This is a genomic window from Streptomyces flavofungini, assembly GCF_014650815.1.
GTDB classification, from domain to species: Bacteria; Actinomycetota; Actinomycetes; order Streptomycetales; family Streptomycetaceae; genus Streptomyces; species Streptomyces flavofungini.
On the sequence record NZ_BMVR01000025.1, the window covers coordinates 1 to 57,671 of the forward strand.

Below are 57,671 nucleotides of genomic sequence, written 5' to 3' on the forward strand. Positions count from 1 at the left end.
CCCGCAGTTCCCTGGCCGGGGCAGTCGTGGGGCTTCGTTGGGTTCCCGGCCCCGCAGCTCTCAGGCCGTAGGCTGCACTGGTTTCTCTGAGGTTCCCCGGGTCCCGCAGTTCCCTGGCCGGGGCAGCCGTGGGGCTTCGTTGGGTTCCCGGCCCCGCAGCTCTCAGGCCGTAGGCTGCACTGGTTTCCCTGAGGTCCCTGGGCCCCGCAGCCTTCTGGCCGGAGGCAGCCGCAGGTTTCCAAGGGATCGCCCGGGTCCAACCTTCACGGGTGGGCGGGTGGGAGGAAGTCGCCGCGCAGCGGCGGCAGGGTTGCCGCACGGTGCCCGAGTAAGCACGCGCCCGCGGGGAAGGACTCCCCGGGCCGGGGAAGCGGTTCCCCGGTGGGGGCGTGCGGGGAGGCGGGCGATGGCGAAGGGGCGGGGGAAGCGCGTCACGATCGGGGACGTGGCCCGGGAGGCGGACGCGTCCGTGACGACCGTGTCGCGGGTGCTCAACGACGTGAGCACGGTGGACGAGACCCTCGCCGACCGCGTCCGCCAGGCCATCGCCGACCTCGGCTACCGCCCGAGCGCCACCGCCCAGGGCCTGGCCCGCGGCCGCTCGGGCACCCTCGGCGTACTCGTGCCGGACCTGGCGAACCCGCACTTCAGCGACCTGGTGAAGGCGTTCTCCGCGACGGTGCGCGACAGTGGCGCCCGGGTCCTGGTGATGGACTCGGACGAGGACCCGACCGTCGAGCGGGAGCTCGCGGAGGACCTGCTCCGGTACGCCGACGGCCTCCTCCTGTGCGCACCCCGCATGCCCCGCGCGGACCTCGCCGCCCTGGCGGCCCGCGGCGCCCCGCTCCTCGTCGCCAACCGCAGGGCCCCCGGCCTGGCCCTGCACACCGTCGGCGTCGACTTCCACCAGGGCGTCCTCGCCGTCTGCGGACACCTCGCCCAGCTCGGCCACCGCCGCGTCGTCTACCTCGCCGGACCCGAGGGCTCCTGGGCGAACCGGGAGCGGCTGCGCGCCCTGGCGGGCGCCGAGGCGTTCGGCCTGCACGTCACCGTGCTGCCCTGCGGCTCCACCACGGACGAGGGCCACGCCGTCGCCGAGACGGCCCTCGCGGCCGGCGGCACCGCCCTGGTCGCGTACAACGACTTCGTCGCGCTCGGCCTGCTGTCCCGCTTCGCCGAACTGGGCGTACGCGTCCCCGACGACATCTCGCTGACCGGCTTCGACGAGATCGACCTGGCCCGGTTCTCCTCGCCACCGCTCACGACGGTAGCGGTACCCCGCAGTGGCCTCGGGCGGGCGGCCGCCACCGCGCTCATCCGGCTGCTGCGCGGCGGGACGGGCGGCGCGCCGGACGGCGGGACGGACGCCGACGACCCGGAGAACGCCGAGGCCGAAGCCCTCCCCGTTGAGCTGCACGTTCGCGGTTCCACCAGCGCACCGTCTTGACAGCTCCGATGTATGGCAGGACCTTGTTCGGGCACCTGGACCGAGGAAGCGCTACCTGACGGCGGCCTCGTCCGCGCCGATGCCCGAGGGAGCCGCCGTGTTCCGTACGACGTGCAGGGCTCATGTGCCCAGAAGCCGCAGCCTGCGGCCGACCGGCGCCGTCTGCGGCAGTGGCGCCCCCGAGGATGATTCATCGGATGACCAGGGCGCTGCCTGGCGTACCGCGTGAAGGAGCAGCATCCCCCGACTCAGGAGCGTGATGTCCCGTGCGTGCCCACCCCACCCGCCGTGCGGCGCTGACGGCGGCCGCCCTCGCGGCGGCGTCCCCGCTGTTGCCCGCGCACACCGCCGAAGCGAGACCGAGCGCCCCGGCCGACGCCCCGGCCCTCAGCCCGGCCCCCACCGACCCCTGGTCCCGAGTCCCCGCCATCCTCGCCCGCATCAGACCACCCCGCTTCCCCCGACGCCGCTTCGACGTACGGGACTTCGGCGCCGTGGGGGACGGGGTCACCAAGAACACGGGAGCCTTCCGCCGCGCCATCGCCGCCTGCCACCGCGCAGGCGGCGGCCACGTCCACGTACCCGCCGGAGGCCGTTTCCTGACCGGCGCCATCCGCCTCCGCAGCCGGGTGAACCTGCGTGTCGACGGCACCGTCCTGTTCTCCACCGACCCGGCCGACTACCTCCCCATGGTGCTGACCCGCTGGGAGGGCACCGAGTGCTGGAACTACTCGCCGTTCGTGTACGCCCACGGCGAGCGCGACATCGCCGTCACCGGCCACGGCACCCTCGACGGCCAGGGCATGGACGGACCCTGGAAGAGCTGGCGCGACCCCGGCGGTGGTCAGCCCGCCGATCAGGCGGAGCTGCGGCGGATGGGGGAGCAGGGCGTCCCCGTCGAGGAGCGGCTCTTCGGGGCGGGGCACTACCTCCGCCCGAACATGGTCCAGTTCTACCGCTGCCGGAACATCCTCATCCAGGACGTCACCGTCCTTGAGCCCGCCATGTGGACCCTGCACCCCGTCCTGTGCGCCAACGTCCTCATCAAGGACGTCGACGTCATCGGCCGCATCAACAACAGCGACGGCGTGGATCCCGAGTGCTGCGCCGACGTCCTCATCACCGGCTGCCGGTTTCACACCGAGGACGACTCCATCGCCGTCAAGTCCGGGCGGGACGAGGACGGCCACCGCGTCGGCGTGCCCAGCCGCAACATCGTCGTACGCGACTGTGTGTTCTCCGGACGCTGGGGCGGCATCGCCGTCGGCAGCGAGATGTCCGGCGGCGCGTACGACATCTTCGCCGAGAACTGCCGCGTCAACCCCCTGGACTTCCCCGGCCGGTTCAACCCCCGCCACCCCGTCTTCCTGAAGACCAACACCAAGCGGGGCGGGGCCATCGACGGCGTTCACATCCGCGACTTCACCGGCCGCGGCATCGACCGCGACTGCGTCCACCTCACCACCCGCTACTCCGGGCAGACCGGCCCGTACCCCGCCGTCATCCGCAACGTCAGCGTCGAGCGCATGGTCCACGACGGCGCCCGCCGCGCCCTGCACCTCGAAGGCCTCGCCGCCGACCCCTTCGGCCCCGTCCGCATCGCCCACTGCGACTTCACCGGCATCGCCGAGCCGAACCTCATCGAGGCCGCCCCGCACCTCACGCTCCACCAGGTCTACGTCAACGGAAGCGAGGCCCACGCATGACCCCCGTACGCCGCCGCGGACCCTGGCCCCTGTGGGTCGCGGTCCTGTCCCTGCTCGGCGGGCTGCTCCTGGCGGGCACCGGCAGCGGAGCCGCCTCGACGCGCCCGCAGCCGCCCCCGCCCGCCGACCCGCCCCGCCAGTCCGCGCTCCGCGACGCCACCGCCGGGCTCTTCCTGCACTGGGGCATGTTCACCAACCCCCGGCACTACGAGTGCGATGCCTGGGAGAAGGCCGTCACCGACGGTGGGTGGACGCCCGACTACTGGGTCGACGAGGCCAAGAAGCTGGACGCCGGCTACATCGTCCTCGCCACCTTCCACTCCCGGCTCGGCTACGCCCGCCCCTGGCCCTCGAAGATCCCCGGCTCCTGCGCCACCCGAAGGGACTTCCTCGGCGAGCTGATCAAGGCGGGCGAGGCCAAGGGCGTCAAGACGATCCTCTACATGACCGACGACCCCAAGTGGCACGACGAACAGGGGCGGGAGACCCTCGACTCGGCCGCGTACTCCGCCCACAAGGGCCGCGACATCGACCTCACCACCCGGCCCGGCTTCGGCGAGTTCTCGTACGACAACTTCTTCGAAGTCATGGACGCCTACCCGAAGTTGTCGGGCTTCTGGATCGACAACGACAACGAGTACTGGGAGCAGCACCAGCTCTACGAGCAGATCCGCGAGCGGCGCCCCGACATGACGCTGAGCAACAACAACGAGGACACCGCGGCCATGGACATGGTGTCCCACGAGCAGAAGACCGGCATGACCCCGCCCTACGACCAGCCCTCGGCGATCTGGACGCCGATGCCGCGCCTGACCGAGTCCTGCTACAAGGTGCCGAGCACCGGCGCCTGGTGGTACGACGGCCAGGACCGTCCGGTCGATACCGGCCTCAACGTCCGCCGCTACGTGGCCAATTCGGGCACGTCCATCAAGTCCCTCATGGACCTCCAGGCCATGGTCGACGGGCGGTTCCCGCCCCAGCAGCAGAAGTTCACGAACTTCATGAAGGACTACCTGCCGCCCATCAGGGAGTCCCTGCACGGCGTCGACGGCGGCGGCTACATGTACGGCGGCATGCAGCCGGGCGCGTGGAACGACGGCGCGTACGGCTACCTCACCATCAGCCGCGCCAAGCCCACCACGCAGTACGTCCACGTCACCACCCGCCCCACCACCGGCGACCGGATCCGCCTGCGCGACAACGGCTACCGGATCAAGCGCGTCACCGATCTGCGCACCGGCACGCGCCTGCCGTTCTCCCAGGGCGACGGCCGTCTCACCATCCGGTCGATCGAGGACTGGGACGCGTACGACACCGTCTTCAAGGTCGAGACCGAGCGCGAGCGCGAGGGCGTCTACCCGAAGGGCTCCGTCAAGGCCGGCGACCCCGCCCTCACCGACGGCGACTTCACCACGTACACGGACAACAAGGGCACGCTCCCCGTCTCCGTCACCCTCGACCTCGGGACACGGAAGAAGGCCGCCTTCCTCGGCATCAACCAGCGCGAGTGGTCACCCACCCACAACCGCTCCACCTTCGGCAGGCCCGAGGACTCCGCCCGCATCAAGGACTACACCGTGTCCGTCAGCGACGACGGAAAGCGCTGGCGGCAGATCAAGGCGGGCGTCCTGGAGAGCGCCCGCGGCATCCGCTTCATCGACCTCGGCGACGGCGTCCGCACCCGGCACCTCAAGCTCGACGTGACCACCACCTGGGCCGCGGCCACCGCCCCCACCTTCCACCGGCAGCTCAAGATCGACGAGATCCAGGTCGGCCACGGCCACGTACAGCGCCGCTGATCACGCCGGTCGCCCGCCCGGCCGCCGCACGGCGACCGGGCGGCGTCGCGGAACCTCGCCAGGTACAGTGCGGAGATCAGCAGACCGTATGGTGAGGCCCCCGCACGTGTTGACCCAGACCACCACCAGGGTCCTCGATCCGAGTGACCTGGACGCCGCGCTCGCCGTGCTCGACCGCGAGCCGGTCGCGAACGCCTTCGTCACGGCCAGGGTGCGCGTCGCGGGCCTCGACCCCTGGCGGCTCGGCGGCGAGATGTGGGGCTGGTACGAGGACGGCATGCTGGAGTCCCTGTGCTACGCGGGCGCCAACCTCGTCCCGATCTGCGCCACCCCGCGCGCCGTCCGCGGCTTCGCCGACCGCGCCCGCAGGGCCGGCCGCCGCTGCTCCTCCATCGTCGGCCCCGCCGAGCCCACCGCCCTGCTGTGGCGGCTGCTCGAACCGTCCTGGGGCCCCGCGCGCGAGGTCCGCTCCCAGCAGCCCCTGATGGTCACCGACCGGCTGCCCGACGACATCACGCCCGATCCGTACGTCCGCCGCGTCCGCAAGGACGAAATGGAGACGATCATGCCGGCCTGCGTGGCGATGTTCACCGAGGAGGTCGGCATCTCCCCGATGGCCGGCGACGGCGGGCTCCTCTACCAGGCCCGGGTCGCCGAACTCGTCGGTTCCGGGCGCTCCTTCGCCCGCATCGACGCCGACGGCCGCGTCGTCTTCAAGGCCGAGATCGGCGCGGCGACGGACCGCGCCTGTCAGGTCCAGGGCGTCTGGGTGGCGCCCGAGTACCGGGGGCAGGGGCTTGCCGCGCCCGGCATGGCGGCCGTCCTGAAGTACGCCCTCGCGGACGTCTCCCCGGTCGTCAGCCTGTACGTCAACGACTTCAACACGGCCGCACGGGCGACGTACCAGCGGGTGGGGTTCAAGGAAGTCGGGGCGTTCATGAGCGTGCTGTTCTGACCGCCCCGTCGGGGGCGCGCACACCCCTGTGCCCCTGACGGGGCCGTTTCCGGCCGCGGCCGGTCCTCGCCGCCGCCCGTCGGCGACGTGCCGCGAAGTAGGGTTCGCGCATGACTGACGACGTCGTGATCGGGCCGGTCGACCTGGCCGCGCGGGTGGACGACGCGCTGCGCGTACAGGCCCTCGCCTTCGGGCTCAGCGACGACGAGATCGCGGTACGCCGCCAGATCGTCCTGCGGCACCTCACCCACCCCGGCGCCCGGGCGCTCGGCGCGACCACCCGCGACGGACGGCTCGTCGGCTTCGTCTACGGCATGCCCAACGACCGCGCGCACTGGTGGTCCACGGTCGTCGAGCCGTATCTGCGCGGCTGGGGCCTGGAGGGCTGGCTGGAGGACTCCTTCGTGATCACCGAGCTGCACGTCCGGCCCGGCTACCAGAACCGCGGCCTCGGCCGCGCCCTCATCACCACCATCACGGACGCCGCCGCCGAGCCCCGCTCGATCCTCTCCGCCATCGACACCGAGAGCCCCGCCCGCGCCCTGTACCGCTCCCTCGGCTACACCGACCTGGCCCGCAACGTGCTCTTCCCGAGCGCCCCCAAGCCGTACGCCGTGATGGGCGCGCCACTGCCGCTGCGGCGCCCCGGCGGCTGAATCGATTTCCACGTGCGCGCGTGCCCCGGCTAACCTGCGGCCATCACCCTTACGCAGCAGGAGATCACCATGGCCCAGGTCCAGCGCATGTCCCGTTTGATGGTCAAGACACTGCGCGACGACCCGGCGGACGCGGAGACGCTCAACCACAAGCTGCTCGTCCGCGCCGGATACGTCCGCCGGACCGCCGCGGGCATCTGGACCTGGCTGCCCCTCGGCAAGAAGGTCTACGAGAACGTCGCCCGCGTCGTCCGCGAGGAGATGGACGCCATCGGCGGCCAGGAGGTCCTGCTCCCGGCCCTGCTGCCCAAGGAGCCCTACGAGGCCAGCGGGCGCTACGAGGAGTACGGCGACCTGCTGTTCCGCCTCAAGGACCGCAAGGGCTCCGAGTACCTCCTCGGCCCCACCCACGAGGAGATCTTCACCCAGGTCGTCAAGGACCAGTGCTCGTCCTACAAGGACCTGCCGGTGATCCTCTACCAGATCCAGACGAAGTACCGCGACGAGGCCCGCCCCCGCGCGGGCGTCCTGCGGGGCCGCGAGTTCCAGATGAAGGACTCGTACTCCTTCGACACCACCGACGAGGGCCTCGCCGAGGCGTACGCCCTGCACCGCGCCGCCTACCAGCGCATCTTCGAGCGCCTCGGCCTGGACTACCGCATCGTCTCCGCCGTGTCCGGCGCGATGGGCGGCTCCGCCTCCGAGGAGTTCCTGGCCCCGGCCCCCGCCGGTGAGGACACCTTCGTCGACTGCCCCGAGTGCGACTACGCGGCCAACACCGAGGCCGTCACCTTCGCCCTCAAGCCGGTGTCCACCGACGGCCACCCGGCCGTCGAGGAGCTCGACACCCCCGACACCCCGACCATCGAGACCCTTGCCGAGCACCTGGGCGTCCCGGCCTCCGCCACCCTCAAGAACCTCCTCGTCAAGGTCGACGGCGAGATCGTCGCCGTCGGAGTGCCCGGCGACCGCGAGGTCGACCTCGGCAAGCTCGGCGAGCACCTCGCGCCCGCCACGGTCGAGCTCGTCACCGCCGAGGACTTCGAGGGCCGCGACGACCTCGTCCGCGGCTACGTCGGCCCCCAGGGCCTGGAGAAGGTCCGCTACCTCGCCGACCCGCGCGTCGCCCCCGGCACCTCCTGGATCACCGGCGCCAACAAGGCCGACACCCACGCCCGCAACGTCGTCTGCGGCCGCGACTTCGAGGTCGACGACTACCTCGACGTCGTCGTCGTCGAGGCCGGGGACCCTTGCCCCGCCTGCGGCGCCGGTCTGAAGCTGGACCGGGCCATCGAGATCGGCCACATCTTCCAGCTCGGCCGCAAGTACGCCGACACCTTCCAGCTCGACGTCCTCGGCCAGCAGGGCAAGCCCGTCCGCGTCACCATGGGCTCCTACGGCATCGGCGTCTCCCGCGCCGTCGCCGCCCTCGTCGAGCAGACCGCCGACGAGCAGGGCCTGTGCTGGTCCAAGGAGATCGCCCCCGCCGACGTCCACATCGTCGCCGCCGGCAAGGCCGTCCAGACCGAGCTGGCCCTCTCCGTCGCCGAGCAGCTCAACGCCGCGGGCGTACGCGTCCTCGTCGACGACCGCGCCGGCGTCTCCCCCGGCGTGAAGTTCACCGACGCCGAGCTCATCGGCGTCCCCACGATCCTCGTCGCGGGCCGCCGGTCCGCCGACGGCGTCGTGGAAGTGAAGGACCGGCGCACGGGGGAGCGGGAGGAACTCACGGTCTCCGAAGCGGTGGCTCGCCTCACGGCGTAAACGGGACGGGCCGGGGGCAGAGCACCCCCCGGCCTGCCCCGTGCGGCTGGCCCGGGACAGACGCCGGTCGCGCTCCGCGCTCGTCCTCAGACTCCCCCGAGCTCTTGAGGAGCAGGGGGGACCTCCACGACGGGCTGGAAACCCCGCCCATCCGCCCCTTCCCGCTCTTGCCGCACCGGCAACCACTCAGCCCGTCCGGCGTGTGAGGACGAGGCCGCAGGCCGCTTCGGCGGGGGCCTGTCCCGCCCGCCCGGGGCCCCACGCGCACCCCTTCAGCCCCTCCGGCGATTGAGGACGAGGCGCGGAGCGCCGATAGCGGGGGTCCGGGGGCGCAGCCCCCGGTTTCGGAGAAGGGGCGGGACTGGGGAAAGCCCCGCCAGGGCTACACCCAGCCCGCGAACTCCAACAGCAGCTCCGCGTCCTGCTCCCGCCCCACGCGCAGTGCCCGCACACCGGACTCCACAGCCCGGAACAACGCCCACCCCCGCAGCCGCTCAGGATCAACGTCCAACGACTCGGCAAGCCGCTTGACGCGCCGCCGCGCAATCGCTGCCCCCGACGGCGAAGCAATCAGATCCTCCACCCGGTCCCGCACCAGCCGCGCCAGATCGAACGCAGCCTCCCCGACCACCGGATCGGGCCCCACGGCCAGCCACGGCACCCGCTCGCCGGCGAGCACCTTGCTCTGCCGGAAGGTCCCGTGCAGCAGCAGCGCACCCCCCTCGGAGGGCACGGAGCCGAGCAGTTCGTCGCGCGCGGCGAGCGCGGCAGCGACGAGCGGCCGTGCGTCCGCGTCACCGCACGAGGCCATCGCCTCGGCCTGCCGCCCCGTCCGCTCGGCGACGGTCTCGAACCGGTGCCCGGCGGGCGGCGCCACCCACAGCCGCCGCAACGTCCCGGCCGCCTCCAGCATCGACTTGGCCTCGGGCAACGACCGCACGGACACATCCCGCTGCAGCCGCTCGATGAGCAACGCCCCGTCCCCGGCGTCCAGGAGCTTCGCGGCCCCCATCCCGCCCCAGTGGGCGAGCGCGGCCCGCTCGCTGTCGGGCCGCGACCGGGGCGGCACCAGCTTGAGCACGGCGGGCGTACCCTCGCGCGTCCGGACGAGTACGACGAGGCTGCTGCGCCCACCGGGCACCTGCACCCGCTCCACGGTCAGCTCGTGCCGCGCGACGGCCTCCTCGGCCAGTTCGGGCAGGCGGTGCAGCCAGTCGTCGGTGGCGGCGTCGCGCGTCGCCTCGCCGAGCGCACGGACGAGGCGCTGCGGCGGTTCGAAAGCCATGCGCGAGGTGTTCCCTTCCCATTCGCCCGAAGGCGCTCACATTCCGACTGCCGTGCGCGGTGCCCCGCTCACGCCAACAACACTCACAGCCCCGAGCCGCACCCATCGCCCAGAGCAGCTCGCACAGCTCGCACCCAAGGCGTACTCATGCCCGAACCGGCTCACGCCCGAGACGCGCCCAGGCCCCGAACCCGCTCACCCCAACGGCGCTCACAGCCCCAAGGCGCGCTCACGCCGAAGAGCCAGCTCAGGCCCGAGGCGCATGCACGCCCAAGCCCCGCTCACCCCGACAGCGCACCCACGCCCCGGACCCGCGCGTGCCCGAAGCGCCCTCACGCGCCCGGTGAAGTGGCCCCGGCCTCGTCTCCCGACGTCCGGGACCGCTCGGTGAGCCCTGGGAAGGCTACGCTCCCGCCGCGCCACCGCGCCGCCCGCACCGCCGCCTCCCGCAGGGACTCGGCCGCGGTGCCGCGGCGCGCACCCTCGGTCGCGCGGACGAGATCCGAGTACACCCCGGCGACCCGGTCCTCCAGTTCGGCCGCGAGCCGTACGGCCGCCGCCGAGTCCGGCACCGGGAACGGCAGGGCGTACGCGGCCGCCGACGGCTCCGGCTCGGCGCCGAGGGTGCGTACCGTCCGCCGAAGCGCGTCCCGGCGTGCGCGATGGGCGTCGTACGCCGTGCGCGCCTCCGCCCGCCGCTCGTCGCCGATCCGGCCGCCGACGACGCCGTAGCCGTACACGGCCGCGTGCTCGGCCCGCAGGGCCGCCTGCAGGGCCTTCAGCTCGGTCTTTCGGTCCATGCCCGCAAGGCCCTCGCGGCTCATCTCTCGTCCTCCGTCAGCAGGTACGCGTGCGCGGCGCCCGCCGCCGCGACCGACGCGAGCAGCCGGGCCAGTTCGGCGGGCGCGTCGAGGAGTTGCTTGTCGCGCCGGTCGGCCAGTTCCCGCTCCGCCGCGGCCAGGAACCGCAGGGCGTCCTTCTCGCCGTCCGGGACGGACACCGGGGCGGGGGAGGGCGAGCGCGACGCGGAGGGCTCGGGGGCGGGGGCGAACGCCTTCTCGTGGCGTACCACCTCCGCCCGCAGCGGCCGCAGCCGCGCGGCCAGGGGCGCGTGCGCCGCGAGGACGGCGTCGTACTGCCGCAGCAGCCCTGCGCTGTCCCGGGCGGCACGCGTGCGCAGCCGGTCGTCGGCGGACGGGCGGCCGTCGCCGTCGGAGCCGCCGGCGCCGGAGCATCCGGCGAGCAGCGTGGTGCCGGCCGCGGCGGCGGCCCCGGTCAGCAGGCTCCTTCGGCGCGGGCCCGGGCGGGTCCACGAAGGGGTGAGATACGACGGCACGGCAGGCGTCCTCGGGGAGGTGGGCCGCTAGGGCACGGAGGGCGGGGGCGAGGGTGGCGCAGGGTGGTGAAGGAGAGGCGTGTGTGGTGAGTGGGAGGGCTGAGCCCTCGGGTTGCGGGAGGGGCGGGTGTTGGCCCGGTGATCACCGTACCTGCGCCCTGTCCTCGTACGCGCGATCGGCTCGTCCCGGGGGGTGCGGAGCCCCGGCGGTGGACGGCAACACCCTCCGCGACCGGATACCCTTTGACCTGACACGCGACGATCCCACAACAGCACACGCGGCCGAGGAGTCACCCGGATGAGCACCACCCAGAGCGAGAGGCTGCGAGAACTGCTGGAACCGCTCGTCAGCTCGAAGGACCTGGATCTCGAAGAGATCGAAGTGGCCTCGGTCGGACGCAAGCGGGTGCTGCGTGTCGTCGTCGATTCCGACGACGGCGTGGATCTGGACCGCATCGCCGAGCTGAGCCGCGAGTTCTCCGCGAAGCTCGACGAGTCCGACGCGATGGGCGACGGCGAGTACACGCTCGAGGTGGGCTCCCCGGGTGCCGAACGCCCGCTGAACGAACAGCGCCACTACGTACGCGCCATCGGACGCCTCGCGAAGTTCCAGCTCGCCGAGGGCGGCGAGCTGACCGCGCGGATCCTGAAGGTCGACGACGAGGGCGTGGACCTCGAAGTGCCCGGGGTCAAGGGCCGCAAGCCCACCGCCCGCAGGCTCGCCTTCGCGGAGATCGCCAAGGCGCGCGTCGAGGTGGAGTTCAACCGCAAGTCCGCAGACGGTGCCGACAGTGCCGACGGCGGTAGCGACAACGACGACGAGAAGAACGTGAAGGAAGAGGAGGAGGCGTAGCCGTGGACATCGACATGAGTGCCCTGCGAGGTCTGGTGCGGGAGAAGGAGATCTCCTTCGACCTGCTGGTCGAGGCGATCGAGTCGGCCCTCCTCATCGCCTACCACCGCACCGAGGGAAGCCGCCGCCACGCGCGCGTGCGGCTCGACCGCGAGAGCGGTCACGTGACGGTCTGGGCGAAGGAGGACCCCGAAGACCTCGAGGAGGGCCAGGAGCCCCGCGAGTTCGACGACACCCCGTCCGACTTCGGCCGGATCGCCGCGACCACCGCCAAGCAGGTCATCCTGCAGCGCCTGCGGGACGCCGAGGACGACGCGACCCTCGGCGAGTACGCGGGCCGCGAGGGCGACATCGTCACCGGTGTCGTCCAGCAGGGCCGCGACCCGAAGAACGTGCTGGTCGACATCGGCAAGCTGGAGGCCATCCTGCCGGTGCAGGAGCAGGTGCCGGGCGAGGAGTACCCGCACGGCATGCGCCTGCGCAGCTACGTGGTGCGGGTCGCCAAGGGCGTGCGCGGCCCGTCCGTGACGCTCTCGCGCACCCACCCGAACCTGGTCAAGAAGCTGTTCGCGCTGGAGGTCCCGGAGATCGCCGACGGGTCCGTGGAGATCGCCGCCATCGCGCGCGAGGCCGGGCACCGCACCAAGATCGCGGTCCGCTCGACCCGCTCGGGCCTGAACGCCAAGGGCGCCTGCATCGGCCCCATGGGCAGCCGGGTGCGCAATGTCATGGGCGAGCTCAACGGCGAAAAGATCGACATCGTGGACTGGTCGGACGACCCGGGCGACATGGTGGCGCACGCGCTGTCCCCGGCGCGCGTCAGCAAGGTCGAGATCGTCGACCTGGCCGCCCGCTCCGCCCGCGTGACCGTGCCGGACTACCAGCTCTCGCTGGCGATCGGCAAGGAGGGCCAGAACGCCCGCCTCGCCGCCCGCCTCACCGGCTGGCGCATCGACATCCGGCCGGACACCGAACTGCCCGAGAACGCGGCGCGGGACTCCGAGGGCTGATCGGACCGATCGCTCCGGGTTCCCGGGTCTCCCTGGGGCCCCGGGGCTCCCGGGTTGCTGAACTGATCAAGACAACATCCGTTCGATTCTTGCCCCAAAGGGGTGAGGTCGGTGCGGGGAGGTAGACTTAAGCGTGTCTGGCCGGACGCATGCCCGAGCATGCCCTGAGCGCACCTGTGTGGGGTGCCGGGAGCGAGCGGCCAAGAGTGAGCTGCTGCGCATCGTGGCGGTCGAGGGCGTTTGCGTCCCCGATCCAAGCGGTACGCTGCCCGGCCGGGGTGCGTATGTTCACCCCGCCCTGGTCTGTTTCGATCTTGCGCTCCGCCGCCGGGCGTTCCCGCGGGCCCTCCGGGCCCAGGGACCGCTCGACACCGCGGAACTGCGCCGGAATGTCGAGGCAGCCGAGACCGTTGCCCCGCAGGCAACACCGTAGGACGTGCCGCCCGGAACCCCGTGCGGCCCTGGTACCCCGCGAGTTGGAAGTAGGTCGAGATTGCGATGAGCACTCGATGAGCACGCGATGAGTACGCCCATGAAGTAGCGACGGTCCGGCGTAACCCGGACCTAAAAGGAGCGAAGTGGCTAAGGTCCGGGTATACGAACTCGCCAAGGAGTTCGGCGTAGAGAGCAAGGTCGTCATGGCCAAGCTCCAAGAACTCGGTGAATTCGTACGTTCGGCGTCCTCGACGATCGAGGCGCCGGTAGTACGCAAACTGACTGACGCATTGCAGCAGGGCGGCGGCAACGGCAAGTCCGCCGCCAAGCCCGGGGCGCCCCGCAAGGCGGCCGCCCCCAAGCCGGCGACCCCGTCGGCACCCTCTCCCGCGCAGGCCGCCAAGCCGGCCGCGCCCAAGCCGCCGGCGCCCAAGCCGGCCGCTGCCGACAAGCCCGCCGCGGCGCCCGCTCCGGGCCCCCGCCCGGGTCCGGCCGCGCCCAAGCCCGTGACGCCGAAGCCCGCTCCGGCGGCTCCGGCTCCGGCCGCGCCCGAGTTCACCGCGCCGCCGGCCGCCCCGGCGACCCCGGCGCAGGCTCCGGCAGCGTCCTCGGGGGCCTCGGCGTCCTCGGCCCCGGCGGGCCCGCGCCCCGGTGCCCGTCCCGGTGCCCCCAAGCCCGGTGGCCGTCCGGCCCCCGGCCAGGGCTCCGGCCAGGGTCAGCGCGGCGGCGACCGCGGCGACCGTCAGGGCGCCCCGCGCCCCGGCGGCCAGGGTGGCGCCCCGCGTCCGGGCGGCCGTCCGGCCGGTCCGCGTCCGGGCAACAACCCCTTCACCTCTGGTGGCTCCACCGGCATGGCGCGCCCGCAGGCGCCCCGTCCGGGCGGCGCCCCGCGCCCCGGTGGCCAGGGTGCCCCCGGCGGCCCGCGCCCGCAGGGCCAGGGCCAGGGCGGCGGCCAGGGTGGTCCCCGTCCGCAGGGTCAGGGCGGCGCCCGTCCGTCCCCGGCCGGAATGCCGCGCCCGCAGGCGCCGCGTCCGGGCGGTGCCCCCGGCGGTAACCGTCCGAACCCGGGCATGATGCCGCAGCGTCCCGCCGCGGGCCCGCGTCCCGGTGGTGGCCCCGGCGGTGGCCGTGGCCCCGGTGGCGGCGGTCGTCCCGGTGGCGGTGGCGGCGGTGGCCGTCCCGGCTTCGCCGGTCGTCCCGGTGGTCCGGGCGGTGGCGGCGGCGGCTTCGCCGGTCGTCCGGGTGGTCCCGGTGGCGGCGGCGGTGCCGGTCGTCCCGGTGGTGGCGGCGGCTTCGGCGGTCGTCCCGGCTTCGGTGGCCGTCCGGGTGGTCCCGGTGGCCGTGGTGGCACGCAGGGCGCCTTCGGTCGTCCCGGCGGTCCCGCGCGTCGCGGTCGCAAGTCGAAGCGGCAGAGGCGCCAGGAGTACGAGGCCATGCAGGCCCCGTCGGTCGGCGGCGTGATGCTGCCTCGCGGCAACGGCGAGACCGTTCGCCTGTCGCGCGGTGCCTCCCTCACCGACTTCGCCGAGAAGATCAACGCCAACCCGGCGTCGCTCGTCGCGGTGATGATGAACCTCGGCGAGATGGTCACGGCCACGCAGTCCGTCTCCGACGAGACGCTGCAGCTCCTCGGCGACGAGATGAACTACACGGTTCAGATCGTCAGCCCCGAGGAGGAGGACCGTGAGCTGCTCGAGTCGTTCTCCATCGAGTTCGGCGAGGACGAGGGCGGCGAGGAGTACCTCGCGCCGCGTCCGCCGGTCGTGACCGTCATGGGTCACGTCGACCACGGTAAGACCCGACTGCTCGACGCCATCCGCAAGACGAACGTCATCGCGGGTGAAGCGGGCGGCATCACGCAGCACATCGGTGCGTACCAGGTCGCCACCGAGGTCAACGGCGAAGAGCGCCCGATCACCTTCATCGACACCCCCGGTCACGAGGCGTTCACCGCCATGCGTGCCCGTGGTGCGAAGTCCACCGACATCGCGATCCTCGTGGTCGCGGCCAACGACGGTGTGATGCCGCAGACGATCGAAGCGTTGAACCACGCCAAGGCGGCCGAGGTGCCGATCGTGGTCGCGGTCAACAAGATCGACGTCGAGGGTGCCGACCCGACCAAGGTGCGCGGTCAGCTCACCGAGTTCGGTCTGGTGGCCGAGGAGTACGGCGGCGACACGATGTTCGTCGACATCTCCGCCAAGCAGGGCCTCAACATCGAGAGCCTGCTGGAGGCCGTGGTCCTGACCGCGGACGCCTCGCTCGACCTGCGGGCCAACCCGGAGCAGGACGCGCAGGGTATTGCGATCGAGGCCCACCTGGACAAGGGCCGCGGCGCCGTCGCGACCGTCCTCGTCCAGCGCGGTACGCTCCGCGTCGGCGACACGATGGTCGCCGGTGACGCCTACGGCCGCGTCCGCGCGATGCTCGACGACAAGGGCGAGAACGTGGAAGAGGCGGGTCCCTCGACCCCGGTCCTCGTCCTCGGTCTCACCAACGTCCCGGGCGCCGGCGACAACTTCCTGGTCGTCGACGAGGACCGTACGGCCCGTCAGATCGCCGAGAAGCGCGCCGCCCGCGAGCGCAACGCCGCGTTCGCCAAGCGCGTCCGCCGCGTCTCGCTCGAGGACCTCGACAAGGTGCTCAAGGCCGGCGAGATCCAGCAGCTCAACCTCATCATCAAGGGCGACGCGTCCGGTGCGGTCGAGGCTCTCGAGTCCTCGCTGCTCCAGCTCGACGTCGGTGAAGAGGTCGACATCCGCGTCCTGCACCGCGGTGTGGGTGCGGTCACGGAGTCGGACATCGACCTGGCCATGGGCTCCGACGCCATCGTCATCGGCTACAACGTCCGCGCGGCCGGCCGTGCCGCGCAGATGGCCGAGCGCGAGGGCGTCGACGTCCGGTACTACTCGGTGATCTACCAGGCCATCGAGGAGATCGAGGCGGCCCTCAAGGGCATGCTCAAGCCGGAGTACGAAGAGGTCGAGCTCGGCACGGCGGAGATCCGCGAGGTCTTCCGCTCGTCCAAGCTGGGCAACATCGCGGGTGTTCTCATCCGCTCCGGCGAGGTCAAGCGCAACACCAAGGCCCGACTGCTGCGCGATGGCAAGGTCATCGCGGAGAGCCTCAACATCGAGGGCCTGCGTCGCTTCAAGGACGACGTCACCGAGATCCGCGAAGGGTTCGAGGGCGGTATCAACCTCGGCAACTTCAACGACATCAAGATCGACGACGTCATCGCTACGTACGAGATGCGCGAGAAGCCGCGGGCCTAGCGTTCGCGGACGGGGGTTGCCCGGGGTGTTCCCCTGGGCAACCCCCGCTTCTTATGGGGGCTGCGCCCCTTTCCCCCGCTCTTTCGGCGCTTCGCGCCTCGTCCTCAGACGCCGGACGGGCTAGAACCTTGCCGCACCGGCGAGACCTATAGCCCCTCCGGCGTTTGAGGAGCGGGGTCTGGGGCGGAGCCCCAGGTACGGGACGGGTAGGGGCGGCGGGGGCGAATATCCGTCGAGCCGACCCGGCCCCGCGTTGTACGGTTCTGGTGACCCTGCCAACCGTGCGCAGGGCGCGATCCCGCACCGGCGGGTTATCCGGGACACATATGTATGTGGGGACTCTGTCCTTCGACCTGCTCCTCGGCGACGTACATTCGCTGAAGGAGAAGCGCTCCCTCGTCCGCCCGATCGTGGCGGAACTCCAGCGGAAGTACGCGGTGAGCGTGGCGGAGGTCGGCCACCAGGAACTGCACCGCAGGAGCGAGATCGGCCTGGCGCTGGTCTCCGGGGACGCGGGGCACATCACGGACGTACTGGACCGGTGCGAACGGCTCGTCGCCGCCCGGCCCGAAGTGGAGCTGCTGTCCGTACGGCGGCGCTTCCACGGTGACGATGATGACTGAACGACCTGAACGACCTGAACGACTTGATCGACCTGAACGATCAGCGACGAGCACAGCACAGAAGGAGACGGAGCAGTGGCCGACAACGCGCGGGCGAAGAGGCTGGCGGACCTCATCCGAGAGGTGGTGGCCCAGAAGCTGCAGCGCGGGATCAAGGACCCGCGGCTCGGCTCGCATGTCACCATCACGGACACCCGGGTCACGGGTGACCTGCGGGAGGCGACCGTCTTCTACACGGTCTACGGGGACGACGAGGAGCGCGCGGCCGCGGCCGCGGGCCTGGAGAGCGCCAAGGGTGTCCTCCGCTCCGAGGTCGGCCGGGCGGCGGGCGTGAAGTTCACGCCGACGCTGGCCTTCGTGGCCGATGCCCTGCCGGACAACGCCCGGGCCATCGAGGACCTCCTCGACCGGGCGCGCGCCTCGGACGAGAAGGTCCGTGAGGCCTCCGCGGGCGCCGAGTTCGCGGGCGGCGCGGACCCGTACCGCAAGCCGGAGACCGACGACGAGGAAGCCGAGGCCGCCGAGGCCGCGGACGGCACCGCCGCCGACAAGGACGGCGACGCCTCGTAATGACCAAGCGCAGCACCACGCCGGACGGCCTTGTCATCGTCGACAAGCCGTCCGGCTTCACTTCGCACGACGTGGTCGCCAAGATGCGGGGCATCGCGAAGACCCGCCGCGTCGGGCACGCCGGCACCCTCGACCCGATGGCGACGGGCGTCCTCGTGCTCGGCGTCGAGCGCGCCACGAAGCTGCTCGGCCACCTGGCGCTCACCGAGAAGGAGTATCTCGGCACGATCCGTCTCGGCCAGTCCACCGTCACGGACGACGCGGAGGGCGAGATCACCTCGGCCGCGGACGCCTCCGGCGTCAAGCGCGACGCCGTCGACGCGGGCATCGCCAAGCTGTCCGGCGCCATCATGCAGGTGCCGTCGAAGGTCAGCGCCATCAAGATCGACGGCAAGCGGTCGTACGCGCGCGCCCGCCAGGGCGAGGACTTCGAGATCCCGGCCCGGCCGGTCACGGTCTCCTCCTTCCAGGTGTACGACATCCGGGACGCGGTCGCCGAGGACGGCACCCCCGTCCTCGACCTGGTCGTGTCCGTGGTCTGCTCCTCCGGTACGTACATCCGTGCCCTCGCCCGCGACCTGGGCGCCGACCTGGGCGTAGGCGGCCACCTCACGGCGCTGCGCCGCACCCGCGTCGGGCCGTACAAGCTGGACTCGGCCAAGACCCTCGACCAGCTCCAGGAGGAGCTGACGGTGATGCCGGTCGCCGACGCGGCCACGGCGGCGTTCCCCCGCTGGGACGTCGACGAGAAGCGGGCGCGGCTGCTCGCCAACGGCGTGCGGATCGACATGCCGGACGAGTACACGGGCGCCGGGCCGGTCGCGGTCTTCGGGCCTGAAGGGCGCTTTCTGGTGCTCGCGGAGGAGTCGAAGGGCAAGGCGAAGAGCCTCGCCGTCTTCTCCTGAGGCGGCGGTGGGCGTGGCCGCGGGGCTGCGCCGACGCGCCTGACGCGGCGGTGGGCATCCCCCGCCGACGGCCCTGACCGGCGCTCAGTTCGCTTGCTTGCCGCCGGAGTTGGCGCCCGTACAGCTCGGGACTCTGTCGTGGAGCGACGGACGGTGGTCCGCCGCTCCACAGTCCCCCCCACCAGAAGGTGTATCCACGCCCACCCGCCGATTCACTCCTACGGGCAGGCGCTCGGAGTGAACCGAGGGAGCGGAAGGGGGCGCGTTCGGCTCGCGTTCTGTCCGGCTGATCATCTCCGACCTACGGTCGAAGGTACGGGGTGCGGCTGGGAGGTTCGAGCATGGCGGGACGGGGCCCGCGGGCCCGGGGCGGCGGGGACCGGGGCCGGAGCGAGTGGGCGGTGGGGCGCGACGCGTGGCGCGAGCCCGAGGGGTCCCTGGTGCGGATCTGCGACCTGGCCGGGCGCCCGCGCGGCCACGGCTTCGCCGCCGACGAGCACGGCACCGTCATCACCAGCCACGAGGCGGTCGACGGCCTCGCCCGGATAGTCCTGCACGCGCCCGGCGAACGCACCTGCGTCGTGACCGCCGACGCCGTCACCGCGCTCCCCGGGAGCGACCTCGCCCTCGTCCGCACCGACGGCCTCGGCCTGCGCCCGCTGCCCGTCACCGCGCGCGACTCCGTCGAGGTCGGCTCGTACGTACGGATCGCCACCGGCGGCTGGCGGCAGGCCCGGGTCCTCGACTCGGCCGCCGTGACGTACACCGCGACGGACCGCTTCCACCTCCTCGACGCCGCCATGGAGTTGGCCATCGGCACCGACGGGGCCGACGCGCTGCGGCTCGGCGGCGGCGCCGCGGGCGGGCCCGTCGTCGACGCCGCGTCCGGCGCCGTGCTCGCCGTCCTGGCCACCGCACTGCAGGCTCCGCACCGGGCCGCCGGGTTCGCCGTGCCGCTGCGGACCGCGGCCGCCACCGACCCGGGCGGGCCGCTCGCCGCCCTGCTCGCGCGCAACGCGGCGACCGTGCCCGGCTTCGGCCGCGACCTGAACCTCGCGGGCGCGCTGCACCTCACGGCCACGTCACTCGGCTCCGACGGCCCGCGCGACCCCGCCCCCGAGCCGGTCGAACAACCCTGTACGGAACGGGAGTTCGCCGCCTTCGCCACCGGTTCCGCGCGCGTGCTCGGCCTCGTCGGCGACCCCGGCACCGGCCGCACCACGGAACTCGCCGCCCTCGCCCGCCGCCGCGCCCGGGGTGCCGCACCCGCCCCCACCCTGTGGCTGCGCGGCGCCGACCTGCGGGACGCGGACACGTCCGTGGCCGACGCGGTGGCCCGCGCCCTGGAGCGGGCCGGGCGCATCCTCACCGCGTCCGACGGGGCCGTCGGCGGGGACGAGGGGCTCGGGGACATCTCCGCGGGCCGCGTGGCCCGGCTGGTAAGGGACGCCGGGCGCCCGCTGCTGCTGCTCCTCGACGGACCCGAGGAGATGCCGCCCGTGCTCGCGCACCGCCTCGCCGGGTGGAGCGCGGGGACCGCCGGGTGGCTGCGGGACACGGGCACGCGGCTGGTGGTGGCGTGCCGTGCGGAGTACTGGGAGCAGGCCGGGGCGCACTTCCCTCCGGGACTGCTGCACGTCCCGGACAGCGACGCGCTGTCGTACCGCTCCCGGGCGTGGCTGCCCGACTGCGTACGCCTCGGCGACCTGCCGGAGCCGCAGGCGCGCACGGCCCGCGAGCGGTACGGCATCGCGGACGAGGCGCTCGCCGACGCCGACGCCGGCCACCCCCTGACCCTGCGTCTCCTCTCCGAAGTCACCGCGGCGCTGCCGGACACGGCCCCCTCGGGGCGCCCCGGCCGCGAGGAGGTGTTCGCCGCCCACCTCGACCTTCTCTGCCTGCGCGTCGCCGTCCGCCTCGCCGCCGACAGCGGGCTCCGGGGCACGGCCGTGCGACGTCTCGCGGCGAAGGTGTCCGGCCAGCTCCATGAGGCGGCCCGCCGCTGCCTGGGCCCTGGCCAGGGCCAGCTGGACCGCGCCGCCTTCGAGACGGTGTTCCCGTGGGGGGCGCTCCCTGGCAAGGGCGCCGACGCCTGCACGGGCTGGGCGTCGGCCGTCCTCACCGAGGGGCTCCTCACCCCTGCCGGGTCCGGCTACCGCTTCGCCCACGAGGAGGTGGGCGACTGGATCCAGGGGCTCCACCTGGACGTGGACGCGGCGTTGAGGTCACTGGTCCTCCGGTACGCGGAGGAGCGGGTGCGGGGCACTGCGCCGGTGGCCCGTTCCTTGCCGGTGCCGCGCCACCGGGCCGGTCCGGTGCTGCAGGCGCTGCTGGGGCTGGAGCGGCAGCGGGGGGTTGAGGAACTCGCCCGGAGACTGGGGGAGCTGGTGGGGGCGCTTGAGGTGCTTGGGGCGAGGGGGGAGACCGGGGAGGCGCTGGGGGCGGCGGAGGCTTGCGCGGCACGCGGGGCTGGCACGGAGGCTGCTGCGGCGCCGGGTGGGGCGGGGGCTTCCGGGGTGCGAGGGGCCGGTGGGGAAGTCGGGGTGACGGTGAGTGGCACGGGGGCTGCGTGGGTTGATGGGCAGGCGGGGGCGGGGGCGGAGGCGGGGGTGGTGGGCTGTGAGGTGGGGGCTGGGGGTGCTTCTGGGGCTCGTGGGGAGGGTGGCGTGACGGCGGGTGTTTCCGGGGGGCTCGGGGCTGCTGGGCAGGTCGGAGGGGTGTCGGGCGAGGGGGGTGCTGCTTGGGCTTGTGGGGAGGCTGCGGGGGCGGGAGGGGGCGTTGGCGGGGACGCCGAGGTCCCCGGCGTCCGTGAGGGTCCCGGTGCCCTCGGCGTCTGTGGGGTTCCCGAGGTCCCTGGTGTCCGCGAGGTTCCAGACGACCCCAGTGTTCGTAAGGTTTCACAGGCCCCCGGTGTCCGTGAGGTCCCCGCGGCCCCCGGCGGCGCGGCCGCGGCGGTGGGGCTTCCCCGGGGCGGCGTGGGGCGGGATTCGGAGGAGGACGAGGGGAACGCGTGGTGGTGGGCGCGGCATCTGGTGCGGGAGACGTTGCTGCGGGTGGGCGATGCGACTCCGTACGGCGGGGTGCTGCAGCGGCTCGCGGCCCAGCGGGAGTTCGGGCCGGACTTCTGGCTGGCGCTGCCCCTGTCGGAGGCGGCCAGGTTCGAGCTGCTGCGGGCCGTCGTGGTGCACGACGGCCCACCGGGCACCGGCCGCCGCTGCCTGGACGCCGTAGCGGAGCGCCTCGCCGCCGACCCCGCCGCCGTACAGCACCACCTGACCCGCTGGTTCGCCGACGAGCGCCCCCTGCGTGCCGCCCCCGAGGCGACCGTCGCCTCCGCCGCCCAGGCCCTGCTCCACACCCACCGGCACCGCGCCGTCGACGACCTCACCGAGGCCCTGGTCGACTGCGCCCACCCCCGCGCCGACGAACTCCTCGGCGCCCTCGCCGAGGACGAGCCGTCCGCGCTCTGCCGCGCCGTCGACCGCTGGGCCCACGACGCCCGCCCCGCCCGCCGTGTCGCCGCCGCCACCCATGCCCCGCGCGCCGCCCGGCACAGCACCGGCGAGGCCGACCGCCGCCTCCTGCGGTACGCGGCCCAGACGCTCCTCGACCGCCCCGGCGACGAGGCCCTGCACGGCGCCGCCCTCAGCCTCCTCGTCCGGGACCCGCACACCCGCGCCCGCCACCTCCCGCACGCCCTGCGTCGCTTCGCCACCGGCGACCCGACCCTGCCCGCGGGCGCCCTCGCCGCCGCCCTCGCCACCCACCCGGAGCCGGTCCTCGCCGCCTTCCGGGACCGCCTTCGCGCCCGCGACACCGGCACCGGCGAGGTCCTGCGCGGCCTGGCCGACGTACCCTCGCCCGCCCTCGCCCGGCGCGTGGCGGACCTCGTACGGGAGCAAGTGGAGCGGTGCCCGCGCGCCGCGGCGGACGCGGCGGCCTACGTGGACCTGCGCCTCGAACAGGGCCCCGAGGCGCGGGCCGAGCTGTTCCCGCTGGCCGTCGCCCTGCTGAAGGGGCGAGGCGTCGACATACGCATCGCCCTCGCCCCCGTGCTCGCCGCCCCCGGCACCCCGGTCTCGCGCCCCCTGCGCGCCGAACTGCTCGACCTCCTCCTCGCCGCCGAGCGCGAACCCGTCGTCTTCGAGGCCGTCCTGCGCGCCGTCGGCGGCCGGGGCGGCGGCGCCGAACGCGACCGCGAGCTGGTGCGCCGCACCGCCCTCCTCGCCGGGCGCACCCCGGAGGGCGCCACCGGCTTCGACCGCGCCCTGGTCGACCTGGCCCGGCGCGTCCCCGGCTTCGCCAACCGGCTGACGGGCTGGCTCACCGCCGCCCCGCAGGACTGGGCCGCGCTCGTCGGGCCGAGCGCCCGGCGCACCATCGAGCACCTGTCCGGTGAGGTGGCCGTGTCGGCGTGAGCTCCGCCACCCCGGCCGATGCGGGCGACAAACTGTCGGCATGGCAGTCTTAGACCTGCGCAATCGGCAAGGGACCGTACAGACGTACGGGCGTACGGATACATACACGGGTTCGGCGAGGAGCGAAGACAGTGCAGCGCTGGCGTGGCTTGGAGGACATTCCCCAGGACTGGGGGCGCAGCGTCGTCACCATTGGTTCCTACGACGGCGTGCACCGCGGTCACCAGCTCATCATCGGCCGCGCGGTGGCCCGCGCCCGTGACCTCGGCGTGCCCGCCGTGGTCGTCACCTTCGACCCGCACCCGAGCGAGGTCGTGCGCCCCGGCAGCCACCCGCCGCTGCTCGCCCCGCACCACCGGCGCGCCGAGCTGATGGCCGACCTGGGCGTGGACGCCGTCCTCATCCTCCCCTTCACCACCGAGTTCTCGAAGCTGTCGCCCGCCGAGTTCGTGGCGAAGGTCCTCGTCGACAAGCTGCACGCCAAGGCCGTCGTCGAGGGCCCCAACTTCCGCTTCGGGCACCGCGCGTCGGGCAACGTCGAGGTCCTCGCCGAGCTCGGCCGGACGTACGACTACGAAGTCGAGGTCATCGACCTGTACGTGAGCGGCACGGCGGGCGGCGGCCAGCCCTTCTCGTCCACGCTCACCCGCCGCCTCATCGCCGAGGGCGACGTCGCGGGCGCCCACGAGATTCTGGGCCGTCCGCACCGCGTCGAGGGCGTCGTCGTCCGCGGCGCCCAGCGCGGCCGCGAACTGGGCTTCCCCACGGCCAACGTGGAGACCCTGCCGCACACCGCCATCCCCGCCGACGGCGTGTACGCCGGGTGGCTGCACGCCCAGGGCGAGGCGATGCCCGCGGCGATCTCCGTCGGCACCAACCCCACGTTCGACGGCACCGCGCGCACCGTCGAGGCCTACGCCATCGACCGCGTCGGCCTCGACCTGTACGGCCTGCACGTCGCCGTCGACTTCCTCGCCTACGTCCGCGGCATGGCGAAGTTCGACTCGATCGACGAGCTGCTGGTCGCGATGGCGGACGACGTGAAGCAGTCGCGGGCCCTCGTGGAGAAGTACGACCCCGCCGGGGGCTGACGCGGATCGTCCTTCGGGCTCGTCCTCAAGCGCCGGACGGGCTGTTGGCGCCCGCCGACGCCCAGTGGCACGCGACCTGCGTCCCCCCGGCGCCGGACAGCACCGGCAGGTCCTTCGTGCGGCAGTCGCCCGCCACCCCGGCCCGCTCGGCCTCCCCGCCGGCAAGGATCTGGCAGCGCGCGTGGAACCGGCATCCGGCCGGCACCCGCGACGGATCCGGCGGCTCACCCGTGAGCACCACGGGTTCCCCCTCCGCCTCGGGGAGCACGGACAGCAGAGCCTGGGTGTAGGGATGCTGAGGCGCCGTCAGGACGTCCTCGACGGCGCCGGTCTCCACGATCCGCCCCAGGTACATCACGGCCACCCGGTCGGCGATGTTCCAGGCCAGACCCAGGTCATGGGTCACCACGAGCGCGGACAGACCCAGGTCCTCCCGCAGCCGGAGCAGCAGCGCCAGGATCTCGCCGCGCACGGACGCGTCCAGGGAGGCCACCGGCTCGTCCGCGACGATCAGTTCCGGCTCCAGGACCAGCGCGCCCGCGATGACGACGCGCTGGCGCTGGCCGCCGGACAGCTCGTGCGGGTACCGCAGGAAGAACCGCTCCGGCGGCCGCAGCCCCGCCCGGGACAGCGCCGCGCCGACGGCCGCCCGCTCGTCGCCCCCGTACCCGTGGATGCGCAGCCCCTCGGCCACGGCCTCGTACACCGTGTGCCGGGGGTTGAGCGAGCCGCTGGGGTCCTGCAGGACGAGCTGGACGCGCTTGCGGTACGCCTTCAGGGCGCGGCCGCGGTAGCTCAGCGGCTTGCCGTCGAACGTGACCCCGCCGGACGTGGGCGGGACCAGCCCCAGCAGGGAGCGGGCGAGCGTGGTCTTGCCGCAGCCGGACTCGCCGACGAGCGCGACGATCTCGCCGCGCCGGATGTCGAGGTCCACGCCGTCCACCGCGCGCGCCGGGTCGGCGCCCCGGCGCCCGGGGAAGGCGATGCGCAGGTCGGAGGCGGTGAGGAGGGGCGCGGCACCCTCCGCACGCGCCGCCGGTTCGCGGGTCGTCTCGGTGGTCATGCGCTTCTCCTCGTGGCCGGGGGACCGGGTCGGCGGATCACGGTGTACGCCGGGTGGTGCGCGGCGCGGGCCGGGCGCGGGGCGGCGTACGCGGGGCACGTCTTGCGGCGCGGAGCCGTCCGCGTCGTCCGGGGCGTCCTGCGGCGCGAGGCCGTCCGGCGCGAACTGCGGCACGGAGCCGTGCCCGTCACGGCGCCCCCTCCACCCCAGGAGCCGACGGTTCCGGCACCCCCACGTGCACGCAGGCCGCCCGATGCACCGGCCCCGCCACCCGCAGCGTCTGGTCGTCCGTCGTGCAGGCGTCGATCGCCTCCGGGCAGCGCGGGTGGAACGTGCAGCCGGAGGGCAGCGCCGAGGGGTCCGGCGGGTCGCCGGGCAGGCCCCGGGGCGCGAACCGCGAGGACAGGTCCCCGATGCGTGGGAACGCCGCCGACAGGGCCTTGCCGTACGGGTGCCGCGCCCGCTCGTACACCTCCTGCGCCGGACCCTCCTCCACCACCCGCCCCGCGTACATCACCGCGAGCCGGTCGCAGGTGTCGGACAGGACCGCCAGGTCATGGCTGATCATGATCAGGCCCAGGTCCTGCTCGGCCACGAGCTGTTCGATGAGCCGCAGGATCTGCGCCTGGATCATGACGTCGAGCGCGGTCGTCGGCTCGTCGGCGATGATCAGGCGCGGGTCGCAGGCGAGGGCCATCGCGATCATCACGCGCTGGCGCTGGCCGCCGGACAGCTCGTGCGGGTAGGCGTCCGCGCGGGCGCCCGGCAGGCCCACGTGTTCGAGCAGTTCGCGGGCCTTCTTCTTCGCGCCCGCCGGAGTCGCCTTCTTGTGCAGCAGGATGGGCTCGGCGATCTGGTCGCCGATGCGGTGCACCGCGTTCAGGGAGTGCATCGCCCCCTGGAACACGACGGACGCGCCCGCCCAGCGGACCGCGCGCACCCGCCCCCACTTCATGGTGAGCACGTCCTCGCCGTCCAGCAGGACCTCGCCGGTCACCTTCGTCCCCGCGGGCAGCAGCCGCAGCAGCGCGAGCGCCAGCGTGGACTTGCCGCAGCCCGACTCCCCGGCGACGCCCAGCTTCTGCCCGGCGGCCACGGACAGGTCGACGCCGCGGACGGCGGCGGCCCCGGACGCGTACGTCACGGTCAGGTCCCGTACGTCGAGCAGGGGCCGCCCGGCGGCCGCGTCCGCCGTCGTGGTCTCGGTCGTCTCGATGGTCAACGGGACACTCCCAGCCTGGGGTTGAGCACGGACTCCACGGCCCGCCCGCACAGCGTGAACGCGAGCGCGACGGCGGCGATCGCGATGCCGGGCGGCGCCAGGTACCACCAGTCGCCCGCGCTGACCGCGCCCGCCTCGCGCGCGTCCTGGAGCAGGCCGCCCCAGGAGACGACCGTCGGGTCGCCGAGCCCGAGGAACGCGAGGGTCGCCTCGGTGAGGATCGCGCTGGAGATGACGAGCGTGGTCTGCGCGAGGACCAGCGGCATGACGTTGGGCAGCACGTGCCGGGCCATGATGTGGCCGTGGCCGCCGCCGAGCGCCTGGGCCCGCTCGATGTAGGGCCGGGACTCCACGGCGAGGGTCTGCGCGCGCACCAGACGGGCCGTGGTCGGCCAGGTCGTCACGCCGATCGCCAGAATGACCGTCCAGACGGAGCGGTCCAGCACGGACGCCAGCGCGATGGCGAGGACGAGCGTCGGCATCACCAGGAACCAGTCCGTGACCCGCATGATGACGGTCGCGTACCAGCCCCGGAAGTGGCCCGCGGTGATCCCCACGACCGTACCGATCGCCACCGAGAGGAACGCCGCGAGCAGCCCCACCGTCAGCGAGATCCGCGCGCCCCACACGAGCAGCGCGAGCAGATCGCGGCCGAACTGGTCGGTGCCGAGCGGGAATTCACCGGACGGCGACTCCATGGCCTCGCCCGGCGCCGCCGTCACGCTCTGCGCGTCCGCGCCGACCAGCAGCGGCGCGCACACCGCGGCCAGGGCGATGAGGACGAGCGCGACGAGCCCGAAGACCCCGGCCCGGTGGGTGCGGTACTCCCGCCAGAAGCGGGCCGCGGAGTGCCGCCTGCGCGTCCAGGCCAGGGCGCGCGGGCTCTTCGCCTCCCGCGGGGCGCCCGTCTTCTCCGGCTCCTGCGGCGCGGGGACGGAGGAGGCTGTCTCGGTCGTCATCGGCCCACCCTGGGATCGAGCAGCGGATAGATCACGTCGGCCACCGTGTTCATCAGGATGACCGCCGTCGCGAAGACGAAGAAGAGCCCCTGCACCAGCGGCAGGTCCGGCACGCTCAGCGCTTGGTAGAACAACCCGCCGAGCCCCGGCCAGGAGAACACCGTCTCGACCAGGATCGCCCCCGCCACCACCGTGCCCAGGTTCACGAACATCAGGGTGACGGTGGGGAGCAGCGCGTTCGGCACGGCGTGCCGCCGCCGCACCAGGTCGTCCCGCAGCCCCTTGGCCCGCGCCGTCGTCAGATAGTCGCTGCCCATCTCGTCGAGCAGCGACGAGCGCATCACGAGCAGCGTCTGCGCGTACCCGACGGCGACCAGCGTGACCACCGGCAGGACCATGTGGTGCGCGACGTCCACGACGTACCCGAACCCGCTCTCGTCACCGCTCTCCATGCCGCCCGTCGGGAACATCCCGGGCAGCGGCCCGACCCCCACGGAGAACGTGATGATCAGCAGCAGCCCGAGCCAGAACGACGGCACCGAGTACAGCGTCAGCGCGAGACCGGTGTGGAAGCGGTCGCCGAAGCGGCCGTTGCGCCAGGCCGTGCGCGTCCCCAGCCAGATGCCGATGACCGTGTAGAGGACGTACGCCGTGCCGGTGAGCCACAGCGTCGGCCCGAGCGCCGCCGTGATCTTGTCCATGACGGGCGTGTGGAACTGGTACGACGTGCCGAAGTCCCCGGTGAGGACGTTGCCGCAGTAGTCCGTGAACTGCTTCCACACCGGCTGGTCGAGCCCGAACTCCGTCCGCATCGCGTCGAGTTGCTCGCTGGAGACCCGCCGCCCGCCCGTCATCTGCTTCACCGGGTCGCCCGGGATCAGCCGGAACAGGAAGAAGCTGGTGACGAGGACGGCGAACATCGAGACGAGGGCGCCGCCGAGCTTGCCCGCGACGTACTGGAGATAGGCGGTGGTGTCGCGCGCCCGGGGGCCGCGGCCCCGGGGACCGGCCGGTCCGGCCGGTCCGCCGGAAGCCGCGTCCTTGGCTTCGGCCTCGGCGGCGAGGATCGCCGCCGGATTCCGTTCACTTGCGGTCATACGTCACTCGCGGTCTTCGGGGACGTCCGCTTGGCTGTCATCCGCTGGCGTTTCATGCGTTACTCGCGGTCCTCTGCGGTCGAGCGGCGGCGCAGGGCGATCAGGACTCCGCCGCCCGCGAGCACCACCGCGGCGACGGCGATACCGATGATGACACCGGTCGAGCTGCCACCATCGGAAGAACTCTTCCCACTCGCCGGGACCGCCGACCACCAACTCCAATAGCCGTCCTGGCCGTAGATGTTCCCTGCCGCCGTCGGCATGGTGGTGATGGACTTGATCTGGTCCGTGCGGTAGGCCTCCACGGCGTTCGGGTACGCGATGACGTTCATGTAGCCCGAGTCGTACAGCCGCGACTGCATCTGCTTGACGAGGTCGACCCGTTTGGCCGGGTCGTACTCGGCGAGCTGCTTGTCGTACAGCGCGTCGAACTTCTTGTCGCAGATGAAGTTGTCCGTCGCGGCGCTCTCCTTGGCCTTCTCCGGCAGCGCGGCGCAGGTGTGGATGCCGAGCACGAAGTCGGGGTCGGGGTTCACCGACCAGCCATCGAAGGCGAGGTCGTACTCGCCCGCGTACCAGGGCACGGACACGTCGTCGAGGCAGTTCACCTTCAGGCCGATGCCGAGGTCGCCCCACCACTCCTTGAGGTACTTGCCGATCGCCTTGTCGTTCGGGTCGGTGGCGTGGCACAGGATCCGGAAGTCGAGCGGCTTGCCGTCCTTGCCGACGCGCTTGCCGCCCTTCTTCTTGTACCCGGCCTCGTCGAGGAGCGCCGCCGCCCGCTTCGGGTCGTAGCGCAGCTCCTGGTCGGCGGAGGGCTTCCAGGCGTAGTCGGAGAAGCGCGGCGGGATGTACCCGGCGCCCTCGACGGCGTTCCCCTGGAACACCTTGTCGACGATCGCCTTGCGGTCCACCGAGAGGAACAGCGCCTGCCGGACCCGCTTGTCGAGCAGCGCGGGGTGGCCGTCGCCGAACTTCTTGCCGTCGAGCGTGCGCGCGCCCGGGTTCGTGGCCAGCGCGAAGAAGCGGCGGCCCGGGCCGTTGTTCACCTTGATGTCCGACTCGCCCTTGAGGCCGTTCGCCTGAGCGGGCGTCAGCGCCGGCTGCCCGGCGACGAACGACACCTCACCCTTCTTGAGCGCGGCCACCGCGGCGTCCTGGTCCTTGTACGTCTTGAAGACCAGCTCGTCGAACTTCGGCGCGCCGCGCCAGAAGTCCTTGTTGGCCTTCAGCTTCACGTACTGGTCGACCTTGAAGTCCGTGAGGATGAAAGGACCGTTCCCGACGACCGGGAAATCCTTGTCGTTGTTGAACTTCGAGATGTCGTCGACTTTCTCCCAGACGTGCTTCGGCACGATCGGGACGTCGAGCGCCGCCATGGTCGACTGCGGCTTCTTGAGCTCGATGACGAGTTTCGTCGGACTCGGCGCCGTCACCTTCTTGAAATTGGTGACGAAGTTCGAGTTGGCGGTCGCCGTCCCTTCCTTGGACATGATTTTGTTGAACGTCCAGGCGGCGTCCTCGGCCGTGGCCTTCTTCCCGTCCGACCACTTGGAATTCGACCGGATGGTGTACGTCCAGGTGAGCTTGTCCGCCGACGGCTCCCACTTCTCGGCGAAGGCCGGGATCGCGTGGTTGTCCTTGGCGTCGTAGTTCGTGAGGTACTCGTACGTCAGCCGGTGGATGCTCGTGCTGAGCAGGCGCTGCGCGAGGAACGGGCTGAGCGAGTCGACGCTCTGCGCCACCGCGACGGTCAGCGTCTTCTTGCCGTCGGCCTTCGCCTCGGCCTGCTGCGGCGCCGGGTTCAGCGGGGTCGCGAGGCCTGCCGTGAGGGTGAAGGCGGCGGCCGCGCCGGCGGCGAGGAGGAGACGGGGGCGGACGCGTCGGCGGCTCCGGGCGCCCCGGGTGCGGCGTGCCGCTCCCGCGGATTCTCCGGCCGGGGCCGTCGCGGGCGCCGCTGCTGATGACCGTGTTCTGCCGTGCTGATCTTTTGTGTCCATGGATCGGTGACCTCGCGTCATCGCTTGCGCAGAGATGGCTGGTTACGGCTACGTGATCAAGGAACGTCAGGTGGTTGATGTGTGTGTATCAGCGCCGGTCATCGCGCGTCAACGGCCGGTGAACCCCATGTGGCCTGCGGAAATAACGAGTTGACCGGGAATTCATCCGCATTGGTCAAGACCTCTGATGCTGTGCTGGCCAGAGGGTGGCATGGGAAAGCGCGCTGTCTTTCCGCTGGCGGGGCGGGTGGGGTGCCGGGTGGGGTGCCGGGTGGGAAAACGCGAGGGCCCGCGCCGGGGGTGGCGCGGGCCCTGGGGGTGAGGGGGCTGGCTACTGCTGCTGGGGTGGCTGGGGCTGGGCCTGCGGCGGCTGGGCCTGGGGCTGGGCCTGCGGCGGCTGGGGCTGGGCCTGGGGCGGCTGCCAGCCCTGCGGGCCACCGGACGGCTGCCAGCCCTGCGGGCCACCGGCCGGGGGCTGGGGCTGCTGGTGCGGCGGCTGGGGCTGATGCGCGGGCTGGTGGTGCGGCGGCTGGTGCTGCGGCTGGTGCTGGGGGGTCACCCCGCCCTGCGGCGGCTGCGCACCTTCCTGCGGAATGGTTGCGTACGGCTGCTGCGCGCCCCCTGGATACCCCCCCTGCCCCGGCAGCGGCGGAGCCACCCGCGGCGGCGGGTTGCCGTCCGACGTCCACAGCCCCTGTGCCTGCTGCGCCCGTACGAAGTCCTCGGCCACCATCGCCGACAGGTTGAAGTACGCCTCCCGCACCTTCGGCCGCATCATGTCCAGATTGACCTCGGCCCCGGCGGACAGGTGCTCGTCGAAGGGCACCACGACAACCCCCCGGCACCGCGTCTCGAAGTGGGACACGATGTCCTCCACCTTGATCATCTTGCCGGTCTCGCGGACCCCGGAGATGACGGTGATGGACCGCGAGACGAGGTCGGCGTACCCGTGCGCGGACAGCCAGTCCAGCGTCGTCGACGCGCTGCTCGCCCCGTCCACGGACGGCGTGGAGATGATGATGAGCTGGTCGGCGAGGTCGAGCACCCCGCGCATCGCGCTGTAGAGCAGCCCGGTGCCGGAGTCCGTCAGGATGATCGGGTACTGCTTGCCGAGCACGTCGATCGCGCGCCGGTAGTCCTCGTCGTTGAAGGTCGTGGACACGGCCGGGTCGACGTCGTTGGCGATGATCTCCAGGCCGGACGGCGCCTGCGAGGTGAAGCGCCGGATGTCCATGTACGAGTTGAGGTACGGGATCGCCTGGACCAGGTCGCGGATGGTCGCGCCGGTCTCACGCCGCACGCGCCGCCCGAGCGTACCGGCGTCCGGGTTGGCGTCGATGGCGAGGATCTTGTCCTGCCGCTCGCTGGCCAGCGTCGAGCCGAGCGCGGTCGTCGTGGTGGTCTTGCCGACGCCGCCCTTGAGGGAGATGACCGCGATGCGGTAGCAGGACAGGACGGGGGTGCGGATCAGCTCCAGCTTGCGCTGGCGCTCGGCCTCCTCCTTCTTCCCGCCGAACTTGAACCGCGACCCACCACCCGCGGGCCGACTGCTCTTCGCCTTCTGCTTCTTGTTGTTGAGCAGCCGGTCGGAGGACAGCTCGACGGCGGCGGTGTACCCGAGGGGCGCACCGGGATTCGTCCGCTCCCGCTGATCGTGCTGCACCGGCTGCGGCCAGGCGGCACCGGCGCGGGGGTCGGCGGGGGGCTGGGGCAGCTGCGAGGCGTAGGGTGCTTGAGCTGTCTGGGGTGCTTGGGCTGCCTGGGGCGCTTGGGACTGCTCAGGCTGGGGCTGCGCGGGCGGCTGGGCCTGGGGCTGAGCTTGGGGCTGAGCCTGGGGCTGGGGTGCCTGGGCCTGCGGGGGCTGGGCGTGGGGGGCTTGCGGCTGTGGTGCTTGTGCCTGGGGTGCCTGCGGCTGCTGGGGGGCGGCGGGCTCCTGGTGCGGCTGCTCCGGCTGCTGCTGCGCGGGCGGGATGGGCTGGTGGGCCTGAGCCTGGGGCTGCGGCTGCTGGCCGAACGGGTTCGGGAACTGCCCCTGCGGGAACTGCCCCTGCTGGAAGGGGGGTTGGCCCTGGCTCTGGGGCTGCGCGGGCTGCTGCTGGTAGGGGCCCGGGAGCTGCCCCGGCACGTACGGCTGCTGGCCCTGACCGGGCTGGGCGTCCTGCGGAGGCTGGGCTTGCGGCTGCGCCTGGGGCTGCGCCGTCTGCTGCGGGGGTACGGGGGCCGGGGGTGCGGCTTGGGGCTGCGGCTCGGGCTGGGGAGCCGAGGGCAGGGGCTGCGGGGTCTGCGGGGTCTGCGGGGCTTGAGGCTGGGGTGCGAAAGGCGTCTGGGGTGCCTGAGGCGTCTCAGGTGCCTGGGGCGCTTGCTGTGTGTGCGGGAAGCCGTAACTGCCCTGAAGGGCGGGGGAGTTGGCTTCGGCCGTCGGGGCCGGGTTGGGTGCCGGGAAGCCGTAGCCGCTCTGCGGAGGCGCGGGGGTCTCGGCGGGCGGCGTGGGGGCCGGGAAGCCGTAACCGCTCTGCGGGGGAGCGGGGGTTTCGGCGGCCGGGGCGGGCGCGGGTGCCTGCGCGGTGGGGACGGCCGGGGTGGTGGGCGCGGGCCACTGCGGGGCGGAGGTCGGCGCTGCGGGCTGGAAGGCGGGCGGCAGCGGCGGAAGTCCGGCCTCGGGCGCGGGCGGCGGGGTCCAGGCGGGCGGGGTGGTGTCCTGTACGTCGTCGAGGTCGGCGGTGGGCTCGACGGTGGGCTCGGGCTCGACGGTGGGCTCGACTACGGGGTCGGCCTCGGGCTCGATCGCAGGGGCTGACGTCGCATCGGCCGCGGCGTCGGTGCCTGGAGCGGACTCGGCCTTGGGGTCGGCGTCGTTGTCCTCGCTGCCGCTGGACCGAGGGTCGGCGCCGAAGGAACCGGCGACGAGCGCGGCAGCGAGGGAATCGATGCCGGAGCCGAACCCGGAATCCGAGTCGGAGCCGGTATCCGAGGCAGAGCCGGAGCCGGTATCCGAGGTAGAGCCGGAGTCGGTGTCCGAGGTAGAGCCGGAGTCGGTGTCCGAGGTAGAGCCGGAGTCGGTGTCCGAGGTAGAGCCGGAGTCGGTATCCGAGGCAGAGCCGGAAGCAGCGGCGGAGCCTGAAGCGGCGTCGGCGTCGGCGTCGGCGTCGGAGACGGCCTCGGCGGACTCACTCGCAGCCTCGCGCCCCTCCTCGCCCGCTGCTGCCCCGTCGACTACGAGAGAGCCCTCGCCCTCAACCGAACCATCGACAACCGAACCATCGACAACAGAGCCGTCGACAACAGAGCCGTCGACAACCGAACCATCGACACCCACACCATCGGCAGTCGAACTCTCGCCGACCACAACCGAGTCGGCCGCCCCAACACTCCCGGCGGCCTTCTCCTCGTCCTTAGCGCCCTCATCCTCATCGCCCCGAGCGTCGTCCGCCCCGCGAGCCGCATTCTTCTGGGCCATCTCGCGCCGCAGCGCGGCAGGGGAGAACCGCATGGTGGCGCCGCTCTCCAGGTCACCACCGCCCAGATCCTCACCCCCGAGACTCTCGGCGACAGGGGCGACAGGGGCGACAGGGGCGACAGGGGCGACAGGGGTGACAGGGGTGACAGGGGCGACGGGCGCGACAGGCGCGACAGGCGCGGCGGCCTGGTCCGTGCCGGAGGCCCCGTTCCCCGAAGCCTCACCGCCACCAGCACCCACGCCACGTACCGGAACGGACGAAGAGACCCCCGCCACGGCGCCACCCCAGTCCGCCACGCCCCCGGACGCCGGAGGGATCACGGGCGGCGCGGGCGGAACCGCGGGAGCCGCGGGCGGCGCGGCCGGAGCAGGCGGGGTGATCGGCTGCCCCGTGGGCGGCGCGAGCTGGAACCCACCGCCGACCGGAAGCTTCGGCACGGCGTTGGCCGGAACGCCGGAAGGCGCACCGGAACCCCCGGAACCCGAGCCCCAAGATCCAGCCGAACCCTCGGACCCCCCGGACCCCCCGGAATCACCGGACACGGCAGCCGCATCGCCATCCGCAGCCGGAACGGAACCGACCGACGGCGCACCGGACGCAGCGGACGTGTCACCAGAATTGGAGTCAGCGGCGGAGACGGGGGCAGCGGCGGACGTGGCCGTAGAAGAAAACGCGGGCGACGCGGACGGTGTCTCCCCGGCGCTGCCGGACGCGTTCTGCGTGTACCAGGCGGGCGGCGCGTAGTCGATGGTGAACTCGCCCGTTGTCTCGGCAGCGGACTCCGCGTCGGACTGATCGTCGACGGGTGTGTCCCAGCCGCCGCGGATCTTGTCCCGATCGCTGTTCACAATGCCTCCTGGTGTGGTCGAGCACGTTCGTGCCGTGGTGGGGGGCGACCGTTCCTGTCGTCCGATCCGCCTGGCTCTCCCCGTGAGAGGGACGCGCGCACCCCGCGTACGGGTTCTGGCGTCGCCCTTGTCCCAGCCTAATCACCAAAAGCACCAGCACGGCAGGCCAGTCCGCCCCCCGGTCGGCGACCGTTACGCCACGCCTCACTCAAGTCCGGTCAACTCGCGCCAAACCACACGGACAAAACCCTCAACCACCCCCGAACCCCGCAAACCTCACCACCCACAACTGACCACAGCCCTCACGATCCTCAGCCCGCCCCTGCCCTCAGCCCGCCCCTGCCCCCGCCCGGCCGAACGCCGACCTCGACCACCCCCAACCCAACCGCCCACCCCATCCACCGAGCCCACCGCCGAGCCCATCCGCTCAACTCAATCCATCCGTCGAGCCGCCCCCAGCAGCCCGATCTCCGCGTCGGTGCCCTGAGTCACCACGTACTGCCGATCCCGCTCGGCGCACCACAACGTCACCCCGTCGGCGAGCGTCGGCAGCGACTGCACGTCCCCGCGCGGCAGTGCGAGAGAGCGCCCGATCTGCGTGGCCTCGTCGGGCGAGACGCGCTGCACTCCCACGAGCCGTGCCTGCCGGATCAGCCGGGGCGCCACGGGGCTGAGATAGGGCAGCAGCGTCAGTACGGACTGCCAGGGCCCGGACACGACCCGCCCCCGAGGCGGCCGCATCCCGCAGTCGCGCACCACAAGCACCGGACTCCCGGCCGACGCCCCCTGCGGCGGCACCCGCCCCACGTCGTGCACGGACATCCCGGCCTGCCCGACCCCGAGCGCCCGCACCAACTGTGCCCAGGCCTGCGCCCGCCCGGTCTCGACCGCCACCCGCGCGCCCGTGGCGGCGGCCCGCAGGGCGATCACCTGGGCGGTCCAGAGGCCACCGATGAGCAGCACGTCGTACGGAGTGGGGCGGTTCACGCCCAGCACGGCGGGCTGCCCGGCGGCGTCCGCGCCTATGACCACGCCGTCGTCCCCGATGGGCAGCGCGAGCAGGTCCACGTCCGCCGCGGAGAGCGCGTGCCGCCGGTGCCGGGGCCCGAGCAGCCCGAACCCGGTCCGCAGGGCCGCGCGGAGACCGTCCGGAGCCGGGACCGGAGCCGCCGGGGCCGGAGTCGGGGCCGTCGGCGGCGGTGACATCGGTCCCGGCATCGGCGTCGGAGCCGGGGGAGACGACGGAATGCTCATCAGCGCGTACCTCCGAGCGGCAACGTGGCCAGCATGGCGGGCAGTTGCTCCCGGTCGAGCCGCAGCAGGCCCGTACCTGAGTGGCGTGCCGCACCCTCCAACGCGCGCCGCGCCGCGACCAGTTCGGCGTCGCTCCGGCCCGTCACCCGCATATGGCCGCGCACCGACACCGCCTGCTGCTCGTCGCGCGCCAGGGTGAGGCTGAACGTGGTGGCCAGCGTCGGCACCGCCGTGAGCAGGGACACCAACTGCGGCAGCGACGGCCCGCCGCCCGGACCGCTGAGCTGCGGCCAGCGTCGTACCCAGTACGTCGTGTGCCGCCGGTTGTCGCAGCGCCAGGACCGCTGGGACTCCTCGGTCCTGCGCTCGGGCGAACCTGTTTGACCGGCTTGACCGGCTTGACCGGCTTGCGCCATCGCCAGCGGATTGGCGCACGCGGACGTGGCGACGGCGGCCGTCAGCTCGTCCTCCGTGAGCAGCGTCGCCCGGAAGCCCGCCCCCGTCAGACGGCTCGCCAGGTGGTCCGCCGACCGCACCGCGCACTTCTGCGCGCCGACGAGCCCGCCGCCGCGGGCGGCCACGGCCTCCGGGCAGCGCTCCGGGTCGAGCTTCAGGGCTATCCATGTGATGCGCACGGCGGGGGCACCGGTCTGCGCCTGCAGCGGTGCGTAGTTGCTGACGGCGACCGACTGCTGCGGCAGGTGCAGCGCGGGTGCGGGCTGCGTGTGCAGCACGACCTGCGCCGACTCCAGGTGGATCCCATCGACTTCGAGGGTGTCCCGCACCAGGCCGACGGGCAGCGGCTGTCGCGTCCGCTCCGCGCGCAGCGCCGTCGCGTCCGACTCCACCTGCAGGACGACCGTCAGGAAGCTGCCGTCGCCGATCATTCCGATGGGCCGCCGGTCCTGGTCCTTGCCGCGGCTGTACGTGTACGTCCGCAGCGACGGGTCGCACTCCACGGCCGGCGCGAGCCCCGGCTCCGTACCCGTCGGCACCGGTGTGGCAGCGGCGCGACGTCTGCGCGCCCGCAAGGCCCAGGCGGCCGCGAGCAGTTCGGGCAGGGAGCGGCCACGCAGCCGTACCGCCGCGAGCAGGACGAGCACAGCGGCGACCGCGCCCGCGGGGACGAGGGCCACCGGTGAGATCACCCAGGCGGCGAGCAGCAGGGCCGCCGCGATCTCCACCAGTGCCAATTGTCGCAGCCGCAATGAACCGGAGCGCCCGGAACGGAACTTCAGGTGGTGCACCACCGTCCCTCGGCCAGGCGCCTGGCCGGATGTCGCCGGTGGCCGCGCCCGCGTAGCGGAAGCCGTCATTCCAAACCCCCCGAATCTCCCGAAAAACGGTGCAGGGCAAGCCTCTTGAGCCTCCCGAACCTTACCCGGCTCACACGCGTGATTACTCAACAGGCATAGTAGGAGCTCGGTCTGACAACGGCCGAGGGGGGACGTCGACCCCCGGCGCTGCACAAGGGGGACCCGGACGCTCATGGCATCACGGCGCGACGAACTCAACGCCTACACGTTTGCGAAGCGTCGTACGCTCGCTGCCTTCATCCAGCCCACGCCGTCGGGTTCGGAGGAAAGCGCGCCGCGACCGCTGCGCGGGGTGGTGCCCGGCATCGTCGTCGGGGTGATCGTGCTGGCCGTGTTCGGCGCGTGGGGGATGCTCAAGCCGGCGGCCAAGCCCGGCTGGGACAAGCCGAAGGAACACGTGATCGTCGCGAGCAAGTCGACGACCCGGTACGTGGTCCTCATGACCGACGGCAAGCGCCAGCTGCATCCCGTACTCAACATGGCGTCGGCGAAGCTCCTCCTGGACGCCGACAAGGGCGAGGTCATCAAGGTCTCCGAGTCCGTCCTCGACAAGGGCAGGATCCCGCGGGGCGCCACCATCGGCATCCCGTACGCTCCCGACCGGCTGCCTGCCCCCGCCGAGGCCGGTTCCGCGAAGCGCTGGGCGGTGTGCGAGCGCCCCGCGGACGGCGAACGCGCCATCCAGAAGGCCGCGTTCGTGTTCGCGGCCCGCGACCAGGACCGGACCGAGGGCGGCGAACGGCTGCGCGGCGGCGAGCTGTTGTACGTCGTCGGTCCCGACAAGGTGCGCTACGTGGTCGACGCGGAGGGCACCGCGTACCGCGTCCCGTCCAAGAACGAGAAGCTGCTGCGTACCCTCGTGCGCGCCGAACGGGAACCGCAGCGGGTGTCCCGGCAGTGGCTGGAGACCCTGCACCGCGGCCACCTGATCTACTTCCCGAAGGTGCCGGGCACCCCCGGAGCGGACGCCGAGGTGGCCGATCTCCAGGAGCCGGGGGCGAACAAGGTCGGCATGGTGCTCAGGGCCCCCAACGGCGACGAGACGCAGTACTACGTAGTGCTGCCCGGACGCGTCGCCCCGGTCTCCGACTTCACCGCGCACCTTCTGCTCGCGAGCCCCGACCTGGTCCGCCTGAGGCAGGGGGGCAAGGCCAGGGACGTCAGCCCCGGAGCGATCAGCCCCGTCAAGGAGGAGTTCGGCGCACAGCGCGTGTGGCCGCGCCACACGCCGTCCCCCGCCAATGAGGCCTCCTCCGCGCGCGGCAGCCGCAACACCGTCTGCAACGTCCTGCGCCACGTCGACGGCGACAAGGGCAGGACCACGCTGAACACCTGGGCGGGCACGGACTTCCCGGCCCCCCTTCCCGCCGGTTCGTCGAGCGCGTACGTCACGCCCGGCTCGGGCCAGCTCTACCGCCAGTTCCTCGGCAGGGACACGAAGACGGGCGGTGACTTCCTGGTCACCGACACCGGCCTGCGCTACGCGATGCAGTCCAACAGCGACAGCGCGACCGACGACGCGGGCATCGGCACCAGCCCCGAGCAGCGCAAGGAGCAGCAGCAACAGGAGCAGGAGTCGGAACAGGCCCGCACCCGCCTCGGCTACGCGGACGTGGACGTGGCCCCCGTGCCCGTGGCCTGGTCCAAGTTCCTGCCGACGGGGCCGCGCCTGTCGACGGCGTCGGCGCGGCAACCGCAGGGTTCTTAGGGGGAGTAGGCCCATGTCCGCAATCTCTGGCGTTCGTAAGGCCGGAATCTCTGGCGTTCGTCAGGCCGGGGTGGCCGTCGCCGCGGCCCTGACCGTCACCGCGACGACGGGCGTCCCGGCGGCCGCGGCACCGGCGGACTCGGACCGCTGCGAGTACCCCAACAAGCCGTATGCGGGCCGCCCGTGGGCGCTCCAGCGGGTCCTCCTCGACGAACTGTGGCGCCAGTCCACGGGCAAGGGGGTGCGCGTGGCGGTGATCGACACCGGGGTGGACGTCAAGAACGGCCAGCTCAAGCCCGCAGTCGATGTGTCCAGGGGCCGCAACTACCTCCCGAAGAACCTCAAGGACGAGGACGGCAACAAGATCAAACGGGGCAAGGAGAACGGCACCTCGGACCTGGTCGGCCACGGCACCCGCGTGGCCGGGATCATCGCGGCCCGCCCGGCGAAGGGCACGGGCTTCGTGGGGCTCGCGCCCGACGCGACGATCATCCCGATCCAGCAGAACGACGCGGAGGGCCACGGCGACACGCGGACTCTCGCCGACTCCATCGACTACGCGGTGGACGCGGGCGCGGGTGTCATCAACATCTCCCAGGACACGGCGAACGCGGTGGAGCCGGCACCGGAGCTCAAACGGGCGGTGGACCGGGCCCTCGACGCGCAGCGGGTGATCGTCGCATCAGCGGGCAACGACGGCTTGGGCGGCAACGTCAAGAAGACGTATCCGGCGTCCTACGAGGGGGTGCTCGCGGTGGCATCGTCGGACCGCAACAACGAACGCGCCCCCTTCTCCCAGTCGGGCGACTTCGTGGACGTCGCGGCGCCGGGCGTGGACATGATCTCCACGGTCCCGCGGGGCGGCCACTGCGCCGACAACGGAACAAGCTTCTCCGCCCCGTACGTCGCGGGCGTAGCGGCCCTCATCAAGTCCAAGCACAAGAACTGGACCCCCCGTCAGATCACGGCCCAGATCCAGCAGACAGCCGAACGCTCAACGTCCGGCCACGACCGCCTGGTCGGCTGGGGCGTGGTCGACCCGGTCCGCGCCCTCACCGAGGACGACCACCCGATCGAACGCCCCGTCGCCCACGAGGGCGTGGAACGCGGCAAGGCCCCGACCGCGGCGAAACTCCACCTCGGCGAGACCCCCGAGGAACGCACGGCCCGCATCGCCACGTACGTCGCCGTGGGGGCCGTGGTCGTGGTGGTGGGTCTTGGCGGGGCGGGGGTGGCTTTGCGGGATGCGCGGAGGCGGAGTGGCCGACGGTGATCGGATCACCGCCGGGACCCTCGATTTACTCTGGGGCGTCAGTGGACCAGAAGTCGGATCGGACGTTGGGCTCGGGGATCGGTCCCCCCGCGAAGTTGGGGCCGACAGTCTTGGCCTTCGGGGGTGCTACTGAAGACTTGTCGACGCAGGGTGTCGCCACCTCAAAGTGGGCTTGCCCATCTCCGCCGATGCGGAGTCGCACGCGAAAACCGTCGGGAGTCTCAAAATACGTCGCAGGGCTCTTGGGGTTTCGACTGACATCGATCCTTGAATACCCCTCCTTCTGCCAGTGACGCTCGACCACTCCGAAGAAACTGCCCCTGCGCTCCTCCGAAATGATGGTCATCACTGCTCTGCGTCGGGAAACCCCGCAGTCGCCCTCAGTTGATTCCCCATGAGTCCAATGCACTGCGGGCTTGATGGCGGAAAATGTTCCATCGAGGATCGCATCTGCGTGTTCGGCGGCTTCTTGCATGTTCATCTTCGGCTTCCCTTCGCCTGAGTCCGAAGAGCTTGTACAGCCTGTCAGCGCTAGCATCAGGATCAGGAGGGCGGCGGAGACGTGCTTCATCGAGGCCGCTCCAAGTCGATCTCGTCGGACTTACCGACCACGATCTTGGCGATATTGTCAGCGGACATCTGATCCTTGCTGGGGTTGAAGTAATTCGAGTGCGCCTCGACTCCGCCCTCGACCAGCGTCGGGCCGTCGTCCACCTTGAAGCGCGTGGCGCCGAAATCCTTGTGGGCAGGGTCGGTGCCGAACCAGATCTGACTCGGGTCGGTCTGGGCGTCTTGCGCCATGTACCCGGCTATACCACCGACAACAGCACCGGTAGTACCACCAATGACTCCTCCCACAGGGCCGCCCATGCCGGTGCCGAGAACGAAGCCCGCAGAGCCGCCACCTGCGGCACCTGTCGCAATCCCCTTCGCTTCGTCATGGCTTGGGAGCTTGGTCACGATGTCATTGTCGGCAGCACCGACGAAGACGTGCCCCTTGTCGACATTGAGCTCTCGAGCGGAGTCGGCGCCTGTCCCTGGGCTGCCCACGAGAATGATGTCGTCAGCCCCTGGGACGCCGCCATGCTGTTGCGCGGCCTGGCCGACAGTCAGCGATCCGTAGGAGTGGCCGATCGCGGTGACATGCGGGTTGGAGTTCTCATTGGTGGCCGAGATGCCCGCCATGAACTCGTTGTATGCGGGTGCGCCGGCCTCGGCCTGGTCGCGGACCATGACATCCGTATTGTCGAGAAGCTGGGAGACGGGTAGCTGAGGTGCATCGTAACCAAGCCATACGATTGATGCGGTAGTACTGGACTTATCGGCCTCCATGGCGCCAAGGGCGGTGTCCTGTGCCCGCTGCAATGTTCCGCCGGCGAATTTTTCGTCCAGCTTCGTGCCGAGTCCGGGCACATAAGCACCTACGTTCCTCGCGGTGTCGGGGTTGCCGTATGACACGATTGCCCGACCGTTCCCCTCGTCGCCGATGCCCAACAAGTACATCGGTGGGTGACTGTCCGCGGCCAGCTTGGTGTCGATCCCTCGCAAGCCGGTCAAAATCGTTCGGGACTTTTCGTCGTCTTGCCCTTCCAGCTTTCCCATGAGGAGTTGGAGATTCTCACGATTGGCCTCGTCGCGAACCTCGGCCGGGATGCCGTCCAGATTACCGATCACATCCGGGTAGACAGCGAGGTATTCATCGCGTTGCTCCCCGGTCAAGGCGTCCCACCATTCCTTGCGCTCCGCAGGGGACTTGTCCCGTGGGATGTCCCTCCCGAGGTGGTTGTAAGCCGCCTCTCGTACTGCTTCTGCGTCCTTGGCTGCGTCTGTCCACGTACCGGAGCTGACTTCCAGTCCTGGCCCTGCCTTGAGCTTGTTCAACGCCTGGCTGTAGCGCTCGTCGATCTCGCGGGCTTCTCGCAGGGCGTGAGCGATGCTGTCGGCGATGCCCTGGGCTTTCGCTCGATGGGGGTTGGGGCTCTTCAACAGAGGTGAACCCGGCCCCATGCCGGAGTCGTACTTCCCGGTTCCGTCGCGATGGAGGCCGGGGTTGCCTGAGCCGATGAGTCCGTTGTTGCCCAGGACGGTGCCACCGGGAATCTTGTCACCGGTCATGGGGCTTTCGCCGTCGGCCGGATACTCGATGCTTCCATTCGAGTTGACGGTGTACCCGCAGGATGCGGCCTCGTCCAGCGCATTGTGCAGTCTTCGTCTAGGCGACGCGAGTTCGGCTGCCAGGCCGTCCAGCGTGCCGCGGATCGGACCGGTCTCGGTGTGAATGTAGTGGTAGTTCTCACTGAGGCGCTTGAGGCGTTTCACTGCTGACTTCGCGGAATCGCCCTCCTGCGTCTTGGAGATTGTTCCTCCCATCTCGGCCTCGACGGACTCACGTGCGGAGTCAGCGTGCCGGGAGACAGCGGCCCAGCCGTCGGCAGCGTCAGTCAGCGCGGTCAGTTTGAGATCCCTGAGCAGCTGCCAGGTCAGCGAAGACGTTGCGGCCATGGATCGCTATTCACCTCTCCTGGTGCCGGGGACCTGCACCGCGTCAGTCTCCGCTCCCACTTTGACGTCGATCTCGCCCAACTCCCGGGCCGCACTGCGGAGACTGGGCTGAAGAGACACGCACTCGTCACGCACTGCACTGAGCCGCCGCTTCCAGGACGTGAGCACGGTATTCAAGGTGCCCAGACTGGCCAGTCCTTCCGCCCCACTCACGACCCCCTCGTGGGCTGCGCGCAAGTCGGTCCTGGCCACTCTCGTGGCGGTACTGAGATCGTCCGCCACCCCAGCGGCGTGCATCCACGGTTTGCGTGTGTGTCTGAGGGAAACGGCCTCACGGCCAGTCCCGTCAGCGGAGCCTGCGCCACCAGCCGACGCCTCGTTGAGCTGCAACTGCGCCGACTGCCGCGCGACGGCTTCGGCCTTCAGGTGTTCCCACTCGTCCCATGCCATGCGGGTCTCACTTCCTTGGGTGCCACGGCAAGACGCTGTGCTCCAGCGCATGGCGATCTGCGCTGAACCGGGCTGAGGATAGCGACAGTCGACACCGCAGCAACTGAGTATGCGTACTCAGATGATGGAGTGGCGGACGTGTGAGCCCGGCCTCGACTGGTGCGGCAGGGTGTGACGCATCAACAAGTGACTCGGGCGGCGTCGATGCGTCGTCCGGGAGTCAGGCGCGTGAGTGCAGGATCCACCCTGAAGGTGCGAGAGTTGGCCAATTCTCGACACTCGGCCGGGGTGAGTTCTGGACGTACGAGCAGTGGACACAACCTTCGTGCGGGTGTGGACGTCAGCCGGGGTCGATCGGTGGCTCGTTTGCAACTGCTGTGACGCAAAGCCTAGTTGGATGTCACTCACGGTGTGGCTAGAGTGACGATGGTGTGACGTGCATTCAGACCGCCGTCGGTGTCTGCCGCAGTCGCACGTTGAGACCAACGGGGATTCGGGGATGGGGACATCGTGCTCGAGGACGGGTACCGGGGGGCACCACCGCCGGGTGGTGCTGACATCAAGCGTGGCCTGGAGGCGTTAAAGAAGTTCCGGCGGCGTATCGACACGCTGCTCACGGAATTCGAGGGGTCGGACGGCGGTTCGTCCAAAGTCGGGCACCAGAAGGTCGCCCGCGCCTCCTTCAGCGGCCAGGCGGCGCCTTTCCCCGAGGCGGACGGTCTCTACGCACAGTACGACCGGGTGCACGAGCGGCTGACCTCGCTGTCGAAGATGCTAGGCCAGCAGATCGAGGGCATGGGGATCGCCGTGCACGGCGCGGACGTCGGCTTCGACAACCTTGAGGACGACCTGCGGCAGCGCTTCTGGTCGATCCAGACGTCGGTCCAGCGCGACCAGGTGCCGACCGGGCGCGAGCGGGACGGCAAGCCCGACGAGCAAGGCGGCCACGGCAGCGACAAGTCCGACTCGGGGTGGAAGCTGTGAGCTTCGAAGGTCACAAACTCAACGACATGATCGACCTCGTCGAGCACGCGAATCCGGCCGACCTGGAGAGCGCGGGCGAAGCCCTCCAGAAGGCGCGTGACGCGATCGCCGCGGCGGCCCGGGAACTCGGCGACCACATCGACCGCGTCGACTGGGAGGGCGAGGCGGGGCAGGCCTTCCGCAAGTGGGGCAAGAACCTCGTCAAGGAGACGCATCTGCTCTCCGACTTCGCCGACACGGCGAGCGTCCAGATCACGTCGGCTGGCGCAGGGCTGGCTTCCGTACGCAGTTCCATGCCGCCGCGAGACATGCGTACCGATCCGAAGGCCGTGGACGACATCCCCTCTCCGAAGAGGGTGGACGGCAACACGGCCTACGAGGCCGCGGTCAAGTCGGAGAAGGATCGCCAAGAGGCGATCAACCAGATGAATCGGTTGGCGTCGTTCTACAGGGTCTCGCAGCATGAGATGGCGGGGCAGGAGCCGCCTACGTTTTCGGTTATGCCGGATGTGGGGGTGCCGCGACCTGCAGCGGATGAGAGGGACCCCCGCGAGGTGCCGGGGCCTGTGGTGCCCTCTGGCACGGCTTCTGGTGATGGCGCCCCGTCGACGCCTCGGCCTTCAACCGATCCCGTGTCGCCGGAGCCTTCCGGTTCGAGTAACTCCTTGCCGTCAGGCAACGATGTACGCGGCCCGCTCGCCCTCCCGGACCGGCCTGCTGGTTCGGGACCCGTGGGCACGGAGATCGACAGCGTCGACACGCTGCCTCCTCAGAGGACCGTCGGCCCTCCGCCTGCTTCACCACCCCCGGCACCTGGCCCGACGGGCATCGACAGTGGACCGTATCCCCTGCCTGGTGGCGGCCCGGTAAAGCGGCCGCAAGACGGCCCCGACACCAGGGCGTCCCGTCGCGGAGGCGGTGGGAAGTCGCTGTTGCCTGAGCAAGGCCGAACAGGCGTTGGACGTCCCAAAGAGCCGCTTGGTCTTCCTGGTCGCGGTCCTTCCGGCCCAGGCCCGACAGGGCGCACCGGGCCGGTGCCTCCGACGCGGGGCCCCAATGGCCCGACGACGTCGGTGCCTTCGCCGATGGGGCGAGGCATCTCGGGGGGCACACCGCAGCCACGCGGCCTGTCGGGGCCGCGTCCCGCAATGCCGGGCATCACTGGCACACCACGCTCCGACGGTGTCGTGGGCGGTCGGCGGGCTCCTGCTCCTCTGGCAGGAGGCCCGGCTGCGTCGAGGACGCCTCCGGGGGTCGGCCATGCCGGGCAGCGCGGCGTTGTGGGAGCTGCGCCGCAGGCTCCAAGCAGCAGGGGCCAGATGTCACGCCGTGCCGTCAGCAACCCTGACGGTGTGGTCGGCACACCCAAGGGGCGTACGCCTGCTGGCGGAGGCCGAGGGAACGGATTCACCGCCGGTGGCACGGGCCTGGTGCGTGGCCCAGCGGGCAGTGGCCGACGCTCTGAATCTAGCGAGGACGAGGCCGCACAGCGGCCCGACTACGTGGTCGAGGAAGAAGAGACACATCTGCCCGGTGGGCGGCGGCACGTGCCGCCTGTAATCGGTTAGGACGAGTGAGGGCGTGCGGGGCGTGGAGTCAGGAATGGGCCGACACGGCAGCGGGACTGAGGTGTTCGCGGGGCGCGCGGGGCGCTGGATCGTCTCGGCGGGCTCGGCGGTGAGCGTGCTCGCTCTGCTGTCTGTGGGGCTGGCACCGAGTGCTGTCGCCGATGACGTTCAGTCGAAGCAGTGGTACTTGGACGCGATGGGCGCCGAGGAGCTGTGGGATGTCAGTACCGGCGAGGGCATCAAAGTCGCAGTTGTCGACAGCGGTGTTTCAGAGACACCTTCTCTCAAGGGCCGTGTGCTCGAAGGCAAGGACGTAACTGGCCTGAAGGGCGGAGCGCTGGACGACTTCCTCAGCCACGGAACCACGATGGCAGAGTTGATTGTCGGGTCTGGGCGAGGAGGGGGCCTTAAGGGGTTGGCGCCTGGTGCCAAGGTCATCTCCTTTCGCATCAGTCTGAAAGGCGCCATGGGAAAGGGAGAGAAGGCCGAGAGCGACACCGCTGAAGCCATTCGAGCCGCTGCGGACAGTGATGCGAAGATCATCAGCATGTCCTTCGGCGGCGATCTCCTGTACTCGGCTGAGGCAGAGGCGGTGAAGTATGCCGCTTCCAAGGGAAAGCTGATGTTTGCCAGCGTCGGAAACGATGCGCGGAAGAAGAACCTCATCGACTATCCGGCGGCTTACCCCAATGTCACGGGTGTCTCCGCTGCCGATAGGTCAGGCAAGGTCGCCAAGTTCTCGGAGTTCGGCGAGTACGTGGATCTGGCGGCGCCGGGCCTGAACCTTCCCCATTGGTGCGATGCGACGTTCCGTTCGTACTGCGACGGCGGAGGCGGCACCAGTGCTGGCACCGCCATCGCCTCCGCCTCCGCCGCCCTCATCTGGTCCAAGCACCCCAACTGGACCGCGAACCAGGTCCTCCGCGTCCTCATCGACACCGCGGGCCGCAGTTGGCCGAAGGACAAGCCGAGTGACTATCTCGGCTACGGGCTGGTGCGCCCCGCGCCGAACCTCCTGAAGAACAGGGGGAACCCGGGCCCGCCGGACATCGACCCCCTCACCAACAAGAAGACCCCAGGCGCGCAGGCATCGCCCTCCGCACCTCAGGAGGAGTCCTCGAAGTCCGCGTCGGGGCCCTCGAAGGACGCTGCCGCCGACAAGCCCGCAGAGTCGGTAGCAAGCTCGAAGTCCGATGACAACGACCAGCTGTGGATGGTCGGCGGAGGGGTTGCCGCCGCAGCGGTCATCGGTGGTGGGGCGTTGGCCGCGGCTCGAAAGCGGCGCAATGCCTGAGTGGTTCAGGCACCAGCAGCTCAGGCACCAGCAGCTCAGGCACCAGCGGCTCAGGCTCAATGATTGCCCGACAGCTCATGTAAGGAGATCCCGTTCATGGCCGATGGCCGGAAGCTAAATGACCAGGAAGTCGTACTCCTCGAGAAGGAGATCGTCGACAAGTACGACTCGGTGCAGAGGCAACTCAGGCGCCTGCAGGGGACCCTCGACACGATGGAGGGCAACTGGCGCGGTATCGGCGCACACGCCTTCGACGCGAAGCAGACCGAAATCAACCAGCACATGCAGGCGATCGGCCGCATCCTGGTGGACTTCCTGGAAGGCATCAACGCCAACCGCAAGGACAAGGACAGGCTCGAGGACGAGGTCCGCTCGACCATCAACAGCATTGACGTGCAGTACGGCGGACAGCAGTCGGCGATCAGCAGCTACTGAGCCGAGCTGTTTCCCGGGCCGCCGTCGCCGCCCGGCCAAAACCACCACGAGATGAGGCACACCCATGGCCAGCGTCAACAGGGACGAACTCGCAGTCAAGTATGGCGGACTTGACGCCATCACGACCGAACTCGGCATTCAGGCGAAGCAGTTGGAGTCCGACCTCGGCGATATCAAGCGGGCCGTGGCCAGGGTCGCCGAAGGGTGGGAGGGCGAGGCCCACACCGCGTACACCCTGAAGCAGAAGGAGTGGGACAAGCACGCGTCGGCGATCCACACCGCCCTCATGCAGATCGGCCAGAAGGTCAGCCAGGCGGGCGGTGACTACCGGGGTGGCGACCTGAAGGGCGCCAGCTACTTCCAGTGAGTCGCCGTCGCTGAGCAGTACGGAACGCGGGGTGGGCATGCGCGGGAGATGCCCACCCCGTTGTCATGCTCGGCGGAGCCTGCCGACCGTCGTGCGTCATGAGCGGACCTTCACCTGCCCCTACACCGCCCGCGCCCCCCGCCCGCGCCCCCCGCCCGAGCAGCGCGCTACTCCGCCCCCACCCCACCATTGTGCGGCGCGGGCTCCAAGTCGAACTCCCCGTCCCGTGCCCCCAGCACGAACGCCTGCCACTCCGCCTCGGTGTAGCGCAGCACGGTCTCCGGGTCGAGGGAGGACCGCATGGCCACCGCGCCCTCGGGGAGGTAGGCGATCTCGACGCGCTCCTCGTGGGTCTCGGTGCCCGGGGCGCTGTGCCATTCGACGCCGGAGATGTCGAGGGCGTAGAGCTCGTTCTTCTCCCGCTCCTTGCGCGCCTTGATCTCCTGCTCCGACTCCTCGCCCCGCGTCCGGCCCGCTGCCTGCTCCTGTGCCTCGGCCATGTGAAGCGACCCCTTCCCGACTTCCCGACGTACGGACGAACTGTGTGCTCAGACTACTTGTCACCGCGTGTGTGCCGGGGGCACACAGCAAGCAACAACCCGGCAGGTCCGGGACGTTCGCCCCGGCCGACCCGGCCCGGAGGACCAACCCCACCAGCCCCTTAGTACTCCCCCTCCACCAACCCCGTCTGCACCAACGGCTTCCCCCGCTTCCGCGAGACGAAGATCCCCCGCCCCGCGGGCATCGGCCGCGGCCGTACCCCGCCCAGGAGGTCACCCTCGGACGGGTCGCCGGCGAGGAGGATTCCCTGGGCGCCGAGTTCCTTCATCCGCTGGAGGAACGGCTCGTACGAGGCGCGCCCGGCGCCCGCCGTGGAGCGGGCGAGGACGAAGCGGACGCCCACGTCGCGGGCGAAGGGGAGGAGTTCGGTGAGGGGGGCGAGCGGGTTGCCACTGGACGTGGACACCAGGTCGTAGTCGTCGACGATGACGTACACCGTGGGGCCCTGCCACCAGCTGCGGTCGCGGAGCTGCTGGGCGGTGACGTCGGTGGCGGGGCTGCGGCGCTTCATGAGGTCGGCGAGCGCGTTGATGTGGTGGTCCATGGCGTTGGACATGGGGATGTACTCGGCCAGGTGCGAGGCCGGGGTGACGTCGAGCAGGGAGCGGCGGTTGTCGACGACGAAGAGCTTGCAGGCGTCGCCGCTGTAGCGCTCCGAGAGGCGCTTGATGAGCAGGCGCAGCAGGTTGGACTTGCCGGACTCGCTCTCGCCGAGGATGAGGAAGAACGGGTCCTGCTCGAAGTCCACGAAGACCGGTTCGAGGTTGTCCTCGTCGAGGGCGAAGGACACGCCCCGGTCCGGGAAGAGGTGTCCGGGCGGAAGCTGCGCGGCGGGCAGTTCGCGCGGCAGCAGCCGTACGGCGGGCGCGGCCGGTTCGGTCCAGTGCCGGGTGACCTCGGTGGCGAGCGCCGCCGTCGCCTCGGCGAGGTCCGTGTCGGAGGAGAGGCCGTCGACGCGCGGCACGGCCGCCATGAAGTGCTGCTTCTGCGGGGTCTGACCGCGGCCGGGCACACCGGCCGGGACGTTGGCGGCGACCTTGCGGTCGAGCTCGGAGTCCATGGTGTCGCCGAGGCGCAGTTCGAGGCGGTTCATCAGGTGGTCCTTGAGGTTCGCCCGGACCTCCATCGATCGGGACGCGGTCAGGATCAGGTGGATGCCGTAGCCGAGGCCGCGGGCGGCGATGTCGAGGACGGCGGGCTCCAGGCCCTCGTAGTCCGTACGGAAGTTGCCCCAGCCGTCGATGACGAGGAAGACGTCACCCCACGGCTGGTCCGTGACGGAGATGTCGCCGCGCGCCCGGCGCGCCCGGAAGTCGGCGATCGAGGCGATGCCGGCCGACCTGAAGTACTCCTCGCGGCGCGTCATGACCGAGAAGGCCTCGGCGAGCGTGCGCCGCACCCGCTCCGGGTCGAGCCGCGACGCGACCCCGCCCACATGCGGCAGCCCGGCGACCGCCGCAAGCCCGCCACCGCCGAAGTCGAGCCCGTAGAACTGCACTTCCTGCGGGGTGTGGGTGAGTGCGAACGACGCGATCAGTGAGCGCAGCAGTGTCGACTTGCCCGACTGCGGACCGCCCAGGATCTGCATATGGCCCGCCGCGCCCGAGAAGTCGCACCACAGCGGGTCGCGGCGCTGCTCGTACGGCTTGTCGACCAGGCCGAGCGGTACGACGAGGCGGCCCGCCCCCTCGTACCCCGGCTGGGTGAGACCCCGCCCCGGCACGGCGGTGAGTCCGGGAAGCAGCGAGTCAAGGGACGGCGGGCTGTCCAGCGGCGGCAGCCACACCTGGTGGGCGGCCGGGCCCTGCGCCTCCAGGCGGCGCACGATGACGTCGAGGACGGTGTCGGCGAGCGCGTCGTCCGCGTCGGGGCGCGGCCGCGGCCCCGGCGGGGACGTGGCGGCATACCGCACCGGCACCTCGGCGGCCGTGAACAGCACGGGCCGCCGGTCGACCGGCAGCGGCCCGCCGAGCGCCGCGGCCTGCGCGGAACCCGTGCGGTACACCCCGGAGACGTACGCGGCCTTGAAGCGCACCATCTCGTCCGTGCCGAACTTCAGATAGCCGGAACCGGGCACGTTCGGCAGTTGGTACGCGTCGGGCACGCCGAGGGCGGCGCGGGACTCGGCGGCGGAGAACGTGCGCAGGCCCACGCGGTACGAGAGGTAGGTCTCCAGGCCGCGCAGGCGGCCCTCCTCCAGGCGCTGCGAGGCGAGCAGCAGATGCACGCCGAGGGAGCGGCCGATGCGGCCGATCTGCACGAACATGTCGATGAAGTCGGGCTTCGCGGTGAGCAGTTCGCTGAACTCGTCGATGACGAGGACCAGGGAGGGGATGGGCTGCAGCGCGGCTCCGGCGGCGCGGACCTTCTCGTAGTCGTGGATGTTCGCGTAGTTGCCCGCGTCGCGCAGGAGTTCCTGGCGGCGGTTGAGCTCGCCGCGGATGGAGTCGCCCATGCGGTCGACCAGCGTCAGATCGTCCGCGAGGTTGGTGATCACGGCGGCGACGTGCGGCAGCTGCGCCATGCCCGCGAAGGTGGCGCCGCCCTTGAAGTCGGCGAGGACGAAGTTCAGGCTCTGCGAGGAGTGGGTGACGGCGAGGCCGAGGACCAGGGTGCGCAGCAGCTCCGACTTGCCGGAACCGGTGGCTCCCACGCACAGGCCGTGCGGCCCCATGCCTTCCTGCGCGGCCTCCTTGAGGTCCAGCATCACGGGTCGGCCGTCCTCACCGACGCCGATCGGGACGCGCAGCCGCTCCGCCTGCGCGCGCGGGCGCCAGGTCCGGTTCGTGTCCACCGAGTCGGCGTCGCCGAGCCCGAGCAGCTCCGTGAAGTCCAGGTTGGCGAGCAGCGGCTGGCCGTCGTCGCCGCCCGACGCCATCCGCAGCGGCGCCAACTGCCGGGCGAGCGCCTCGGCGGCCTCGTACGACAGGAGGTCGGGCGTGCCGTCGTACACCAGGCCGTGCCCCGACTCCAGGCGCAGCGACTTCTGCTGTACGACGACGGAGAGCCCCCCGCGCCCGCTGCCGAGCTCGCCCGGCACCACCTCCACGATGGTGACGCCCTGCAGCCCCTCGACGGACGCCAGGACCGACGTCGGGGCCAGGGAGAGGCCGTCGAGCACGACGACGATGTGCGGCTCCTCCGGCAGCGGCGTCCCGCCGGGGTGGAACCGGGGGCGGCCCTGGAGCCGGGCGGACAGCATCGCCTCCAGCTCCACCGGGTCGCCGGTGATCAGGCGGCGGCTGCCCGCCCCGTCCGCGGCACCCGGCGCCTGGCAGTGCGGGAGCCACTTGGCCCACTCCCAGTCCGGCGCGGACGCACGGCCCGCGGCGACCGCGATGAGCAGGTCGTCGGGGGAGTGCAGGCAGGCCAGCGAGGCGGTCAGCGCGCGGGCGGTGCCCCGCACCGCGTCCGGCTCGCCGCTGACCGTCACGTGGTAGAAGGCCCGCAGGGACACCGCCATCGGCAGGGACTCCACGGTGCCGTGCGTCGCGAGGAAACGCTGCATCGCGCCCGCGGTCAACGGTTCGAGCTCGTCCACCGGCGCGGTCTCGGGAGCGACGAGCGGCGCGGCCAGCGCCTGCGAGCCGAGGCCGACGCGCACCTGCCCGAAGTCCTCGTCGCCCGTGCGCCGCTCCCACACCCGGCTGCCCTCGGCCACCAGGGCCCAGAGCTGCTCGGGGGAGGGGTGGAGGTAGTACTGGGCGTCGCGCTGCGCCCTCGCGGTGTTCAGGGCGGAGCGGCGGGTCTGCTTCAGGTACCGGAGGTAGTCGCGGCGCATGTCCGCGAGTTGGCCCTGGGCGCCGCGGCGGTGCCGGACCACCATCGCGATGGTCATCGCCAGCGTCGCGGTGACCATCACCATGCCCATGATCTTCATAAACGGATGCGAATTCGGCATGAAGAAGAACACCACCGAGCCGCCCATGCCCAGCATCGGCAGGAGCTGCATCATCGCGCCCTCCTGCTGGCCGCGCGGCAGCTCCGGCGGGGGTTGCAGGACGATCTCCGCGGTGGGCACCTCGGACGGCAGAACCCGAGGCGGGCGCCTCACGATGATGTGGCTCACTACGCACCAATCCCCTTGCCAGGCCTAGGCGTTCCGTCCGCCGTCCCCGTCTTCGGGCGGCCGAAGACCAGCGGCCGATCCTACTGACATCGGGCCTCACGAGGAGCGGTAAGGTGCCGATCGTGCGTGTGAACACACGCGAATCAAGCCGAAGCGCAGCTCGGGCAACAGCCCGAAGAATCAGGGCATTTCGTGCCACAGGGGCCTACCGGGAGCTACGGGGGAGAGGTGCGGGCGCAAGAACCAGCCAGGTGAGCCGAATTGCGCCGTGGCGCGTCGCGCGATGCGGCACAGTCGGCGAGGGCGTCGTCACGCAGGGCTCGGCGGGGGAGTCGCCCACCCGCGAGGCGGTACTGCCGATGACGCAGCAGCGGTACCGGCAGTCAAGCGGCACCGGCGCCGGCACTCAAGAGGCAGCGGCACCGGCGCTCAAGCGGCAGCGGCAGCAGCACCGGCGTTGACGCAGCAGTCGCACCGGAATTGACGCACCATCAGCACCACAGTTGACGCACCATCAGCACTGAGGGGGGAACAGCAGGTGAGCACCACGGCCTCCGCGGCGGCCGCCACCACCGGTCGTCCCGGCCACGTGGCCACGACCGGGACCGGCGCCGGACTCGGCTTCTGCCGTGTCACGATCGTCGCGCCCGACAGCCGGATCGACGTGGCGCTGCCCGACGACATCCCGGTCGCCGACATCTACCCGGAGGTCCTGCGGCTGTCCCGGCAGAGCCCCGCCGAAGGCGCCCCCGTGGGCTACCACCTCGTCCGCAGGGACGGCGCCGTCCTCGACAGCGCCCGCTCCTTCGCGGCCCAGCGCATCCTCGACGGCGAGCTGCTGACCCTGCGCCCCTTCTCGGCATCGCTGCCGCCCGCCGTCTACGACGACGTGTCCGACGCCGTCGCCTCCGCCGTCACGAGCGACCGCACGCTGTGGAACGGCGACCTCACCCGCGCCGCGGGCCTGATCGGCGGCGCCGTCCTGCCGGTCCTCCTGGCCTTCGTGACCTGGACGGCCGAGCCCCGCCACGACATGCACAGCTTCCCCGGCGTCCTGGCCGCCGTCGCGGGCCTGCTGCTGCTCACCTTCGCCTGCGTACGGGCCCGGGTGTACGACGACCGGGCCGCCGCCGTCGCGCTCGGCCTCGGTGCGCTGCCGAACCTGGCGGTGGCGGGCTCCGGGCTGCTGCCGCTCACCGACGGTCACGGCATCGGCAGGCTCCAGTTCCTGCTGGCCTGCGCGGCCGTGCTGGTCGCCTCGGTGGTCCTGACGCTGGTGTCGCCGCGGGGGGACGGCCCGTTCGTCGCGTTCGTCTGCGCGTCCGCCATCGGCCTCCTCGCGGTGTTCGCGGCGGCCCTCTGGCGCATGGAGGCGGTCGAGACCGCCGCCCTGTGCGCCCCGCTGGCCGTAGGGGCCCTCGCCTTCCTGCCGGGCCTCGCCATGCGCTTCGCGCGACTCCCCATCGGCTTCGCGTCCCCGCACGCCGCGCGCCCCACCTACGGTGCCGACCTCGACCCCGACGCGGACCGCGCCCCCCAGGACCCCGTCGACGCCGACCGCATCGCCGCCCAGGCCCGCCGCGGCCACGAGCTGCTCATCGGCCTCGTCGGCGGCTGCGCCCTGGTCTCCGTGGGCGCGGCGGCCGTCCTCGGCTTCTCCGACAACGGCTGGGGGCAGCTCCTGGCCCTCGCCACCGGCGTCGCGATGCTGATGCGCGCCCAGCTCTTCCGCTACACCGCGCAGGTCGCCGCCACCCTGGCCGCGGGCCTGGCCTGCCTGGTCCTGCTCGGCGTCGGCCGCTGCCTGAACCCGTCGGACAACCTGATGCGCGACGCCCTCAACGGCGACACCGCGGCGCTGGACCTGCGCACCATCTGGCTCGTCGCCGCGATCGCGGCCGCCGCCGTGCTGTGCACCGCCATCGGCCTGATCACCGCCCGCAGCGGCGTGACCCCCTTCTGGGGCCGCTTCGTGGAGATCGCCGAGGTCTTCGTCCTCCTGACCCTCGTACCCTTGACCCTCGCGGTCTTCGACGTCTACGCGTCCGCCCGCGCGATGACGAGCTGAGCCAACGATCAGCGGACGGCCCGGGCCGGGGCCCGCGGCGAACCCGTCACCCCCACCCTGGTACTCTGTGTAACGCCCGCATGTCTACGCACGCCCCAGGCCCCCGGCCAGAGGCCCGCGCCCTGCGGACCCGCCTCCCAAGGCGACCCCACCTCATCGAGGTGAACCCCACCCTCCAAGGTGGACCCACCCGCCTTCCGAGGCGGACCCAGCCTTCAGAGTTCCGAAAGCTCCCCTGAGACGAAGACCAGGGGCACTCGAGGGCGAAACGAAGACATCACAAGGAGTACGCGTGTCGCTCGACGCCGCTACGAAGAAGCAGATCATGACCGACTTCGGCCAGAAGGAGGGCGACACCGGCTCCCCCGAGGTCCAGGTCGCCCTGCTTTCGCGCCGCATCTCGGACCTGACCGAGCACCTGAAGACGCACAAGCACGACCACCACTCCCGTCGTGGTCTGCTGATCCTCGTCGGCCAGCGCCGCCGTCTGCTGCAGTACCTGGCCAAGAAGGACATCCAGCGCTTCCGTGCCCTGGTTGACCGGCTCGGCATCCGCCGCGGTGCGGCGGGCGCCAAGTAAGACGCCGTGAAGGGAGCGGTTCCCACTCGAAGCACTCGAAGGGGGCCGCTCCCTTTGCTGTACGTGCGCGATGTCACCGGCCGTTTGTAGTCTGGTGACGTCCGGCACAGTGCGGACGCCGGGCACGAGCCCGGACAGCACAGATCCATAGGAGAGGCGCACCCAGCCGCCGCCGGTCCTCGGTAGTGGCCCCCGGGATACGAAGAGAACGAACCCCGGGTGCTTCGATCGAAGACCGGCCCGCACCCAGGGCGCGTTTCTCCGCCCCACCCCGGCCACACGGGCCGCGGTGGACTCCCTGGCCACACGGGCCAGGGGGCGAAGACGAAACGTAGGAGAACCGCTAGTGGAGAACGAGACCCACTACGCCGAGGCCGTCATCGACAACGGCACCTTCGGCACCCGCACCATCCGCTTCGAGACGGGCCGCCTGGCCAAGCAGGCCGCCGGCTCCGCCGTGGCGTACCTGGACGACGACACCATGGTGCTGTCGGCCACCACCGCTTCCAAGCGGCCCAAGGACCAGCTCGACTTCTTCCCGCTGACGGTGGACGTCGAGGAGCGGCAGTACGCCGCCGGCAAGATCCCCGGCTCGTTCTTCCGCCGTGAGGGCCGCCCCTCCGAGGACGCGGTCCTGACCTGCCGCCTGATCGACCGCCCGCTGCGTCCTTCCTTCAAGAAGGGCCTGCGCAACGAGATCCAGATCGTCGAGACGATCATGGCGCTCAACCCCGACCACCTGTACGACGTGGTCGCGATCAACGCCGCCTCCTGCTCCACGCAGCTGGCCGGCCTGCCCTTCTCCGGCCCGATCGGCGGCACCCGGGTCGCGCTGATCAAGGGCCAGTGGGTCGCCTTCCCGACGCACACCGAGCTCGAGGACGCCGTCTTCGACATGGTGGTCGCCGGTCGCGTCCTGGAGGACGGCGACGTCGCGATCATGATGGTCGAGGCCGAGGCCACCGAGAAGACCATCGAGCTCGTCAAGGGCGGCGCCGAGGCGCCGACCGAAGAGGTCGTGGCCGCCGGTCTCGAGGCCGCGAAGCCCTTCATCAAGGTCCTCTGCAAGGCCCAGGCGGACCTCGCCGCGAAGGCTGCCAAGCCCACCGGCGACTTCCCGGTCTTCCTGGACTACCAGGACGACGTGCTCGAGGCCCTGACCGCCGCGGTCAAGACCGAGCTCGCCCAGGCGCTCACCATCGCCGGCAAGCAGGAGCGCGAGGCCGAGCTGGACCGCGTCAAGGAGATCGCCGGCGAGAAGCTGCTCCCGCAGTTCGAGGGCCGCGAGAAGGAGATCTCCGGTGCGTACCGCGCGCTGACCAAGAAGCTGGTCCGCGAGCGCATCATCAAGGACAAGGTCCGCATCGACGGCCGCGGCGTCACGGACATCCGTACGCTCGCCGCCGAGGTCGAGGCCATTCCGCGCGTGCACGGTTCGGCGCTGTTCGAGCGTGGCGAGACCCAGATCCTGGGCGTCACCACCCTGAACATGCTCCGGATGGAGCAGCAGCTCGACACCCTCTCCCCGGTGACGCGCAAGCGCTACATGCACAACTACAACTTCCCGCCGTACTCCGTCGGTGAGACCGGCCGCGTCGGTTCGCCGAAGCGCCGCGAGATCGGCCATGGCGCGCTCGCCGAGCGCGCCATCGTGCCGGTCCTTCCGACGCGCGAGGAGTTCCCGTACGCGATCCGTCAGGTGTCCGAGGCCCTCGGCTCCAACGGCTCGACGTCCATGGGCTCGGTCTGCGCCTCCACCATGTCGCTGCTGAACGCCGGTGTGCCGCTGAAGGCCGCCGTCGCCGGCATCGCCATGGGTCTGATCTCCCAGGAGATCGACGGCGACACGCACTACGTCGCCCTCACCGACATCCTCGGTGCGGAGGACGCGTTCGGTGACATGGACTTCAAGGTCGCCGGTACGAAGCAGTTCGTGACCGCGCTGCAGCTCGACACCAAGCTCGACGGCATCCCCGCCTCGGTCCTGGCCGCCGCGCTGAAGCAGGCCCGCGACGCGCGCCTGCACATCCTCGACGTGATGAACGAGGCCATCGACGTTCCGGACGAGATGTCCCCGAACGCGCCGCGCATCATCACCGTCAAGATCCCGGTGGACAAGATCGGTGAGGTCATCGGCCCGAAGGGCAAGATGATCAACCAGATCCAGGAGGACACCGGCGCCGACATCACGATCGAGGACGACGGCACCATCTACATCGGTGCCGCCGACGGCCCGGCCGCCGAGGCCGCCCGCGCCACGATCAACGGCATCGCCAACCCGACCATGCCGGAGGTCGGCGAGCGCTACCTGGGCACGGTCGTGAAGACGACCACCTTCGGCGCGTTCGTGTCGCTGCTCCCGGGCAAGGACGGTCTGCTGCACATCTCGCAGATCCGCAAGCTCGCCGGTGGCAAGCGCGTGGAGAACGTCGAGGACGTCCTCGGCGTGGGCCAGAAGGTCCAGGTC

Annotated in this window: 40 protein-coding genes and 1 pseudogene (1 of these 41 running past the window's edge); 25 read left to right on the forward strand and 16 right to left on the reverse strand. The window is 71.5% G+C overall.

What is annotated here, in order from left to right:
* Positions 1-406: 406 nt before the first annotated feature.
* The 6 genes from IE274_RS37600 to IE274_RS37625 all read left to right on the forward strand — a co-directional run bounded on the left by IE274_RS37600 (position 407) and on the right by IE274_RS37625 (position 8,327).
* A complete protein-coding gene (locus IE274_RS37600; protein WP_190120444.1) occupies positions 407-1,447 on the forward strand; it encodes a LacI family DNA-binding transcriptional regulator in 1,041 nt (346 codons plus the stop codon).
* Between the two features lie 266 nt (positions 1,448-1,713).
* Positions 1,714-3,153 (forward strand): glycoside hydrolase family 28 protein, encoded by a 1,440-nt coding sequence (locus IE274_RS37605; RefSeq protein WP_229910084.1) that lies wholly within the window; start codon positions 1,714-1,716, stop codon positions 3,151-3,153.
* On the forward strand, positions 3,150-4,952 hold the full coding sequence (locus tag IE274_RS37610) for an alpha-L-fucosidase (protein WP_190120445.1): 1,803 nt from the start codon (positions 3,150-3,152) through the stop codon (positions 4,950-4,952). The genes IE274_RS37605 and IE274_RS37610 overlap by 4 nt, the downstream gene beginning before the upstream one ends.
* A gap of 106 nt (positions 4,953-5,058) precedes the next feature.
* On the forward strand, positions 5,059-5,907 hold the full coding sequence (locus IE274_RS37615) for a GNAT family N-acetyltransferase (protein WP_190120446.1): 849 nt from the start codon (positions 5,059-5,061) through the stop codon (positions 5,905-5,907).
* A 110-nt stretch (positions 5,908-6,017) separates the two neighbouring features.
* On the forward strand, positions 6,018-6,563 hold the full coding sequence (locus tag IE274_RS37620) for a GNAT family N-acetyltransferase (protein ID WP_190120447.1): 546 nt from the start codon (positions 6,018-6,020) through the stop codon (positions 6,561-6,563).
* Positions 6,564-6,632: 69 nt separating this feature from the next.
* Positions 6,633-8,327 carry a proline--tRNA ligase gene (locus IE274_RS37625; protein ID WP_190120448.1) on the forward strand — a complete coding sequence of 565 codons (1,695 nt, stop codon included), beginning with the start codon at positions 6,633-6,635 and terminating at the stop codon, positions 8,325-8,327.
* 382 nt (positions 8,328-8,709) lie between these two features.
* Here IE274_RS37625 and IE274_RS37630 read toward each other — a convergent pair whose 3' ends face one another.
* From IE274_RS37630 to IE274_RS37640, 3 genes are all read right to left on the reverse strand, one after another.
* On the reverse strand, positions 8,710-9,612 hold the full coding sequence (locus tag IE274_RS37630; RefSeq protein WP_190120449.1) for an aminoglycoside phosphotransferase family protein: 903 nt from the start codon (positions 9,610-9,612) through the stop codon (positions 8,710-8,712).
* 332 nt (positions 9,613-9,944) lie between these two features.
* Positions 9,945-10,436, reverse strand: coding sequence for a ferritin-like domain-containing protein (locus IE274_RS37635; RefSeq protein WP_372446981.1), 492 nt, complete (start codon positions 10,434-10,436; stop codon positions 9,945-9,947).
* Positions 10,433-10,948: a hypothetical protein gene (locus IE274_RS37640; RefSeq protein WP_190120450.1), complete on the reverse strand. Its 516-nt coding sequence runs from the start codon at positions 10,946-10,948 to the stop codon at positions 10,433-10,435. The genes IE274_RS37635 and IE274_RS37640 overlap by 4 nt, the downstream gene beginning before the upstream one ends.
* A 298-nt stretch (positions 10,949-11,246) precedes the next feature.
* On the opposite strand from IE274_RS37640, the gene rimP reads away from it, so the two are divergent.
* The 9 genes from rimP (at position 11,247) to IE274_RS37685 (ending at position 24,128) form a co-directional block, all read left to right on the forward strand.
* A complete protein-coding gene (gene rimP / locus IE274_RS37645) occupies positions 11,247-11,801 on the forward strand; it encodes a ribosome maturation factor RimP (protein WP_190120451.1) in 555 nt (184 codons plus the stop codon).
* A 2-nt stretch (positions 11,802-11,803) separates the two neighbouring features.
* Entirely contained in the window at positions 11,804-12,811 is a 1,008-nt protein-coding gene (gene nusA, locus IE274_RS37650) for a transcription termination factor NusA (protein WP_190120452.1), read from the forward strand.
* Between the two features lie 133 nt (positions 12,812-12,944).
* Entirely contained in the window at positions 12,945-13,244 is a 300-nt protein-coding gene (locus IE274_RS37655; RefSeq protein ID WP_190120453.1) for a YlxR family protein, read from the forward strand.
* A gap of 145 nt (positions 13,245-13,389) precedes the next feature.
* Positions 13,390-16,521, forward strand: coding sequence for a translation initiation factor IF-2 (infB, locus tag IE274_RS37660; RefSeq protein ID WP_190120454.1), 3,132 nt, complete (start codon positions 13,390-13,392; stop codon positions 16,519-16,521).
* A gap of 326 nt (positions 16,522-16,847) precedes the next feature.
* Positions 16,848-17,144, forward strand: a complete 297-nt coding sequence (locus IE274_RS37665) for a DUF503 domain-containing protein (protein ID WP_030362049.1) — start codon at positions 16,848-16,850, stop codon at positions 17,142-17,144.
* 75 nt (positions 17,145-17,219) lie between these two features.
* Positions 17,220-17,714: a 30S ribosome-binding factor RbfA gene (gene rbfA / locus IE274_RS37670; protein ID WP_190120455.1), complete on the forward strand. Its 495-nt coding sequence runs from the start codon at positions 17,220-17,222 to the stop codon at positions 17,712-17,714.
* Complete coding sequence (gene truB, locus IE274_RS37675) at positions 17,714-18,619, forward strand: tRNA pseudouridine(55) synthase TruB (RefSeq protein WP_190120456.1); 906 nt, start codon at positions 17,714-17,716, stop codon at positions 18,617-18,619. The genes rbfA and truB overlap by 1 nt, the downstream gene beginning before the upstream one ends.
* A 341-nt stretch (positions 18,620-18,960) precedes the next feature.
* Complete coding sequence (locus tag IE274_RS37680) at positions 18,961-23,037, forward strand: serine protease (protein ID WP_229910085.1); 4,077 nt, start codon at positions 18,961-18,963, stop codon at positions 23,035-23,037.
* Positions 23,038-23,168: 131 nt separating this feature from the next.
* Entirely contained in the window at positions 23,169-24,128 is a 960-nt protein-coding gene (locus IE274_RS37685) for a bifunctional riboflavin kinase/FAD synthetase (protein ID WP_190120457.1), read from the forward strand.
* 25 nt (positions 24,129-24,153) lie between these two features.
* Here IE274_RS37685 and IE274_RS37690 read toward each other — a convergent pair whose 3' ends face one another.
* The 9 genes and pseudogenes from IE274_RS37690 to eccE all read right to left on the reverse strand — a co-directional run bounded on the left by IE274_RS37690 (position 24,154) and on the right by eccE (position 37,345).
* Positions 24,154-25,191, reverse strand: a complete 1,038-nt coding sequence (locus IE274_RS37690; RefSeq protein ID WP_190120458.1) for an oligopeptide/dipeptide ABC transporter ATP-binding protein — start codon at positions 25,189-25,191, stop codon at positions 24,154-24,156.
* Between the two features lie 187 nt (positions 25,192-25,378).
* Positions 25,379-26,413 carry an ABC transporter ATP-binding protein gene (locus tag IE274_RS37695; protein WP_190120459.1) on the reverse strand — a complete coding sequence of 345 codons (1,035 nt, stop codon included), beginning with the start codon at positions 26,411-26,413 and terminating at the stop codon, positions 25,379-25,381.
* Positions 26,410-27,372, reverse strand: a complete 963-nt coding sequence (locus IE274_RS37700; protein ID WP_190120460.1) for an ABC transporter permease — start codon at positions 27,370-27,372, stop codon at positions 26,410-26,412. Before IE274_RS37700 ends, IE274_RS37695 begins: the two co-directional genes overlap by 4 nt.
* On the reverse strand, positions 27,369-28,469 hold the full coding sequence (locus tag IE274_RS37705; protein WP_229910086.1) for an ABC transporter permease: 1,101 nt from the start codon (positions 28,467-28,469) through the stop codon (positions 27,369-27,371). The genes IE274_RS37700 and IE274_RS37705 overlap by 4 nt, the downstream gene beginning before the upstream one ends.
* A 59-nt stretch (positions 28,470-28,528) precedes the next feature.
* Complete coding sequence (locus tag IE274_RS37710) at positions 28,529-30,469, reverse strand: ABC transporter substrate-binding protein (protein ID WP_229910087.1); 1,941 nt, start codon at positions 30,467-30,469, stop codon at positions 28,529-28,531.
* A 331-nt stretch (positions 30,470-30,800) separates the two neighbouring features.
* The gene (locus IE274_RS37715; RefSeq protein WP_229910088.1) at positions 30,801-33,959 is read right to left on the reverse strand and encodes a MinD/ParA family ATP-binding protein; all 3,159 of its coding nucleotides are present in this window, start codon (positions 33,957-33,959) and stop codon (positions 30,801-30,803) included.
* 735 nt (positions 33,960-34,694) lie between these two features.
* Positions 34,695-34,775, reverse strand: a pseudogene (locus IE274_RS40505) (SCO5717 family growth-regulating ATPase); the annotation flags it as partial.
* A gap of 432 nt (positions 34,776-35,207) precedes the next feature.
* Complete coding sequence (locus tag IE274_RS37720) at positions 35,208-35,993, reverse strand: hypothetical protein (RefSeq protein ID WP_372447292.1); 786 nt, start codon at positions 35,991-35,993, stop codon at positions 35,208-35,210.
* Positions 35,994-36,028: 35 nt separating this feature from the next.
* The gene (gene eccE / locus IE274_RS37725) at positions 36,029-37,345 is read right to left on the reverse strand and encodes a type VII secretion protein EccE (protein ID WP_190120461.1); all 1,317 of its coding nucleotides are present in this window, start codon (positions 37,343-37,345) and stop codon (positions 36,029-36,031) included.
* A 172-nt stretch (positions 37,346-37,517) separates the two neighbouring features.
* Between eccE and eccB the strand changes: the two genes are divergently transcribed.
* Both eccB and mycP read left to right on the forward strand, forming a co-directional pair.
* Positions 37,518-39,053 carry a type VII secretion protein EccB gene (gene eccB / locus IE274_RS37730; RefSeq protein WP_190120462.1) on the forward strand — a complete coding sequence of 512 codons (1,536 nt, stop codon included), beginning with the start codon at positions 37,518-37,520 and terminating at the stop codon, positions 39,051-39,053.
* A 13-nt stretch (positions 39,054-39,066) separates the two neighbouring features.
* Positions 39,067-40,326, forward strand: a complete 1,260-nt coding sequence (gene mycP / locus IE274_RS37735) for a type VII secretion-associated serine protease mycosin (RefSeq protein ID WP_190120463.1) — start codon at positions 39,067-39,069, stop codon at positions 40,324-40,326.
* A gap of 25 nt (positions 40,327-40,351) precedes the next feature.
* Here the strand turns inward: mycP and IE274_RS37740 are convergent, their stop codons facing one another.
* Both IE274_RS37740 and IE274_RS37745 read right to left on the reverse strand, forming a co-directional pair.
* Entirely contained in the window at positions 40,352-40,897 is a 546-nt protein-coding gene (locus tag IE274_RS37740; RefSeq protein WP_229910090.1) for a hypothetical protein, read from the reverse strand.
* On the reverse strand, positions 40,894-42,828 hold the full coding sequence (locus tag IE274_RS37745) for an alpha/beta hydrolase (RefSeq protein ID WP_190120464.1): 1,935 nt from the start codon (positions 42,826-42,828) through the stop codon (positions 40,894-40,896). Before IE274_RS37745 ends, IE274_RS37740 begins: the two co-directional genes overlap by 4 nt.
* 960 nt (positions 42,829-43,788) lie before the next feature.
* Between IE274_RS37745 and IE274_RS37750 the strand changes: the two genes are divergently transcribed.
* The 4 genes from IE274_RS37750 to IE274_RS37765 all read left to right on the forward strand — a co-directional run bounded on the left by IE274_RS37750 (position 43,789) and on the right by IE274_RS37765 (position 47,926).
* Positions 43,789-44,262: a DUF2563 family protein gene (locus tag IE274_RS37750; RefSeq protein WP_190120465.1), complete on the forward strand. Its 474-nt coding sequence runs from the start codon at positions 43,789-43,791 to the stop codon at positions 44,260-44,262.
* 1,602 nt (positions 44,263-45,864) lie between these two features.
* Entirely contained in the window at positions 45,865-47,124 is a 1,260-nt protein-coding gene (locus IE274_RS37755; protein ID WP_190120466.1) for a S8 family serine peptidase, read from the forward strand.
* Positions 47,125-47,220: 96 nt separating this feature from the next.
* Positions 47,221-47,559 (forward strand): WXG100 family type VII secretion target, encoded by a 339-nt coding sequence (locus IE274_RS37760; RefSeq protein ID WP_190120467.1) that lies wholly within the window; start codon positions 47,221-47,223, stop codon positions 47,557-47,559.
* A gap of 64 nt (positions 47,560-47,623) precedes the next feature.
* Positions 47,624-47,926 (forward strand): WXG100 family type VII secretion target, encoded by a 303-nt coding sequence (locus tag IE274_RS37765; RefSeq protein WP_190120468.1) that lies wholly within the window; start codon positions 47,624-47,626, stop codon positions 47,924-47,926.
* 167 nt (positions 47,927-48,093) lie between these two features.
* Here the strand turns inward: IE274_RS37765 and IE274_RS37770 are convergent, their stop codons facing one another.
* Both IE274_RS37770 and eccCa read right to left on the reverse strand, forming a co-directional pair.
* A complete protein-coding gene (locus IE274_RS37770) occupies positions 48,094-48,426 on the reverse strand; it encodes a DUF397 domain-containing protein (protein ID WP_190120469.1) in 333 nt (110 codons plus the stop codon).
* Between the two features lie 161 nt (positions 48,427-48,587).
* Positions 48,588-52,556 carry a type VII secretion protein EccCa gene (gene eccCa, locus IE274_RS37775; RefSeq protein ID WP_190120470.1) on the reverse strand — a complete coding sequence of 1,323 codons (3,969 nt, stop codon included), beginning with the start codon at positions 52,554-52,556 and terminating at the stop codon, positions 48,588-48,590.
* Between the two features lie 251 nt (positions 52,557-52,807).
* On the opposite strand from eccCa, the gene IE274_RS39890 reads away from it, so the two are divergent.
* The 4 genes from IE274_RS39890 to IE274_RS37790 all read left to right on the forward strand — a co-directional run.
* Positions 52,808-53,017, forward strand: a complete 210-nt coding sequence (locus IE274_RS39890; RefSeq protein ID WP_198898049.1) for a hypothetical protein — start codon at positions 52,808-52,810, stop codon at positions 53,015-53,017.
* A gap of 77 nt (positions 53,018-53,094) precedes the next feature.
* A complete protein-coding gene (eccD, locus tag IE274_RS37780) occupies positions 53,095-54,624 on the forward strand; it encodes a type VII secretion integral membrane protein EccD (RefSeq protein ID WP_190120471.1) in 1,530 nt (509 codons plus the stop codon).
* Positions 54,625-54,916: 292 nt separating this feature from the next.
* Positions 54,917-55,204 (forward strand): 30S ribosomal protein S15, encoded by a 288-nt coding sequence (rpsO, locus tag IE274_RS37785; protein ID WP_190120472.1) that lies wholly within the window; start codon positions 54,917-54,919, stop codon positions 55,202-55,204.
* Between the two features lie 346 nt (positions 55,205-55,550).
* Positions 55,551-57,671 carry the 5' portion of a polyribonucleotide nucleotidyltransferase gene (locus tag IE274_RS37790; RefSeq protein ID WP_190120473.1) on the forward strand. It continues 114 nt past the right edge of the window, so 2,121 of the gene's 2,235 nt are visible here — the first part of the coding sequence; it begins with the start codon at positions 55,551-55,553; the stop codon falls past the right edge of the window.

What these genes read in the sequence shown, in the direction of transcription:
- IE274_RS37610 (WP_190120445.1), top strand. Translation starts at nt 3,150, where the DNA reads ATGACCCCCGTACGCCGCCGCGGACCCTGGCCCCTGTGGGTCGCGGTC.
- IE274_RS37760 (WP_190120467.1), top strand. Translation starts at nt 47,221, where the DNA reads ATGGCCGATGGCCGGAAGCTAAATGACCAGGAAGTCGTACTCCTCGAG.
- IE274_RS37600 (WP_190120444.1), top strand. Translation starts at nt 407, where the DNA reads ATGGCGAAGGGGCGGGGGAAGCGCGTCACGATCGGGGACGTGGCCCGG.
- IE274_RS37765 (WP_190120468.1), top strand. Translation starts at nt 47,624, where the DNA reads ATGGCCAGCGTCAACAGGGACGAACTCGCAGTCAAGTATGGCGGACTT.
- IE274_RS37755 (WP_190120466.1), top strand. Translation starts at nt 45,865, where the DNA reads ATGGGCCGACACGGCAGCGGGACTGAGGTGTTCGCGGGGCGCGCGGGG.
- IE274_RS37680 (WP_229910085.1), top strand. Translation starts at nt 18,961, where the DNA reads ATGGCGGGACGGGGCCCGCGGGCCCGGGGCGGCGGGGACCGGGGCCGG.
- IE274_RS37745 (WP_190120464.1), bottom strand. Translation starts at nt 42,828, where the DNA reads ATGGCCGCAACGTCTTCGCTGACCTGGCAGCTGCTCAGGGATCTCAAA.
- IE274_RS37625 (WP_190120448.1), top strand. Translation starts at nt 6,633, where the DNA reads ATGGCCCAGGTCCAGCGCATGTCCCGTTTGATGGTCAAGACACTGCGC.
- IE274_RS37715 (WP_229910088.1), bottom strand. Translation starts at nt 33,959, where the DNA reads ATGCGGTTCTCCCCTGCCGCGCTGCGGCGCGAGATGGCCCAGAAGAAT.
- eccB (WP_190120462.1), top strand. Translation starts at nt 37,518, where the DNA reads ATGGCATCACGGCGCGACGAACTCAACGCCTACACGTTTGCGAAGCGT.
- IE274_RS37620 (WP_190120447.1), top strand. Translation starts at nt 6,018, where the DNA reads ATGACTGACGACGTCGTGATCGGGCCGGTCGACCTGGCCGCGCGGGTG.
- IE274_RS37705 (WP_229910086.1), bottom strand. Translation starts at nt 28,469, where the DNA reads ATGACCGCAAGTGAACGGAATCCGGCGGCGATCCTCGCCGCCGAGGCC.
- IE274_RS37710 (WP_229910087.1), bottom strand. Translation starts at nt 30,469, where the DNA reads ATGGACACAAAAGATCAGCACGGCAGAACACGGTCATCAGCAGCGGCG.
- IE274_RS37770 (WP_190120469.1), bottom strand. Translation starts at nt 48,426, where the DNA reads ATGGCCGAGGCACAGGAGCAGGCAGCGGGCCGGACGCGGGGCGAGGAG.
- IE274_RS37665 (WP_030362049.1), top strand. Translation starts at nt 16,848, where the DNA reads ATGTATGTGGGGACTCTGTCCTTCGACCTGCTCCTCGGCGACGTACAT.
- truB (WP_190120456.1), top strand. Translation starts at nt 17,714, where the DNA reads ATGACCAAGCGCAGCACCACGCCGGACGGCCTTGTCATCGTCGACAAG.
- rimP (WP_190120451.1), top strand. Translation starts at nt 11,247, where the DNA reads ATGAGCACCACCCAGAGCGAGAGGCTGCGAGAACTGCTGGAACCGCTC.
- mycP (WP_190120463.1), top strand. Translation starts at nt 39,067, where the DNA reads ATGTCCGCAATCTCTGGCGTTCGTAAGGCCGGAATCTCTGGCGTTCGT.
- IE274_RS37630 (WP_190120449.1), bottom strand. Translation starts at nt 9,612, where the DNA reads ATGGCTTTCGAACCGCCGCAGCGCCTCGTCCGTGCGCTCGGCGAGGCG.
- IE274_RS37635 (WP_372446981.1), bottom strand. Translation starts at nt 10,436, where the DNA reads ATGAGCCGCGAGGGCCTTGCGGGCATGGACCGAAAGACCGAGCTGAAG.
- IE274_RS37700 (WP_190120460.1), bottom strand. Translation starts at nt 27,372, where the DNA reads ATGACGACCGAGACAGCCTCCTCCGTCCCCGCGCCGCAGGAGCCGGAG.
- IE274_RS37740 (WP_229910090.1), bottom strand. Translation starts at nt 40,897, where the DNA reads ATGAAGCACGTCTCCGCCGCCCTCCTGATCCTGATGCTAGCGCTGACA.
- IE274_RS37720 (WP_372447292.1), bottom strand. Translation starts at nt 35,993, where the DNA reads ATGCCGGGACCGATGTCACCGCCGCCGACGGCCCCGACTCCGGCCCCG.
- eccE (WP_190120461.1), bottom strand. Translation starts at nt 37,345, where the DNA reads ATGACGGCTTCCGCTACGCGGGCGCGGCCACCGGCGACATCCGGCCAG.
- IE274_RS37690 (WP_190120458.1), bottom strand. Translation starts at nt 25,191, where the DNA reads ATGACCACCGAGACGACCCGCGAACCGGCGGCGCGTGCGGAGGGTGCC.